The 56,455-nt window shown below is 49.8% G+C and carries 62 protein-coding genes and 1 pseudogene (2 of these 63 running past the window's edge); 34 read left to right on the top strand and 29 right to left on the bottom strand.

Features of this window, described 5'->3' with window-relative positions; translation table 11 throughout:
- Positions 1-640 carry the 3' portion of a phosphogluconate dehydratase gene (edd, locus tag H9644_RS04450; protein ID WP_064529270.1) on the top strand. It extends 1,172 nt beyond the left edge of the window, so only the last 640 of its 1,812 coding nucleotides appear in the window; the start codon falls outside the window, past its left edge; it ends in the stop codon at positions 638-640.
- A gap of 37 nt (positions 641-677) precedes the next feature.
- On the top strand, positions 678-1,319 hold the full coding sequence (kdgA, locus tag H9644_RS04445; RefSeq protein ID WP_064529269.1) for a bifunctional 4-hydroxy-2-oxoglutarate aldolase/2-dehydro-3-deoxy-phosphogluconate aldolase: 642 nt from the start codon (positions 678-680) through the stop codon (positions 1,317-1,319).
- A 236-nt stretch (positions 1,320-1,555) separates the two neighbouring features.
- On the opposite strand, the gene purT is transcribed toward kdgA, so the two are convergent.
- Entirely contained in the window at positions 1,556-2,734 is a 1,179-nt protein-coding gene (gene purT / locus H9644_RS04440) for a formate-dependent phosphoribosylglycinamide formyltransferase (RefSeq protein WP_191773435.1), read from the bottom strand.
- A 141-nt stretch (positions 2,735-2,875) separates the two neighbouring features.
- Between purT and yebG the strand changes: the two genes are divergently transcribed.
- The 4 genes from yebG to ptrB all read left to right on the top strand — a co-directional run bounded on the left by yebG (position 2,876) and on the right by ptrB (position 6,842).
- Positions 2,876-3,166 (top strand): DNA damage-inducible protein YebG, encoded by a 291-nt coding sequence (gene yebG / locus H9644_RS04435; RefSeq protein WP_191773433.1) that lies wholly within the window; start codon positions 2,876-2,878, stop codon positions 3,164-3,166.
- Between the two features lie 66 nt (positions 3,167-3,232).
- Complete coding sequence (gene yebF / locus H9644_RS04430) at positions 3,233-3,589, top strand: protein YebF (RefSeq protein WP_191773431.1); 357 nt, start codon at positions 3,233-3,235, stop codon at positions 3,587-3,589.
- Between the two features lie 327 nt (positions 3,590-3,916).
- Positions 3,917-4,573: a tellurite resistance TerB family protein gene (locus H9644_RS04425; RefSeq protein WP_064529265.1), complete on the top strand. Its 657-nt coding sequence runs from the start codon at positions 3,917-3,919 to the stop codon at positions 4,571-4,573.
- A gap of 208 nt (positions 4,574-4,781) precedes the next feature.
- Entirely contained in the window at positions 4,782-6,842 is a 2,061-nt protein-coding gene (gene ptrB, locus H9644_RS04420; RefSeq protein ID WP_191773429.1) for an oligopeptidase B, read from the top strand.
- Here ptrB and exoX read toward each other — a convergent pair.
- From exoX to holE, 3 genes are all read right to left on the bottom strand, one after another.
- Complete coding sequence (exoX, locus tag H9644_RS04415) at positions 6,839-7,501, bottom strand: exodeoxyribonuclease X (RefSeq protein WP_064529263.1); 663 nt, start codon at positions 7,499-7,501, stop codon at positions 6,839-6,841. The genes ptrB and exoX overlap by 4 nt on opposite strands.
- Positions 7,502-7,525: 24 nt before the next feature.
- Complete coding sequence (gene yobB / locus H9644_RS04410) at positions 7,526-8,182, bottom strand: carbon-nitrogen hydrolase family protein YobB (RefSeq protein ID WP_191773422.1); 657 nt, start codon at positions 8,180-8,182, stop codon at positions 7,526-7,528.
- A gap of 100 nt (positions 8,183-8,282) precedes the next feature.
- Positions 8,283-8,513, bottom strand: a complete 231-nt coding sequence (gene holE, locus H9644_RS04405) for a DNA polymerase III subunit theta (protein WP_000916758.1) — start codon at positions 8,511-8,513, stop codon at positions 8,283-8,285.
- 138 nt (positions 8,514-8,651) lie between these two features.
- Between holE and yobA the strand changes: the two genes are divergently transcribed.
- The 4 genes from yobA (at position 8,652) to pphA (ending at position 11,321) form a co-directional block, all read left to right on the top strand.
- Positions 8,652-9,026 (top strand): CopC domain-containing protein YobA, encoded by a 375-nt coding sequence (gene yobA, locus H9644_RS04400; RefSeq protein ID WP_191773420.1) that lies wholly within the window; start codon positions 8,652-8,654, stop codon positions 9,024-9,026.
- 3 nt (positions 9,027-9,029) lie between these two features.
- Positions 9,030-9,902, top strand: a complete 873-nt coding sequence (gene copD, locus H9644_RS04395) for a copper homeostasis membrane protein CopD (RefSeq protein ID WP_191773418.1) — start codon at positions 9,030-9,032, stop codon at positions 9,900-9,902.
- A gap of 13 nt (positions 9,903-9,915) precedes the next feature.
- A complete protein-coding gene (locus tag H9644_RS04390) occupies positions 9,916-10,257 on the top strand; it encodes a YebY family protein (protein WP_191773416.1) in 342 nt (113 codons plus the stop codon).
- A gap of 407 nt (positions 10,258-10,664) precedes the next feature.
- Entirely contained in the window at positions 10,665-11,321 is a 657-nt protein-coding gene (pphA, locus tag H9644_RS04385) for a protein-serine/threonine phosphatase (protein WP_191773414.1), read from the top strand.
- On the opposite strand, the gene H9644_RS04380 is transcribed toward pphA, so the two are convergent.
- From H9644_RS04380 to yebS, 5 genes are all read right to left on the bottom strand, one after another.
- Positions 11,322-11,513, bottom strand: a complete 192-nt coding sequence (locus H9644_RS04380; RefSeq protein WP_064529257.1) for a YdfD/YebW family protein — start codon at positions 11,511-11,513, stop codon at positions 11,322-11,324.
- A gap of 105 nt (positions 11,514-11,618) precedes the next feature.
- Positions 11,619-11,855, bottom strand: a complete 237-nt coding sequence (locus H9644_RS04375; protein WP_002431586.1) for a YebV family protein — start codon at positions 11,853-11,855, stop codon at positions 11,619-11,621.
- Positions 11,856-11,972: 117 nt separating this feature from the next.
- A complete protein-coding gene (rsmF, locus tag H9644_RS04370; protein WP_191773412.1) occupies positions 11,973-13,412 on the bottom strand; it encodes a 16S rRNA (cytosine(1407)-C(5))-methyltransferase RsmF in 1,440 nt (479 codons plus the stop codon).
- Between the two features lie 79 nt (positions 13,413-13,491).
- A complete protein-coding gene (yebT, locus tag H9644_RS04365) occupies positions 13,492-16,125 on the bottom strand; it encodes a lipid-binding membrane homeostasis protein YebT (protein WP_191773410.1) in 2,634 nt (877 codons plus the stop codon).
- Entirely contained in the window at positions 16,094-17,377 is a 1,284-nt protein-coding gene (yebS, locus tag H9644_RS04360; RefSeq protein WP_064529254.1) for a membrane integrity lipid transport subunit YebS, read from the bottom strand. The genes yebT and yebS overlap by 32 nt, the downstream gene beginning before the upstream one ends.
- Before the next feature lie 129 nt (positions 17,378-17,506).
- Here yebS and msrC point away from each other — a divergent pair, with 129 nt between their 5' ends.
- From msrC to htpX, 4 genes are all read left to right on the top strand, one after another.
- Entirely contained in the window at positions 17,507-18,004 is a 498-nt protein-coding gene (msrC, locus tag H9644_RS04355) for an L-methionine (R)-S-oxide reductase (protein WP_001043882.1), read from the top strand.
- 96 nt (positions 18,005-18,100) lie between these two features.
- A complete protein-coding gene (proQ, locus tag H9644_RS04350; protein WP_064529253.1) occupies positions 18,101-18,799 on the top strand; it encodes an RNA chaperone ProQ in 699 nt (232 codons plus the stop codon).
- A gap of 19 nt (positions 18,800-18,818) precedes the next feature.
- Positions 18,819-20,867 carry a carboxy terminal-processing peptidase gene (gene prc, locus H9644_RS04345; protein WP_064529252.1) on the top strand — a complete coding sequence of 683 codons (2,049 nt, stop codon included), beginning with the start codon at positions 18,819-18,821 and terminating at the stop codon, positions 20,865-20,867.
- 191 nt (positions 20,868-21,058) lie between these two features.
- Positions 21,059-21,940: a protease HtpX gene (gene htpX / locus H9644_RS04340; RefSeq protein WP_000984517.1), complete on the top strand. Its 882-nt coding sequence runs from the start codon at positions 21,059-21,061 to the stop codon at positions 21,938-21,940.
- A gap of 47 nt (positions 21,941-21,987) precedes the next feature.
- Here htpX and H9644_RS04335 read toward each other — a convergent pair whose 3' ends face one another.
- Entirely contained in the window at positions 21,988-23,361 is a 1,374-nt protein-coding gene (locus tag H9644_RS04335; RefSeq protein ID WP_064529251.1) for an MFS transporter, read from the bottom strand.
- A 176-nt stretch (positions 23,362-23,537) separates the two neighbouring features.
- Here H9644_RS04335 and kdgR point away from each other — a divergent pair, with 176 nt between their 5' ends.
- A complete protein-coding gene (gene kdgR / locus H9644_RS04330) occupies positions 23,538-24,329 on the top strand; it encodes a DNA-binding transcriptional regulator KdgR (RefSeq protein ID WP_096849880.1) in 792 nt (263 codons plus the stop codon).
- Positions 24,330-24,477: 148 nt separating this feature from the next.
- Here the strand turns inward: kdgR and H9644_RS04325 are convergent, their stop codons facing one another.
- The gene (locus H9644_RS04325; protein ID WP_064529249.1) at positions 24,478-24,717 is read right to left on the bottom strand and encodes a YobH family protein; all 240 of its coding nucleotides are present in this window, start codon (positions 24,715-24,717) and stop codon (positions 24,478-24,480) included.
- 156 nt (positions 24,718-24,873) lie between these two features.
- Between H9644_RS04325 and mgrB the strand changes: the two genes are divergently transcribed.
- From mgrB to rlmA, 5 genes are all read left to right on the top strand, one after another.
- Positions 24,874-25,017: a PhoP/PhoQ regulator MgrB gene (mgrB, locus tag H9644_RS04320; RefSeq protein ID WP_191773399.1), complete on the top strand. Its 144-nt coding sequence runs from the start codon at positions 24,874-24,876 to the stop codon at positions 25,015-25,017.
- A 74-nt stretch (positions 25,018-25,091) separates the two neighbouring features.
- Positions 25,092-25,379 (top strand): YebO family protein, encoded by a 288-nt coding sequence (locus tag H9644_RS04315; protein ID WP_191773397.1) that lies wholly within the window; start codon positions 25,092-25,094, stop codon positions 25,377-25,379.
- A gap of 656 nt (positions 25,380-26,035) precedes the next feature.
- Positions 26,036-26,152 carry a DUF2627 domain-containing protein gene (locus H9644_RS04310; protein WP_064529246.1) on the top strand — a complete coding sequence of 39 codons (117 nt, stop codon included), beginning with the start codon at positions 26,036-26,038 and terminating at the stop codon, positions 26,150-26,152.
- 39 nt (positions 26,153-26,191) lie between these two features.
- A complete protein-coding gene (cspE, locus tag H9644_RS04305; RefSeq protein ID WP_001062678.1) occupies positions 26,192-26,401 on the top strand; it encodes a transcription antiterminator/RNA stability regulator CspE in 210 nt (69 codons plus the stop codon).
- Positions 26,402-26,567: 166 nt separating this feature from the next.
- Positions 26,568-27,377: a 23S rRNA (guanine(745)-N(1))-methyltransferase gene (gene rlmA, locus H9644_RS04300; protein ID WP_191773395.1), complete on the top strand. Its 810-nt coding sequence runs from the start codon at positions 26,568-26,570 to the stop codon at positions 27,375-27,377.
- Here the strand turns inward: rlmA and mntP are convergent.
- The 5 genes from mntP to manX form a co-directional block, all read right to left on the bottom strand.
- Complete coding sequence (gene mntP / locus H9644_RS04295) at positions 27,374-27,940, bottom strand: manganese efflux pump MntP (protein WP_064529244.1); 567 nt, start codon at positions 27,938-27,940, stop codon at positions 27,374-27,376. The two genes, rlmA and mntP, sit on opposite strands and share 4 nt — an antisense overlap.
- Positions 27,941-28,355: 415 nt before the next feature.
- On the bottom strand, positions 28,356-28,814 hold the full coding sequence (locus H9644_RS04290; protein ID WP_191773393.1) for a DUF986 family protein: 459 nt from the start codon (positions 28,812-28,814) through the stop codon (positions 28,356-28,358).
- A 54-nt stretch (positions 28,815-28,868) separates the two neighbouring features.
- Complete coding sequence (manZ, locus tag H9644_RS04285) at positions 28,869-29,720, bottom strand: PTS mannose transporter subunit IID (RefSeq protein WP_001516270.1); 852 nt, start codon at positions 29,718-29,720, stop codon at positions 28,869-28,871.
- Positions 29,721-29,732: 12 nt separating this feature from the next.
- Positions 29,733-30,533: a PTS mannose transporter subunit IIC gene (gene manY / locus H9644_RS04280; RefSeq protein WP_064529241.1), complete on the bottom strand. Its 801-nt coding sequence runs from the start codon at positions 30,531-30,533 to the stop codon at positions 29,733-29,735.
- A 62-nt stretch (positions 30,534-30,595) separates the two neighbouring features.
- Positions 30,596-31,567, bottom strand: a complete 972-nt coding sequence (gene manX, locus H9644_RS04275) for a PTS mannose transporter subunit IIAB (protein WP_064529240.1) — start codon at positions 31,565-31,567, stop codon at positions 30,596-30,598.
- Positions 31,568-31,882: 315 nt separating this feature from the next.
- Here manX and H9644_RS21770 point away from each other — a divergent pair, with 315 nt between their 5' ends.
- Positions 31,883-32,041, top strand: a complete 159-nt coding sequence (locus H9644_RS21770; protein ID WP_274540053.1) for a protein YoaL — start codon at positions 31,883-31,885, stop codon at positions 32,039-32,041.
- The gene (gene yoaE, locus H9644_RS04270) at positions 32,029-33,585 is read left to right on the top strand and encodes a CNNM family cation transport protein YoaE (protein WP_191773391.1); all 1,557 of its coding nucleotides are present in this window, start codon (positions 32,029-32,031) and stop codon (positions 33,583-33,585) included. The genes H9644_RS21770 and yoaE overlap by 13 nt, the downstream gene beginning before the upstream one ends.
- A gap of 2 nt (positions 33,586-33,587) precedes the next feature.
- On the opposite strand, the gene H9644_RS04265 is transcribed toward yoaE, so the two are convergent.
- The 4 genes from H9644_RS04265 to pabB all read right to left on the bottom strand — a co-directional run bounded on the left by H9644_RS04265 (position 33,588) and on the right by pabB (position 38,807).
- A complete protein-coding gene (locus H9644_RS04265; RefSeq protein WP_191773389.1) occupies positions 33,588-35,186 on the bottom strand; it encodes an EAL domain-containing protein in 1,599 nt (532 codons plus the stop codon).
- Between the two features lie 129 nt (positions 35,187-35,315).
- Positions 35,316-36,680: an L-serine ammonia-lyase gene (gene sdaA / locus H9644_RS04260; protein WP_000624293.1), complete on the bottom strand. Its 1,365-nt coding sequence runs from the start codon at positions 36,678-36,680 to the stop codon at positions 35,316-35,318.
- A 183-nt stretch (positions 36,681-36,863) separates the two neighbouring features.
- Positions 36,864-37,442 (bottom strand): CoA pyrophosphatase, encoded by a 579-nt coding sequence (locus tag H9644_RS04255; RefSeq protein WP_191773387.1) that lies wholly within the window; start codon positions 37,440-37,442, stop codon positions 36,864-36,866.
- Between the two features lie 3 nt (positions 37,443-37,445).
- A complete protein-coding gene (gene pabB / locus H9644_RS04250; protein WP_191773385.1) occupies positions 37,446-38,807 on the bottom strand; it encodes an aminodeoxychorismate synthase component 1 in 1,362 nt (453 codons plus the stop codon).
- A 73-nt stretch (positions 38,808-38,880) separates the two neighbouring features.
- Between pabB and H9644_RS04245 the strand changes: the two genes are divergently transcribed.
- Both H9644_RS04245 and H9644_RS04240 read left to right on the top strand, forming a co-directional pair.
- Positions 38,881-39,060, top strand: coding sequence for a YoaH family protein (locus H9644_RS04245; RefSeq protein ID WP_000457334.1), 180 nt, complete (start codon positions 38,881-38,883; stop codon positions 39,058-39,060).
- Positions 39,061-39,066: 6 nt separating this feature from the next.
- Entirely contained in the window at positions 39,067-39,519 is a 453-nt protein-coding gene (locus tag H9644_RS04240; RefSeq protein ID WP_191773383.1) for a pentapeptide repeat-containing protein, read from the top strand.
- 89 nt (positions 39,520-39,608) lie between these two features.
- On the opposite strand, the gene H9644_RS04235 is transcribed toward H9644_RS04240, so the two are convergent.
- The gene (locus tag H9644_RS04235; RefSeq protein WP_064529232.1) at positions 39,609-39,908 is read right to left on the bottom strand and encodes a DUF1889 family protein; all 300 of its coding nucleotides are present in this window, start codon (positions 39,906-39,908) and stop codon (positions 39,609-39,611) included.
- Between the two features lie 452 nt (positions 39,909-40,360).
- Positions 40,361-40,705, bottom strand: coding sequence for a RidA family protein (locus H9644_RS04230; protein ID WP_010376144.1), 345 nt, complete (start codon positions 40,703-40,705; stop codon positions 40,361-40,363).
- A gap of 131 nt (positions 40,706-40,836) precedes the next feature.
- Between H9644_RS04230 and H9644_RS04225 the strand changes: the two genes are divergently transcribed.
- From H9644_RS04225 to rnd, 5 genes are all read left to right on the top strand, one after another.
- Positions 40,837-42,747, top strand: a complete 1,911-nt coding sequence (locus tag H9644_RS04225; RefSeq protein WP_191773381.1) for an ATP-dependent DNA helicase — start codon at positions 40,837-40,839, stop codon at positions 42,745-42,747.
- A gap of 57 nt (positions 42,748-42,804) precedes the next feature.
- Entirely contained in the window at positions 42,805-43,500 is a 696-nt protein-coding gene (gene tsaB / locus H9644_RS04220) for a tRNA (adenosine(37)-N6)-threonylcarbamoyltransferase complex dimerization subunit type 1 TsaB (protein WP_064529230.1), read from the top strand.
- Positions 43,501-43,537: 37 nt separating this feature from the next.
- On the top strand, positions 43,538-44,119 hold the full coding sequence (gene yeaY / locus H9644_RS04215; protein ID WP_064529229.1) for a Slp family lipoprotein YeaY: 582 nt from the start codon (positions 43,538-43,540) through the stop codon (positions 44,117-44,119).
- A gap of 204 nt (positions 44,120-44,323) precedes the next feature.
- Positions 44,324-46,009, top strand: a complete 1,686-nt coding sequence (gene fadD / locus H9644_RS04210; protein WP_077883524.1) for a long-chain-fatty-acid--CoA ligase FadD — start codon at positions 44,324-44,326, stop codon at positions 46,007-46,009.
- An 81-nt stretch (positions 46,010-46,090) separates the two neighbouring features.
- Complete coding sequence (gene rnd / locus H9644_RS04205; protein ID WP_064529227.1) at positions 46,091-47,206, top strand: ribonuclease D; 1,116 nt, start codon at positions 46,091-46,093, stop codon at positions 47,204-47,206.
- A gap of 54 nt (positions 47,207-47,260) precedes the next feature.
- Here rnd and yeaX read toward each other — a convergent pair whose 3' ends face one another.
- The 4 genes and pseudogenes from yeaX to dmlA form a co-directional block, all read right to left on the bottom strand.
- Positions 47,261-48,226, bottom strand: coding sequence for a carnitine monooxygenase reductase subunit YeaX (gene yeaX, locus H9644_RS04200; RefSeq protein WP_064529226.1), 966 nt, complete (start codon positions 48,224-48,226; stop codon positions 47,261-47,263).
- A gap of 55 nt (positions 48,227-48,281) precedes the next feature.
- The gene (yeaW, locus tag H9644_RS04195) at positions 48,282-49,406 is read right to left on the bottom strand and encodes a carnitine monooxygenase, oxygenase subunit YeaW (RefSeq protein WP_064529225.1); all 1,125 of its coding nucleotides are present in this window, start codon (positions 49,404-49,406) and stop codon (positions 48,282-48,284) included.
- Between the two features lie 31 nt (positions 49,407-49,437).
- A pseudogene (locus H9644_RS04190) lies at positions 49,438-50,959 on the bottom strand (BCCT family transporter).
- Between the two features lie 250 nt (positions 50,960-51,209).
- Positions 51,210-52,295 (bottom strand): multifunctional D-malate/3-isopropylmalate/tartarate dehydrogenase, encoded by a 1,086-nt coding sequence (dmlA, locus tag H9644_RS04185; protein ID WP_064529223.1) that lies wholly within the window; start codon positions 52,293-52,295, stop codon positions 51,210-51,212.
- A 102-nt stretch (positions 52,296-52,397) separates the two neighbouring features.
- On the opposite strand from dmlA, the gene dmlR reads away from it, so the two are divergent.
- The 5 genes from dmlR (at position 52,398) to H9644_RS04160 (ending at position 55,200) form a co-directional block, all read left to right on the top strand.
- Positions 52,398-53,321 carry a DNA-binding transcriptional regulator DmlR gene (dmlR, locus tag H9644_RS04180; RefSeq protein ID WP_191773379.1) on the top strand — a complete coding sequence of 308 codons (924 nt, stop codon included), beginning with the start codon at positions 52,398-52,400 and terminating at the stop codon, positions 53,319-53,321.
- Positions 53,322-53,447: 126 nt separating this feature from the next.
- Entirely contained in the window at positions 53,448-54,086 is a 639-nt protein-coding gene (gene leuE / locus H9644_RS04175; RefSeq protein ID WP_191773377.1) for a leucine efflux protein LeuE, read from the top strand.
- A gap of 181 nt (positions 54,087-54,267) precedes the next feature.
- The gene (gene yeaR / locus H9644_RS04170) at positions 54,268-54,618 is read left to right on the top strand and encodes a DUF1971 domain-containing protein YeaR (RefSeq protein ID WP_225567290.1); all 351 of its coding nucleotides are present in this window, start codon (positions 54,268-54,270) and stop codon (positions 54,616-54,618) included.
- A gap of 2 nt (positions 54,619-54,620) precedes the next feature.
- Entirely contained in the window at positions 54,621-54,803 is a 183-nt protein-coding gene (locus tag H9644_RS04165) for a DUF1869 domain-containing protein (RefSeq protein ID WP_064529220.1), read from the top strand.
- Positions 54,804-54,951: 148 nt separating this feature from the next.
- Positions 54,952-55,200, top strand: a complete 249-nt coding sequence (locus H9644_RS04160) for a GlsB/YeaQ/YmgE family stress response membrane protein (RefSeq protein ID WP_064529219.1) — start codon at positions 54,952-54,954, stop codon at positions 55,198-55,200.
- A gap of 59 nt (positions 55,201-55,259) precedes the next feature.
- Here the strand turns inward: H9644_RS04160 and yoaJ are convergent, their stop codons facing one another.
- The 3 genes in view from yoaJ to H9644_RS04145 are tightly spaced (at most 32 nt apart) and all read right to left on the bottom strand, a layout consistent with a single transcriptional unit that may run on beyond the window.
- Positions 55,260-55,334 carry a protein YoaJ gene (gene yoaJ / locus H9644_RS04155; RefSeq protein ID WP_001386836.1) on the bottom strand — a complete coding sequence of 25 codons (75 nt, stop codon included), beginning with the start codon at positions 55,332-55,334 and terminating at the stop codon, positions 55,260-55,262.
- A gap of 2 nt (positions 55,335-55,336) precedes the next feature.
- Entirely contained in the window at positions 55,337-55,435 is a 99-nt protein-coding gene (locus tag H9644_RS04150) for a YoaK family small membrane protein (protein ID WP_032225340.1), read from the bottom strand.
- Positions 55,436-55,467: 32 nt separating this feature from the next.
- A protein-coding gene (locus H9644_RS04145) for a sensor domain-containing diguanylate cyclase (RefSeq protein WP_191773376.1) crosses the window boundary here: on the bottom strand, positions 55,468-56,455 show its 3' portion. 38 nt of this gene lie beyond the right edge of the window; only the last 988 of its 1,026 coding nucleotides appear in the window; its start codon lies beyond the right edge, outside the window; the stop codon is at positions 55,468-55,470.

Below are 56,455 nucleotides of genomic sequence, written 5' to 3'. Positions count from 1 at the left end.
GCTGGACTGGCGTGAAGGCGCAGAAAAATCACTCGACAGCAATGTGATAGCTTCCTTCGAACAACCTTTCTCTCATCATGGCGGGACAAAAGTGTTAAGCGGTAACCTGGGGCGTGCCGTCATGAAAACCTCTGCTGTGCCGGTTGAAAACCAGATAATTGAAGCGCCTGCTGTTGTGTTTGAGAGCCAGCATGACGTTATGCCGGCCTTTGAAGCAGGTTTGCTGGACCGCGATTGTGTGGTTGTTGTCCGTCATCAGGGACCAAAAGCGAACGGAATGCCAGAATTACATAAACTCATGCCGCCACTTGGTGTATTATTGGACCGGTGTTTCAAAATTGCGTTAGTTACTGATGGACGACTCTCTGGTGCTTCAGGTAAAGTGCCGTCAGCTATCCACGTAACACCAGAAGCCTACGATGGCGGGTTGCTGGCGAAAGTGCGCGATGGAGACATCATTCGTGTGAATGGACAGACAGGCGAACTGACGTTGCTGGTAGACGAAGCGGAACTGGCAGCTCGCGAACCACACATTCCTGACCTGAGCGCATCACGCGTAGGAACAGGACGTGAATTATTCAGCGCTTTGCGTGAAAAACTGTCCGGTGCTGAACAGGGCGCAACCTGTATCACTTTTTAAGACGACAAAATTTGTAATCAGGCGAGAGAAAACTCTGATGAAAAACTGGAAAACAAGTGCAGAATCAATCCTGACCACCGGCCCGGTAGTACCGGTTATCGTGGTAAATAAACTGGAACACGCGGTGCCAATGGCAAAAGCGTTGGTTGCTGGTGGGGTGCGCGTTCTGGAAGTGACTCTGCGTACGGCGTGTGCAGTTGATGCTATCCGTGCTATCGCCAAAGAAGTACCGGAAGCGATTGTGGGTGCCGGTACGGTGCTGAATCCGCAGCAACTGGCAGAAGTGACTGAAGCGGGCGCACAGTTCGCAATCAGCCCAGGTCTGACTGAACCACTGCTGAAAGCGGCGACAGAAGGTACGATTCCTCTGATTCCAGGTATCAGCACTGTTTCCGAACTGATGCTGGGTATGGACTACGGCCTGAAAGAGTTCAAATTCTTCCCGGCAGAAGCTAACGGTGGCGTGAAAGCCCTGCAGGCGATTGCGGGTCCGTTCTCTCAGGTGCGTTTCTGCCCGACTGGCGGTATTTCTCCGGCTAACTACCGTGATTACCTGGCGCTGAAAAGCGTACTGTGTATTGGTGGCTCCTGGCTGGTTCCGGCAGATGCGCTGGAAGCGGGCGATTACGACCGCATTACTAAGCTGGCGCGTGAAGCAGTCGAAGGCGCGAAGCTGTAACAGTCAAAATGCCCGATCGTGGATCGGGCATTTTTGAGGATGATGACAAACGCGACATTGCCTGATGCGCTATGCTTATCAGGCCTACGAGTGATTCGTAATATATTGAATTTATAAGGTTTTGTAAGTCAGATAAGGCGTTCACGCCGCATCTGATATGAAAAATGCGCACTTTGTCAGCAATCTGAAATGCCCGATCGATAATCGGGCATTTTTATAGCGTGTTTTTGTCAGATTTAACCTTGTACTTTTACCTGTGCCGCAGCGTGCTTTGCGCGCTCAATCGCTTCGTCAACACTCTCTGCGGTCGCCAGTGCCACTCCCAGACGGCGGCTGCCATCAATTTCCGGCTTACCAAATAAACGAATCTGTAAACCTGCGCCTACGGCACTCTGCACGTTATCAAACGTGACATTCTGACTGGTCAGTTGCGGCAGGATAACGGCTGAAGCGGCAGGACCATACTGGCGAATCCCGCCCACTGGCAGTCCCAGGAAAGCACGCACATGTAGGGCAAACTCAGAAAGATCCTGAGAAATTAACGTCACCATCCCGGTGTCATGCGGGCGAGGGGAGACTTCACTGAAAATCACCTCATCACCACAGACAAACAACTCGACACCAAACAGACCATAACCACCCAGTGCAAGCACCACCTTGCGGGCAATCTCCTGCGCACGTTCGAGGGCCAGTGGACTCATTTGCTGCGGTTGCCAGGATTCACGATAGTCACCATCTTCCTGGCGATGACCTACAGGCGCACAGAAATGAACACCATCCACCGCGCTGACGGTCAGTAGGGTAATTTCGAAATCAAACTTAACGACGCCTTCAACAATCACACGGCCCGCTCCGGCGCGGCCGCCTTGCTGGGCGTACTCCCATGCCTGAGTCAGTTGTTCGGCAGAGCGAATAAACGTCTGCCCCTTACCGGAAGAGCTCATCACCGGTTTAACAATGCAGGGATAGCCAATGGCGGCGACCGCCTCGCGGAAAAGACTTTCGCTATCAGCAAAACGATAAGTTGAAGTGGGAAGCTGAAGGTCTTCCGCTGCCAGACGACGAATACCTTCGCGGTTCATCGTCAATTGTGTTGCACGCGCGCAGGGGACAACATTCAGCCCTTCCTCTTCAAGCTGGATCAGCATATCGGTGGCAATAGCTTCGATTTCCGGCACGATATAATGTGGTTTTTCCAGTTCAACCACACGGCGCAATGCGTCGCCATCCAGCATATTAATGACATGGGCGCGGTGGGCGACATGCATGGCGGGCGCGTCGGCATAGCGATCGACCGCAATCACCTCTACGCCGAGTCGTTGGCATTCAATCGCCACTTCTTTACCCAGTTCACCGGAACCTAATAACATCACGCGAGTTGCTGCCGGACGCAGCGCAGTGCCTAATAACGTCATAACGAATATCCCCTGATTAATTCCGCGTGAAGTATAAACGAAAACGTTTGCGTGTGTCTTTATTGCTTGATTGCTTGCGTTGATTTCTCGGCTGAAAAGAAATATACTGTATAAAATTACAGTTATGATGAGAGGCTGCAAATGGCGGTTGAAGTTAAATACGTAGTCATTCGTGAGGGCGAAGAGAAGATGTCGTTTACCAGCAAAAAGGAAGCCGATGCTTATGACAAAATGCTCGATACAGCGGATCTACTCGACACATGGTTGGCTAATTCTCCGGTGACAATGGAAGACGAGCAGCGTGAAGCGCTTTCTTTGTGGTTGGCAGAACAAAAAGATGTGCTTAGTACCATTCTGAAAACCGGTAAATTACCTTCTCCTCAGGTAGTCGATACTGACACGGATGGGGAAGGTGAAACCCGCGCAGCCTGAAGCAACTTGCGCTCCTGATAATTTGTACCATGCTTTCTCCTGAATCATTGTGCTATGGAGAAAAACATGAAAAAAAGAGGAGCGTTGTTGGGGCTGTTGTTGGTTTCCGCCTGTGCATCAGTTTTTGCTGCCAATAACGAAACCAGCAAGTCGGTAACTTTCCCAAAATGTGAAGGTTTGGATGCAGCCGGAATTGCTGCGAGTGTAAAACGTGATTATCAGCAAAACCGCGTGGCGCGTTGGGCCGACGATCAAAAAATCGTCGGTCAGGCCGATCCTGTGGCGTGGGTTAGTTTGCAGGATATTCAGGGTAAAGATGACAAATGGTCAGTGCCGTTGACCGTACGCGGTAAAAGTGCCGATATTCATTATCTGGTTCATGTGGACTGTAAAGCGGGAATCGCGGAGTATCAGCGGCGTTAATGGCTTCTGGTAATTCGGTTGACCGTTGGCGGATGCGGCGCGAGCGCCTTATCCGCCTAACAACGCGCCAGAGTCGTAGGCCTGATAAGACGCCACAGCGTCGCGTCGGGCAATCAGCATCAAACAATGCCACTCAAAACGTCAAACCACTATCACCTGAAGTCCTCTTTACCGCCCGATATACAGTAATTACCTTGCCTGACGCGAATTTCCTGTGAGGACTGCTTTCTGTCCCGATTATTTGCGCATCTTTTGTCTCTACATACACTTTCTGACATCCTCATTCGCTATGCTGTTGCCATTAAAATGGTGAATTGAGGAGCAAACATGGCTAACTGGTTAAATCAACTGCAATCCCTTCTTGGGCAAAGCAGTTCTTCCTCTTCGTCTACAGATCAGGGATTGGGCAAACTTTTAGTCCCCGGCGCATTAGGCGGGTTGGCAGGACTGCTGGTTGCGAATAAATCAGCACGTAAACTATTAACGAAATACGGTACAAACGCGTTGCTGGTTGGCGGCGGAGCGGTCGCCGGTACAGTGCTGTGGAACAAATACAAAGATAAAATTCGTGCGGCGCATCAGAACGAACCGCAATTCGGCACCCAAAGTACGCCGCTGGATGAACGTACAGAACGTTTAATCCTGGCCCTGGTTTTTGCTGCCAAAAGCGATGGTCATATCGATAGTAAAGAACGCGCGGCTATCGACCAGCAATTGCGTGAAGCTGGTGTTGAAGAGCAGGGGCGTGTACTTATCGAACAGGCAATCGAGCAACCGTTGGACCCGCAGCGCCTGGCCCAGGGGATTCGCAACGAAGAAGAGGCGCTGGAGATCTATTTCCTGAGCTGTGCGGCTATTGATATTGACCATTTCATGGAGCGCAGTTACCTGAATGCACTGGGGGATGCGTTGAAAATTCCCCAGGAAGTCCGTGAAGGAATTGAACGCGATCTCGAACAGCAAAAACGTACTTTGTCTGAATAATATATCACTCCGTATAGCCTGATATGTTGGTGTATCGGGCTATACAAAACCGCACAGCTATTTGAGCGAATTAATTTTCGCTGGCTACATCCTTTCGATTTTCACGCCATTACCTGTCATCATCTAAGCAATGACTACCCTGTTTCGCTTGCATCCCCGGTGAGTTTTGCCACCCTTATAAGATGTTTCAACCAGAAAGAACAATAACATGCTACCAAAAGCTGCTCGAATTCCCCACGCTATGACGCTTCATGGCGATACGCGCATCGATAATTACTACTGGCTGCGGGACGACACACGCTCGCAGCCGGAAGTGCTGGATTACCTGCAACAAGAAAATAGTTACGGTCATCAGGTCATGGCTTCGCAACAAGCCTTGCAGGATCGGATATTAAAAGAAATCATTGACCGAATACCGCAAAGAGAAGTCTCTGCACCTTACGTCAAAAATGGCTATCGCTACCGGCATATTTATGAACCTGGTTGTGAATATGCTATCTACCAGCGTCAGTCGGCGTTCAGTGAAGAGTGGGACGAGTGGGAGACTCTGCTCGATGCGAACAAACGGGCGGCGCACAGTGAATTTTATTCAATGGGCGGAATGGTGATTACGCCCGATAACACGATTATGGCACTTGCAGAAGATTTCCTTTCCCGACGCCAGTACGGTATCCGTTTTCGTAATCTGGAAACGGGCAACTGGTATCCCGAACTGCTGGATAACGTGGAACCCAGCTTTGTCTGGGCGAATGACTCCTGGACATTTTATTATGTTCGCAAGCATCCGGTGACGTTGTTGCCGTATCAGGTCTGGCGGCATGCCATTGGCACTCCAGCATCTGAAGACAAACTGATTTACGAAGAAAAAGACGATACCTTTTATGTCAGCCTGCATAAAACGACATCGAAACACTATGTGGTTATTCATCTTGCCAGCGCCACTACCAGTGAAGTTCGTTTGCTGGATGCAGAGCTGGCCGATGCCGAGCCGTTTGTCTTTTTACCGCGTCGCAAAGATCACGAATACAGCCTTGATCACTACCAGCATCGGTTTTATCTGCGCTCCAACCGCAACGGCAAGAATTTTGGCTTATACCGTACCCGCATGCGTGATGAGCAACAGTGGGAAGAGTTAATCCCGCCGCGCGATAACATCATGCTCGAAGGCTTTACGCTGTTTACTGACTGGTTGGTGGTTGAAGAGCGTCAGCGTGGATTAACCAGTCTGCGGCAAATCAACCGCAAAACGCGGGAGGTTATCGGCATTGCCTTTGATGATCCGGCTTATGTCACCTGGATTGCCTATAACCCGGAACCTGAAACTTCACGATTGCGTTATGGCTATTCCTCCATGACCACGCCAGATACTTTGTTTGAGCTGGATATGGATACTGGCGAGCGTCGGGTACTAAAACAAACGGAAGTTCCCGGTTTCGATGCGGCGAATTATCGCAGCGAACACTTGTGGATCACCGCTCGTGATGGCGTCGAAGTGCCTGTTTCGCTGGTCTATCATCGCAAGCATTTCCAGAAAGGCCACAACCCGCTGCTGGTATACGGATATGGTTCTTACGGCGCAAGCATTGATGCCGATTTCAGTTCTAGCCGCCTGAGTTTGTTGGATCGCGGTTTTGTCTACGCCATTGTCCATGTCCGTGGCGGTGGTGAGCTGGGGCAGCAATGGTACGAAGACGGTAAATTCCTGAAAAAGAAAAATACCTTTAATGACTATCTCGATGCCTGCGACGCATTGTTAAAACTGGGCTACGGTTCACCTTCACTCTGTTATGCGATGGGAGGCAGTGCTGGCGGTATGTTAATGGGCGTTGCAATTAATAAGCGCCCCGAGCTATTCCACGGCGTGATTGCTCAGGTACCGTTTGTTGATGTAGTAACAACGATGCTTGATGAGTCGATTCCTCTTACTACCGGCGAATTTGAAGAGTGGGGAAATCCGCAGGATCCGCAATATTATGAGTATATGAAAAGCTATAGCCCGTATGACAATGTCACCGCCCAGACGTATCCGCATCTGCTGGTAACGACCGGTTTACACGACTCACAGGTGCAATACTGGGAACCGGCAAAATGGGTGGCTAAGTTGCGCGAGCTTAAAACTGATAACCATCTATTACTGCTTTGTACCGACATGGATTCAGGGCATGGCGGTAAATCCGGGCGTTTTAAATCCTACGAAGGCGTGGCAATGGAATATGCTTTTCTGATAGCCTTGGCGCAGGGGACATTACCAGGCCAATCAGCGGTTTAAGCATTCTCCAGATAATGCTTCAAGGTTAAACGTAACTCCGGGCTCATGCTGTCAAGGTTGTTAAATAACCAGCGCAGATAGCCCGGATCGCGCTTTGCAACGTCTGATACGGCTTTGCCGCGATATTTGCCAAACGTGAACGTCGTTAACAACGACGGCCGCCCGGTGATATCCGCCATTTGCTCCGCTGTCCAGCCGGATGTGTTCATAATATCGATAAGCAGGGCTGCGGTAATATAGCAATCATACAGCGCTCGGTGGTGATGCAGACCCGATGGTGTCTGGACATTCAGCTTGCGTGATTTATACAGCGCCATATTGCTGTACTTGATCCCTGGCCACAAACGACGAGCCAGTTTCATGGTGCAAATCCACTCTCCGGGCATTTCTGGCAATACCCGGCGGTCAAAACTGGCATTGTGGGCGACATACCATTCGCTACCGTAATAGTGTGGGATAACTTCTTCAATCCACGGTTTGTCGGCAACCATGGACTCTGTAATACGGTGAATCGCCATGGCTTGTGGGCTGATGGGGCGGTCGGGACGCACCAGGTGGCTCATAGGGTTGACGATTTTCCCGTTAACAACATCAACAGAGGCAATTTCAACGATCCCTCCCTGCAAACCGCAGGTTTCTGTATCGATAATGCGCAACATGGTCATGCTCCAGGAAGAAAACGCCTAGCGTAATGGAATGATATCGCCTTGCCAACCCTGCGAAGAGCGCTGACCAACCAACAAAAGCGAACCGCGATCGGCGCGGACGATAAGGCGACCATGTTCGTCCCACAGTGCGCTGTTACCGCGGGCGTTCGCCATTAGTACGGCGATGGAGTATTGATGTGAGAAAAACTCTAAGCGTCGGGTCGAAGCCATTAGGTCAGGTTCACCGATGCATTGCCCGGTTGTAAAAAGCGAACAAGTCGGGTCCATATCAATACCTTCTGGTTGACCATCCACTACAGTGATGGTTTCGGAACGTTGACCCAGACATGCACCATGACTTTGATGATAAATTCCTGGCGTTTTCATCCAGGGGGCGAATACTGCAATACCGCGAATAAAACGCTCATTATATTCAACGGGAAGGCCCGCAATAATGGTCATTCGCGTGGTTGTTGCTGCGTAACAAAGCGGGTCTAAAAGCGAGAGGTCGGGTGGAGACGGAAGCGCACGTCGTTTGTAATCACATCCCAGTAGAGAAAGTGAGGGAAAAACCAACAGTTCGCACTGGTATCTTGCGGCAGCCCTCACGAACTCCAGATGATGGGCTACCTGTTCAGTGAGTGAAGCATTACGAGGTTCATATTGCGCTGCTGCAACTTTCCAGTACGACATGATGACTTCCTTTTCATAGTGTCTGCAAATAGTGGTGTGTATGAGAAAATACTTATAATTTAGCAGGCACCATGTAAGAAAGTGTAACTTAATATAAGGGTTATTTAAGTTTGGGCTCGTAAGGTAAACGTGACAGATTTACAGAGGCGAGACGGTGGGCGATAAGGCGCTCACGAAACCAGCCGCGCAAGTGTTCAGGTTGTTCACGTTCAACGGCTTCAGCAATCACCGGCATATTGTACCGTTCTTTAAATGCTACTCCGGCAGCGGCCAGATCGACATTTACTTTATCCATTTCAGTTTGATCCAGTTTGGCCAGATTCTTCAGCATGCTGTGTCTCCTCGTTAATTGCGGGCAAAAGTTACTAAGAGTCAGCGAGGATGGCAAGCCTGAATTGATGATCCTCGACTCTCTCATTAGACAAGGTTATGCTCTGTAAAAAACTCATTACAAAAAGGAATAGATAATATGGTTTCAACTGCGCGTTCTCTTCGTCACACACTGGCAATAATTGCCGGTTCGCTGGTGGCGCCTTCCGTTTGGGCACATGCGCACCTGACGCACCAGTATCCCGCGGCGAATGCGGCGGTGACCGCTGCCCCACAGGCCATTACTTTAAATTTCTCTGAAGGTATTGAACCTGGATTCAGTGGGGCCAAAATCATCGGCCCAAAAAATGAAAATGTTAAAACATTACCCGCGAAGCGTAATGAACAAGACACAAAGCAATTGATCGTTCCGCTTGCCGACGCTCTGAATCCCGGAAGTTATACCGTTGACTGGCATGTCGTTTCGGTGGATGGGCATAAAACCAAAGGGCAGTACACCTTTACTGTGAAATAAAGCATGCTAGCGCTTACCTGGGTCGCACTGCGATTTATCCATTTTATCTCTCTGATGCTGGTTTTTGGCTTCGCGATGTACGGGGCATGGTTGGCACCAGTGACAATTCGTCGATTATTGACGAAGCGTTTTTTGCGTTTACAACAGCAGGCAGCTGTATGGAGTTTGATCAGTGCCGCAGCGATGTTCGCCGTTCAGGGGGGGTTGATGGGCGCGGGATGGCCAGATGTAGTTTCGCTGAGTATCTGGCTGTCGGTGTTACAAACGCAGTTCGGAGGCGTCTGGCTCTGGCAAATCGTTCTCGCACTCGTTACGTTGACCGTCGTCCTGATGCAACCACGGAATATGCTGCGGTTACTGTTTATGCTGACCTCCGCGCAATTTATCCTGATGGCGGGTATGGGACACGCGACATTACATGAAGGATTAACCGCAAAAATTCATCAGACCAATCATGCCGTACATCTTATCTGTGCTGCAGCATGGTTTGGAGGGCTACTGCCGGTTATCTGGTGTATGCGCCTGGTGAAAGGGCGCTGGAGAAGCCACGCCATTCATGCGCTGATGCGTTTTTCCTGGTGCGGACATTTTGCTGTCATTGGCGTGCTGGTGAGTGGTGTGCTCAATGCATTATTAATCACGGGATTTCCCCCCACGCTTGCCACTTACTGGGGCCAACTCTTATTGCTCAAAGTCATACTGGTTATGATTATGGTGGTCATCGCGCTGGCAAATCGTTATGTCCTGGTCCCAAGAATGCGGCATGACGAAGTCCGGGCAGTTCCCTGGTTTGTATGGATGACCCAACTCGAATGGGCGATAGGTGCGGTGGTACTGGTGATTATCAGCCTGCTTGCAACTCTGGAACCGTTTTGATGGATTACGATAAATGATGAAAAAAAGTATATTGGCGTTTTTGTTGCTCACCAGTTCCACAGCGGTGCTGGCGGCTCCTCAGGTGATTACCGTCAGCCGTTTTGAAATTGGCAAAGACAAATGGGCGTTTAATCGCGAAGAAGTGATGTTGACATGCCGACCGGGTAATGCGCTGTATGTCATTAACCCCAGCACCCTGGTGCAATACCCTTTGAACGATGTTGCGCAAAAAGAGGTTTCCAGCGGGAAGACTAAGGCCCAGCCTATTTCAGTGATCCAGATTGACGAACCCAACAAACCTGGTGAAAAAATGAGCCTGACGCCATTTATAGAACGAGCTGAAAAACTCTGCTAATTACCTGAATTAGCCTTTTGATTTCCCCAAAAAAAACGCCCGGGATCTTTTATCAGACCGGGCGTTTTTTTACTTTTTAAAGGATGATAAAGACGCTTTTTTCTGACCACTTTTCATGTGGACTGGAAAACCTGGCGTCGTCATCTATTCTTAAAGGGCAAGGCAACTAAGCCTGCATTAATGCCAACTTTTAGCGCACGGCTCTCTCCCAAGAGCCATTTCCCTGGACCGAATACAGGAATCGTATTCGGTCTCTTTTTATCTATAAAGCCAGCGGATGAATACATCACTGTTTTCCCTGTGCTGACTTCACAATCAACCATAACACACACTCTACTGCTTCAGTCCAGCCTTTTTTAACATTTATGTTAAAATAATGTGACCTTCTGCGCGGGAGTAAAAAATTGATGAAAGAGGCAGGCCGCACCTATCAGAAAATTGATGGCAGCCATTGGCGACATATCTGGTTGGTAGGGGATATTCATGGCTGTCTTGGATTACTGCGTATCAAATTATGGCACTGCCGTTTTGACACGTGGCAAGACTTATTGATCTCGGTAGGTGATGTTATTGATCGTGGTCCGGAGAGTTTGCGTTGTCTTCAACTACTGGAGCAACGCTGGGTTAGAGCGGTAAGAGGTAATCATGAGCAGATGGCGATAGATGCACTGGCCGCGCAGCAGATGTCTTTATGGTATATGAACGGTGGCGACTGGTTTGCTGCGCTGACAGATAAACAACAGAAGCAAGCAGAAAGGGCACTCGAAAAATGCCAGCATTTGCCTTTTATTCTTGAATTAAACAGTTGCACGGGCAAACATGTTATTGCCCATGCTGATTATCCAGACGACATTTATCAATGGCAAAAGGAAGTCGATTTGCACCAGGTATTGTGGAGTCGTTCGCGATTACGTGAAGGCCAAAAAGGGCAGGGAATTAGCGGTGCTGACCATTTCTGGTTTGGCCATACGCCATTACCTCATCGTGTAAATATTGGAAACTTGCATTATATAGACACCGGCGCCGTCTTCGGAGGGACACTCACGGTGGAACAACTCCAGTAACTAAAAGTTACTGTACTCCTGTGCGGGCCGCCAGAACCCATCAATAAAATCCTCAACAGGAAAGCAGCCACCGTGGCGGATCCGTTGATCGTCCATTGAGTAGATGCACTGCTGTTCCGTGTTGTAAACGTCAACAACAATATCTTCACAGCCAGCGTCCAGATAGCAAACAAAAAGTACCAGCGCGAACATTTCATCCTCGAAGTGTGGTGCCGTACCGTTAAGTTTAGGAGAGTATTTTACTTCGGGGAAATAACCAGAATAAATAACCCGCCATGCCGACGGGTTCTTTTTGGATCAGGCAAGACGCATAATCCAGGCATCAGACTTTTGATCGTAGCGGGTACGGTACAGGACAGAGTGTTCGCCGTTCAGTAGAGCTGGAATGCTGGTTTCGGCGTCCCAGGCATCCAGTTGCATACACAAATCGGGGTCAGATTTACAAGGAATCGTTAATGTTCGATCGCCTGGCGATTCGCCGTGTAACTCACCGTCATCGATTTCAAAAGCGCCTATGCGCACACTGGTTTTCATCTTCGTGCTCTCCGTTTATCTGCCGGTTGTGGTACGACCAGTCCGATCGCACCATTTTTCAGCGTAGTCAAGGCAGTGAGATTCGCCAGTCAAAACGTGCGCTTTTTTTGTGCGCAGTCAGGCGTTACCAGTAAACAGTTTTCCGTCACGTACCAGTTCCCGTGGGTAACTGTTTTTCAGTCGCGAGCCAATACGTTTGGCTAAACCTATTGGCTGATGCTGGAAGGTTACCAGCACATCATCCGTAGTTGGCGCGGTTTGCGGGTAAACATCGCGCCCGCGATACCACTCTTCCGCTTCCTGTGGTGTCAGTTCAAACGCGTTAGCATGGGCGACTGAGGCAAGAGCAATGACAGCTTCATGCTGCCAGCGATAACCTTTGTTATGCATTTCGGCAAGCTTAATTCCCAGACGGGAAAACCGGACTTTACCGATCAACGCTTCAATGCCCACCGGGAATAACCAGAGTTCTTTATCGCGCTGCCAGAGGCGCAGATTTTCATCCCAGTTTAAGCCGACACTCGCAGCTGCCTGCCGAATTTGTGCGGATTCGCGATCTTTCACAGGGCTAAACGGGAAATTACCCACTTTGTATTTCGGCGCGGGTAAGGCAGGAATCGACTGTGTTTTGCGCAGACGGGCAACGAAGAAGCCTTCGCAGTCGTAAATTTGTGGGAAAACGTGCAAAAAGCCTTCTTCGGTCAGCGCCTTGTCCGCGCCTGGGAAGAGATTGCCAAGCGGTAAAAACTCTACTGCGTCGGGGTAAGTCTCTTTCAGCCACAGACAAACGGCTTCGTTTTCTTCCTTGTTTAAGGTACAGGTTGAGTAGACCAGCGTACCGCCAGGACGTAATGCGTGAAAGGCACTGTCTATCAGTTCCCGCTGGGTCGCAGCAATTTGCTGATTGCTTTCCGGTGACCAGTTTTTCAGTGCGTCGGGATCTTTACGCACCACGCCTTCGCCAGAGCAGGGGGCGTCCAGTAAAATGGCATCGAACATTTCTGGTAGCGCAGCACCAAAGACGCGGCCATCAAAATGAGTCAGCGCAACATTACTTATGCCACAGCGGCTGATATTGGCATGTAACACTTTTACCCGGCTGGCGGAAAACTCATTGGCAAGAATCGCCCCTTCGTTATTCATGCGAGCGGCAATTTGCGTGGTTTTTGAACCAGGCGCGGCGGCAACATCCATCACCCGCTGCGGGGAGTTACCCTCGGCAAACAACGCCGCAACGGGCAACATTGAACTGGCTTCCTGGATGTAAAACAGACCGCTTAAATGTTCAGCGGTACTGCCCAACGGCAATGTCTCTTCATCATCGCGTTCAATCCAGAAACCTTCATCACACCAGGGAATCGGCGTTAGCGTCCAGCCGTAAGACGCGGTTAATTGCAGGAAATCAGCAACGGAGATTTTCAGGGTATTTACGCGAATGCTGCGGCGCAACGGGCGCTGACAGGCGGCGAGAAAATCATCAAAAGAGAGCGCCGAAGGCATGGCTACACGCATTTGCGTCAGAAAGGCGTCCGGGAAATAAACGGTTTGTTGGGCCACGAGTATGTACCACTGGCAAAAAAACAGGCGCGCAGTTTAGCATAAACGCTCCGGCGCAGGCACGCCGGAGCTATGTGGCTTATCGTGGCAGTGCCGTTCCCCATTCACGCCACTCTTTCGGTTCACTTTCCAGCAACAGGAAATGTTTGCCTTCCTGGGCTTTCGGAGCCAGCGGCGTGCCTGGCGGTGTGGCGAAGGCGATCCCGCCACGGATAAACTGATTAAAGGTGCCGGTTTTCACCACGCCGCCCGTCAGACCGAAGTCCAGACTGTAGCCCGAAGCTAGCCAGAAGACGGAGTTGTTACGCACCAGGTGCTGGTAACGTTTACTGATGCGCATCGCAATCATCACCCGATCCGACAATGTTCCCAGCGTCATTCCGGTGACTGTACCTACTTCCAGACCACGGAACAGTACTGGTGTACCAATACCTAACGAACCGGCTTCGGGCGCTTCGACAATAATGCTTAAGCCATCAAGGTAACGAGAATCAGTAATGGTAGCTTCCTGCAACTCAAAGTCACGGCGAGGATTACCCCGACCTGGTTCGACGTTGATATACGGCTGGAGTAGCGTATCAAGATGCTCAACGCCTGCCGCTGAAATTTGCGGTGTGACCACCGAGAAGCGCGTACCACCGCGGGCGAAGGTCTGGACATATTCCGGATAGAGCACCGCTTTTGCCTGCACTTCATTGTGTGCGGTGATCAGATCCAGCGTCTGGATTTGCCCGATATCAATCCCGAGATAGCGAATTGGCATCCCTACCGCCAGTTTTCCGGCATCGAAAGCGTGGAGCGTAATCTGCCCACCGACCGCACGAGCGGCTGTTTCTGACGCATACAGAATCCGCTTATCGCCTTTGCGCTGACTGGCGCTGGCGCCGCTGAGATTATCGAAGCTGATGGCTCCCTTTAACGCCCGTGAAAGCGGTGATGCCTGAACGGTCAGGCCGCTGCTGTTAAGTTGAACTTTCGCGCCGCCTTCTGCCCAGAATACGCTGTTACTGGTCAGCAGGTTGCGATACTCCGGCTTAATATGCAGATCGATGTCAAACGCGTTAGCTCGCGGACGTACGGTAATAACTTCACCGACTTCAAATTTGCGGTACAACACTACCGACCCTGCCTGCACATCCGGCAGCGTCTCTGCACTTAAACTCACGGTCGTTGTGGGTAAATCACTAAGACTATTTTCGAGGGCTTTTTCCAGATTGGCGTACAGTGGGTAGCTGGCTTTCATCTCACCTTTGTCGCCCGGCAGAATACGGATACCGCCGTTGATCCATTCTGAGGCGCTGGCACCGAGAAACTCGACACCATCCAGACCCACTTTCACGTCGACACGACTATTAACGACAAATTTGCTGTCGCCTTTTACCAGTACGCGATGCTGGGGTTCGATAGCAACGGTAAATGTCACGCCTTTGCTGGTGAGTTTACGGTCGATAACCTGACCGACCTGTACGCCGTGAAGAATGAGCGGCTGACCGGCATCGATGCCATAGCTTTCTGGTGCCGTCAGGGTTAGCGTCAGAACATCCGGCTCTTGCAGCAGGGCTTTCTCGCCTGGCACAACAACAAACTCTTTGCGTGGTTCGCCATCACCAGGCACCAGTTCGAACGTTTTGCCTGTCAGCAGGGCGCTGAGGTTGGCATCGCTGAGGGATAATTTCGGATTACGTAATTCGATGCGGGTGTTTTCACGAAGCAGGGTGACGACGCTGGGATCAACGGTCATTTCCCCGGTGACTTTGCCTCCTGGGTTTAAATCCAGTTTGGTCAGTTGCCCGACTTCCAGCCCCTGGTACATGAGCGGCGTTGAATCGGCGCTTAATCCCACTCCGCCTGGTAGATCCAGCTTTATGATCACCCCACGCTGGCTGTGGGCGAGATCCTCATACAGACCAAAGGTATCTTCCGGATCGGCAGGTTTCGACTCTTCTGGTGAATCAAAGGCAATTGCACCGTTAACCAGAGCTGCCAGGCTTTCCAGTTTCACCTTCGCGCCACTGATGCTGACATTGGCATCGACACCGGAAACGTTCCAGAAGCGGCTGCCTTTTTTCACCAAATCGGTGAAACGACGCTCAATCAGGACATCAATCACCACGCCTTGCTTATTGGGATTGATCGCATAGTCATAGACGCGTCCCACCGGGATTTTGCGGAAATAGACCAGCGATCCGCTGTTCAATGAACCGAGATCGGGGGCTTGCAGGTGGATCATCAGATCACCATTATCCAGCCGATATTTTGGCTGGGTATCGAGCGCCACAAAGTGATCCTGCTCTTTACCTTTGCCCGGCATCATGCCGATATAGTTACCGCCGACCAGCGCATCCAGTCCGGAAACACCCGCCAGTGAGGCTTTCGGCGTCACCAACCAGAACTGCGTCTCTTCGCGCAGCGCGTCTTTCATATCGGACTTGATACTGACCTTCACTTCAATCTTACGTAGATCGTCGCTGAGGCTGACATTCTGCACCGTTCCGACTTCAACGCCCTGATAACGAACAGGTGTGCGGCCCGGAACAATGCCGTCCGCCGACATAAAGTCGATGGTAACGGTATTGCCCCGATCCTGATAACTCCCCCAAATTAGCCAACCGGCAATCATTAGCGCAATGAACGGCAACAGCCAGAAAGGTGAGATACGGCGTTTAGTTTTAATTTGCGCTTCAGTCGTCGAAGCGGGCGTTTCCTGACTCATGTGCATCCCAAAGTAAGCGGCTGTCCAGCCATTCCACAGCAAGAATAGTCAAAATAACCGCTGCGCCGAAATAAAACGCAGCTGGTCCCATAGTAAAAGCAAGGATCTGATCGCGATTAATCAGCGACATGGTTAACGCAATGACAAACAGATCCAACATCGACCAGCGGCCAATCCAGGTCACTATCCGCAATAACATTATTCGCGTACGTAACCCCTGTTGGCATTTCAAGTGAATGCTCAACAATAAAGTGAACATAACAATCACTTTGGTAAATGGCACCAGAATACTGGCAATAAACACGATTCCGGCAACGGCAATATTGCTGTTCGCCAGCGACATAATCCCGGAAAGGATCGTATCTTCTTGTCGTCCGCCGTTCAGGTAAATGATCGAAATAGGCAGCAGGTTGGCAGGTAACAATAAGACAATTGAAGCCAAAAGCGCCGCCCAGCATTTTTGAATACTATGGTGGCGGCGCAGGCGAAGCGGGATATGGCAACGTGGACAGCGACCGCGCGGATCGGGGTAGCCGGTAAAGTGACAACCCAGGCAAACGCGTAATTTCTCGTCCCTACGCGTGGCAGAGCGCTGCGGATAAAATCGCTCCCACAGCTGTTCAACATTAAGATGTGACAATGTCACCGCTGTTAAAATCACCAGCGCGAAAAAAGCGAATAGCCCGATACCCGCCTGGATATGGGCGTAATCCTGTACCTTTATTGAAGCAACACCGATACCTACCAGATAGATATCCAGCATTACCCACTCTTTTAGTCGCTCCAGCATCAGCAACACCGGGCGTAAATTCATTCCCAGCCGATTGCCAAACCATAAATAAGCAATAGATGTCACCAGAATGAGAGGCGCGCCGATAACGCAGAAAAACACCATTGCGCCGGTTATCGCATCGCCCTGTTTGGTCATCTGCCAGATGCCTTGCACTACATTGGCGTCGATACGGATACCTAACAGCCAGATATGTAATAGAGGTTCGCCCCAGGCAAACGGCATTAGCAACAACATAGTAAAAGCCATTGCCGCCAGCCTTGTGAGCGACCAGTCACGTCCATCGCGAATTTTCGCCTGACAGCGCGGGCAATAGGCACTCTGGTGAGAATTTATCTCGGGCAGGCTAAACAGCATGTCACATTCTGGGCAACGTTGATAATCACCACGCGGTAGTTCCTCGCCAATTGCCCTCACTGTTATCTTTTTTGTCGGCGTAATTTGTGGGGTGTTAAGAGCCATGACATGCCAAATGTAATAAGAATTAACATTTATCTTAACCCATGATGGGAATGATCTTGAGCATTAACGCATTTAATGCTTATTTTAATAGGCTGGCAGTTCCAGGTAAGACAACTAAGTGATTATATAATGAACAAAACAGAATTTTACGCGGACTTAAACCGCGACTTTAATGCGTTGATGGCGGGAGAAACCAGTTTTCTGGCAACGCTGGCGAATACCAGTGCTTTGTTATACGAGCGCCTGACTGACGTAAACTGGGCTGGGTTTTATTTGCTTGAGGACGATACGCTGGTGCTCGGACCGTTTCAGGGCAAAATTGCCTGTGTACGGATCCCCGTCGGGCGCGGCGTGTGTGGCACTGCAGTTGCCCGCAATCAAGTACAGCGAATCGAGGATGTTCACGCCTTTGACGGGCATATTGCCTGTGATGCGGCGAGTAATTCTGAAATTGTCCTGCCACTGGTGGTGAAAAATCAGATTATTGGTGTTCTCGACATTGATAGTACCGTCTTCGGTCGCTTTACAGACGAGGACGAGCAAGGCTTACGTCAGCTTGTGGCACAGCTTGAAAAGGTGCTTGCAACGACGGATTACAAAAAATTCTTTGCGAGCGTCGCAGGATAATCAACGGATAACGTAGCATTTACTGATGACGTCATTATAATGACGCCTGTTCATGCCTGCGCTTGTTGGCTACGTCCGTTGTAATCAGGAAATTTCATGGAAAATCAACCTAAGTTGAATAGCAGTAAAGAAGTAATCGCGTTTCTGGCCGAACGTTTTCCCCACTGTTTCAGTGCGGAAGGTGAAGCGCGTCCGCTGAAAATCGGTATTTTTCAGGATTTGGTCGATCGCGTTGCTGGGGAAATGAACCTTAGCAAAACGCAACTGCGATCCGCTTTACGTCTCTACACTTCGAGCTGGCGCTATCTGTATGGCGTTAAACCAGGCGCGACGCGTGTCGATCTCGACGGCAACCCCTGCGGTGAGCTGGACGAGCAGCATGTAGAACATGCTCGCAAGCAGCTTGAAGAAGCGAAAGCGCGCGTCCAGGCGCAGCGTGCCGAACAGCAGGCGAAAAAACGCGAAGCTGCCGCAGCTGCAGGTGAGAAAGAAGACGCACCACGCCGCGAACGCAAGCCACGTCCTGCCGCGCAACGCCGTAAAGAAGGCGCCGAGCGCAAACCTCGCGCGCAAAAAACGGCTGAGAAAGCGCCAAAAACAGTAAAAGCACCTCGCGAAGAACAGCACACCCCAGTTTCTGACATTTCAGCTCTGACTGTCGGACAAGCCCTGAAGGTGAAAGCTGGTCAAAATGCGATGGATGCCACCGTATTAGAAATCACCAAAGACGGCGTCCGCGTCCAGCTGAATTCGGGTATGTCTTTGATTGTGCGCGCAGAACACCTGGTGTTCTGAAACGGAGGCCGGGCCAGGCATGAACATGTTTTTTAGGCTTACCGCGTTAGCTGGCCTGCTTGCAATAGCAGGCCAGACCTTCGCAGTAGAAGATATTACGCGTGCTGATCAGATTCCGGTATTAAAGGAAGAGACGCAGCATGCGACGGTGAGTGAGCGCGTAACGTCGCGCTTTACCCGCTCCCATTATCGCCAGTTCGACCTCGATCAGGCATTCTCGGCCAAAATCTTTGACCGCTACCTGAACTTGCTTGATTACAGCCACAATGTGCTGCTGGCAAGCGATGTTGAACAGTTCGCGAAAAAGAAAAATGAGCTGGGCGATGAACTGCGCTCCGGTAAACTTGACGTTTTCTACGATCTCTACAATCTGGCGCAAAAACGCCGTTTTGAACGTTACCAGTACGCCTTGTCGGTACTGGAAAAACCGATGGATTTTACCGGCAACGACACTTATAACCTGGACCGCAGCAAAGCACCGTGGCCTAAAAACGAGGCTGAGTTAAACGCACTGTGGGATAGCAAAGTTAAATTCGACGAGTTAAGCCTGAAGCTGACGGGAAAAACGGATAAAGAAATTCGTGACACCCTGACTCGTCGCTACAAATTTGCCATTCGCCGTCTGGCGCAGACTAACAGCGAAGATGTTTTCTCGCTGGCAATGACGGCGTTTGCGCGCGAAATTGATCCGCACACCAACTACCTTTCCCCGCGTAATACCGAACAGTTCAATACTGAAATGAGCTTGTCGTTGGAAGGTATTGGTGCGGTGCTGCAAATGGATGATGACTACACCGTTATCAATTCGATGGTGGCAGGTGGCCCGGCAGCGAAGAGTAAAGCTATCAGCGTTGGTGACAAAATTGTCGGTGTTGGTCAAACCGGCAAGCCGATGGTTGACGTGATCGGTTGGCGTCTTGATGATGTCGTTGCCTTAATCAAAGGGCCGAAGGGCAGTAAAGTTCGTTTAGAAATTTTACCCGCTGGTAAAGGGACTAAAACCCGTACGGTAACGCTGACGCGTGAACGCATTCGTCTGGAAGACCGCGCAGTTAAAATGTCCGTGAAGACCGTCGGCAAAGAAAAAGTTGGCGTACTGGATATTCCCGGTTTCTATGTTGGCTTGACAGACGATGTCAAAGTTCAGTTGCAGAAGCTGGAAAAACAGAATGTCAGCAGCGTCGTCATCGACCTGCGTAGCAATGGCGGCGGGGCGCTGACAGAAGCAGTATCGCTCTCTGGCTTGTTCATTCCTTCTGGTCCGATTGTTCAGGTCCGTGATAACAATGGTAAAGTCCGCGAAGACAGTGATACCGACGGCCAGGTGTTCTATAAAGGTCCGCTGGTGGTATTGGTTGACCGTTTCAGTGCTTCGGCTTCGGAAATCTTTGCCGCTGCGATGCAGGATTACGGCCGCGCGCTGGTTGTAGGTGAACCGACATTCGGCAAAGGCACTGTCCAGCAGTATCGTTCTCTGAATCGTATCTACGATCAGATGTTACGTCCTGAATGGCCGGCGCTGGGGTCAGTACAGTACACAATCCAGAAATTCTATCGCGTTAACGGTGGCAGTACCCAACGTAAGGGCGTCACGCCGGATATCATCATGCCGACGGGCAATGAAGAGACGGAAACGGGAGAGAAATTCGAAGATAACGCGCTGCCGTGGGATAGCATTGATGCTGCTACTTATGTGAAATCAGGCGATTTATCGGCGTTTGAGCCGGAATTGCTGAAGGAACATAATGCGCGTATCGCGAAAGATCCTGAATTCCAGAACATCATGAAGGATATTGCTCGTTTCAATGCCATGAAGGACAAACGCAATATTGTTTCTCTGAATTACGCTGTGCGTGAGAAAGAGAACAATGAAGATGATGCGATGCGTCTGGCGCGCTTGAACGATCGCTTTAAACGCGAAGGCAAACCGGAGTTGAAGAAGCTGGATGATTTGCCAAAAGATTACAAGGAGCCAGATCCGTATCTGGACGAGACAGTGAATATCGCGCTCGATCTGGCGAAGCTGGAAAAATCCAGACCAGCGGAACAGCCCGCTCCCGTCAAGTAACATCAATCAGGCACAAGAAATTGTGCCTGATTTTTTAACAGTGGCAAGATGCCGTAAATCAGATGCTACAAAATGTAAAGTTGTGTCTTTCTGGTGACTTACGCTCTATCCAGACTTGAAAATAGTCGCGTAACCCATACGATGTGGGTATCGCATATTGCGTTTTGTTAAACTGAGGTAAAAAGAAAATTATGATGCGAATCGCGCTCTTCCTGCTAACGAACCTGGCCGTAATGGTCGTTTTCGGGCTGGTACTGAGCCTGACAGGGATACAGTCGAGCAGCGTTCAGGGGCTGATGATTATGGCCTTGCTGTTCGGTTTTGGTGGTTCCTTCGTTTCGCTTCTGATGTCCAAATGGATGGCATTACGATCTGTTGGCGGGGAAGTGATCGAGCAACCGCGTAACGAAAGGGAACGTTGGCTGGTCAATACTGTAGCAACCCAGGCCCGTCAGGCGGGGATTGCTATGCCGCAAGTAGCTATCTACCATGCGCCGGATATCAACGCCTTTGCGACAGGTGCTCGTCGTGATGCCTCTCTGGTTGCTGTCAGCACCGGTTTGCTGCAGAACATGAGCCCGGATGAAGCTGAGGCGGTAATTGCCCACGAAATTAGCCACATTGCTAATGGTGACATGGTGACCATGACGCTGATTCAGGGCGTGGTGAACACCTTCGTTATCTTTATTTCACGTATTCTGGCGCAGCTTGCCGCAGGCTTTATGGGCGGTAACCGTGATGAGGGTGAAGAGAGCAACGGCAACCCGCTGATCTACTTTGCGGTTGCGACGGTGCTGGAGTTGGTATTTGGTATTCTGGCGAGCATTATCACCATGTGGTTCTCGCGTCACCGTGAATTCCATGCCGATGCAGGTTCAGCCAAACTGGTTGGTCGTGAGAAAATGATTGCCGCGCTGCAGCGCCTGAAAACCAGCTATGAGCCGCAGGAAGCAACCAGCATGATGGCCTTTTGTATCAATGGTAAGTCCAAATCGCTGAGTGAGTTGTTCATGACTCACCCGCCGCTGGATAAACGTATTGAAGCCCTGCGTACGGGTGAATACCTGAAGTAACTTGCAGTACATTTTAAAAAAGCGCGTCCTGGTTGACGCGCTTTTTTTTAGCTTTGCGCGCGCGGTTGGGTAATGCGTAAACCACTGACACAGGCGGCGATCACTGCCAGAATAGCCGCAGCCGTCAGCGAGACGTGCGTACCATTATCACCAAACTGATTCAACATCAACGCCACCAGCGCCGCACCGCTACTCTGACCAAGTAGACGCGCTGTCCCCAACATTCCACTGGCACCTCCGCTACGCTCACGCGGGGCTGAGGTAATAATGGTGTGATTATTAGGTGACTGGAATAACCCAAAGCCTGCACCGCATAAGATCATCGGCCAGATGATATTGATATCGGCAGGTGAAGCTGGCAACAGGACCAGTGAAAAAAGTCCTGCCGCCATGATGAACAGCCCTAAAGCACCAAGCAATCCAGCATGGACGCGCTCTATCAAATAACCTGCCAGCGGAGCCATTACCATCGTTGCCAACGGCCACGGGGTCAGAAGCAAACCTGTCTCAACTTCACTACGACTCAGCACAGTTTGCAGATAAAAGGGCAGGGAAACCATCGCCAGCATTTGCGCGCAGAAAGAGCAAATGGAGGTACAAATTGATAGCGTAAACAGCGGAATACGCAGTAAATCTACCGGTAGCAGCGGTACGGGAAGTGAAAGCTGTCGGCGAATAAAGAAAATACCAACAATAATCATTACCGCCAGTTCAGCGCCGATCAGCTTCAGCGATTGCCCCTGAGCAAAACCACTCAACGCGGTAATAAGCAGGCCGAATGTCAGCGCATTCATCACGGCGCTGGGCAGGTCAAACCGCGGCTTACTGGCGCGAGATCCATTTGGCGGCAGAAAACGCATCGCCAGGAGAAGGGCGATAATGCCCAACGGTACGTTAATTAAAAATAACCACTTCCAGGACGCGATAGATAGTATTGCGGCGGCGATCGTCGGCCCGGCAGCGGAGGAGACGGCGACAATAAATGAGTTAATTCCCATCCCCCGTCCCAGAAAACGTTGTGGGTAGATTAAGCGGATAAGTGCAGTATTGACGCTCATTAACGCCGCGCCGCCGAATCCTTGTATTACACGCGCCAGGGTGAGCATTTGCAGTGAATCGGAAAGGGCGCAAAACAATGATGACAGCAGAAAAACCACCAGGCCGCATTTATAAATACGTCGATAGCCAAACATATCGCCCAAAAAAGAGAACGAGAGTAAGGAGATAACAATCGCGATTTGGTAGGCGTTTACTACCCAGATAGAACTGGCTGGTGTGGCGTGGAGATCGGTTGCAATGGTTGGCAAGGCGACATTAGCAATAGCGCCGTCAAGAACCGCCATCGAAATACCAATAACAATGGTTAAAATTGCGCCGTACCGCTGAGGCAACGGCAGGCCATCGGCCTGAACTTTTGGCATAGGAATTTTATATCTTTTGGCAATAATCAATAGGGTTATGATTTTAGCACTGATATTCACGGTGAATGTCGCAGAATTGTAACTAACCGGCAAAAGATGGATTGCGACCACCCAGGCGCGAAATTATAATAAAAAACAGTTCTGATTTTTATAAAACACTCGCAATGAGGTGATAAATGGCTAACGCAGATCTGGATAAACAGCCTGATTCTGTATCTTCTGTACTGAAAGTTTTTGGCATTTTGCAGGCGCTGGGCGAAGAGCGTGAAATAGGGATAACCGAGCTGTCACAGCGCGTCATGATGTCAAAAAGCACCGTTTATCGCTTTTTACAGACCATGAAAACCCTGGGCTATGTCGCGCAGGAAGGGGAGTCGGAGAAATACTCTCTGACCCTGAAATTATTTGAGCTGGGCGCTCGCGCATTACAAAACGTCGATCTTATTCGCAGTGCAGATATCCAGATGCGTGAGATCTCCCGTTTGACCAAAGAAACCATTCATCTTGGCGCACTGGATGAAGACAGCATCGTTTACATCCACAAAATTGACTCTATGTACAATTTGCGCATGTATTCACGGATTGGTCGTCGTAATCCTCTGTACAGCACTGCGATTGGCAAAGTGCTGTTGGCCTGGCGCGATCGCGATGAAGTGAAGCAAATCCTTGAAGGCGTGGAATATAAACGCAGTACCGATCGGACCATCACCAGCACGGAGGCGTTATTACCTGTGTTAGATCAGGTTCGCGAGCAGGGATACGGCGAAGATAACGAAGAACAGGAAGAAGGACTGCGCTGCATCGCCGTTCCGGTGTTTGACCGCTTTGGTGTGGTGATTGCCGGCTTGAGTATTTCCTTCCCGACGCTGCGTTTTTCTGAAGAACGTTTGCAGGAGTACGTGGCGATGTTGCATACGGCAGCACGCAAAATATCCGCACAAATGGGATATCACGACTATCCATTCTGATTAGAATAAGAACCTGTCCGCATAAAATCCAGGCAGGTTCTTCATTTAATGTGGATTAAATAATGTTAATGGTGATATATCGTTCGATCAGAAGATGAAAGTACTTTATATCCAGTGGTTTTGATGTGGATATTCATACCGTTATCTATCAACCATTATCGACGACGATATTGCTTTTACGTAGCAGCGGGCAATCTGTAATCCCAAAAAATCCACTTTTAGTATGCAGATATTGCACCGTGCTTGTGCTTCGCGCGGTGAGATACGTGCATTGCAGCCCTAACCCGGCAGCATTTTCCTTGCTTCCAATCAGAACGCCATATCCGCTGAGTAATAATCCTGTCCATACCAGTGCTATCAAGATAATTGTGCGAATAATAAATCGCATTACGACCTCTTCTCTTTTTGTTTGCTTAATCGTAGCGGCAATATGGACTGAAGCAAGCGTATCATTCCGAAAAAGCACGAATATCGACATAGTTAGACGTCGTTTAACTAACGCATGATAGTTTAAAGGCAGAAGATAGGTTAAACGGAGATTGGAGTGAAAAAGTTTCGATGGGTCGTTCTGGTTGTCGCTGCGCTGGCTTGCTTGCTTCTATGGATGCAGGTATTCAACATAATGTGCGATCAGGATGTGCAATTTTTCAGCGGAATTTGTGCCATCAATCAGTTTATCCCGTGGTGATATCATTTTTTCATCAGTTGATTTCCTTCCTGCGTAGCAGTGGTAAAATGGCGCCTCTACTTAGAGGTGGTTAAATGAACGAAGTTGTAAATTCAGGCGTGATGAACATTGCGTCTTTGGTTGTATCGGTAGTAGTTCTCATTATTGGGCTCATCTTGTGGTTTTTCATCAACCGTGCCAGTTCCCGGACTAACGAACAGATTGAACTGCTTGAGGCACTGCTGGAGCAGCAAAAACGGCAGAATGTACTGTTACGCCGCTTGTGCGAAGCTAACGAACCTGTAAAAGCGGATGAAAAGGTTACTGAGAACCAAAAAACGGGTGAAGATGAAGATATTATTCGTCTGGTAGCAGAACGGTAATCCTTCCTGCAATTTGAGTAACCCTGTGTTAATGGGTTACTCATCTCATCATTCTTACATGCACTATAATGATTCAAATTAATCCTTTATTGGATTTTGATTATTTACCCTGTTATTTGTTCATTTATTTCGGCATCAGAAAAAGTTATTTTTTGTGCTGAGTCATTGGGATGTTTGCATCAGAATAGTGATTAATTGCAGCATTGTTTATAAGCGAAACGTTTCTCTCCTCATTTTTTTATTATTCATCATTTTTTCTTATTTTACATTATTAACATGCTTTGAATATGGCTTCAGTATTGCATCTGTTTATGTTGTTAACTGACTGTTTTATGAGATAAAGTTATATAACACTTTATCATTACATAGTATAAAAAGTGATATCACACACATTGTGTAATTAAATTGTATTTCTGAACTGGAAGATTGGATCTTATTGAACTATGGTAGAAACCACATCAGTTCAGGCATCTGTTTGTACTGGTTTGCTTAAGTGTCTCGATATATCGACACGCATTCCGTTGCATAAATGTGCAAAAAAACTGGAAGGCGTATCGAGATTTGTGCAGCTGATCGAGACATGTTTAAAAATGGCTTGCCATAATTAACGTTGTATGTGATAACAGCTTTGGGTTAAACGAGGTACAGTTCTGTTTATGTGTGGCATTTTCAGTAAAGAAGTCCTGAGTAAACACGTTGTCGTTGAATACCGCTTCTCTGCCGAACCTTATATTAGTGCCTCAAGCAGTAATGTGTCAGTTTTATCTCTGTAATGCCTGCGGGCGAAGAAAACAATCTAAGGAATTTTTCAAATGGCAAAGATTAAAGGTCAGGTTAAGTGGTTCAACGAGTCTAAAGGTTTTGGCTTCATTACTCCGGCTGATGGCAGCAAAGATGTGTTCGTACACTTCTCCGCTATCCAGGGTAATGGTTTCAAAACTCTGGCCGAAGGCCAGAACGTTGAGTTCGAAATTCAGGACGGCCAGAAAGGTCCGGCAGCTGTTAACGTAACCGCTATCTGATCGAATTCACTGATCTGAAGTGTTAACGCACTTCAATCTCGCTATAAAGCCTCGTCGTAAAGCGAGGCTTTTTACTTTGTTAAATGCTCGCTTCCGGCCTTCGAATATTTGCCCGCAGCGCGATTCGCGTTACACTTGCGGCATTTAGTATCCTGCCGGAGTTTTCATGTCGTTTTCCTGTCCACTTTGCCATCAGCCTCTATCGCTTGAAAAAAATAGCTATATCTGTCCCCAGCGGCATCAATTTGATATGGCGAAAGAGGGATATGTCAATTTGCTGCCCGTTCAATATAAACGATCCCGCGATCCAGGCGACAGCGCGGAAATGATGCAGGCGCGACGTACTTTTTTAGATGCCGGTCATTACCAGCCGCTTCGTGATGCGATAGTCGCTCAATTGCGTGAATGCCTTAATGAGCACGCAACCGCGGTGCTGGATATTGGCTGTGGGGAAGGGTATTACACTCATGCTTTTGCCGATGCATTACCAGAAGTGACAATCTTTGGTCTTGATGTCTCTAAGGTGGCAATTAAAGCAGCGGCGAAACGCTATAAGCAGGTTACCTTTTGTGTCGCTTCCAGCCACCGTCTGCCTTTTGCCGATGCCAGTATGGATGCCATTATTCGCATCTACGCGCCATGCAAAGCAGAAGAGTTAGCGCGTGTCGTCAAACCGGGAGGGTGGGTAATTACCGTTACCCCTGGGCCACGACATTTAATAGAGTTGAAAGGGCTGATTTACGACGAAGTACTTCTGCATGCACCCCATACTGAACAACTGGAAGGTTTTGTATTACAGCAGAGCGATGAACTGCGGTATCCGATGCGTCTTCGCGGCGATGAAGCCGTCGCGTTGTTACAGATGACGCCGTTTGCCTGGCGTGCGAAGCCAGATGTCTGGCAAACGTTGGTGGCAAAAGAAGTATTCGACTGCCAGACGGACTTTAATATTCACCTCTGGCAGCGAACAAATTAACCGTGGTAGTGCGTCCAGAGGATCTGGACGCCGATGCCAATCAGCACCAGTCCGCCAAGAATTTCCGCTTTTTTTCCGAGAATCGGACCGATAAAGCGGCCAATCATCATCCCTAATGTCGACATAATCAACGTTGCACAACCAATTGCCAGCGCGGTTGCGATAATGTTGACTTGCAAAAAGGCCAGACCTACACCAACAGCCATCGCATCCAGGCTGGTGGCAATCGCGGTAGTCACCAGCAACCAGAAGCCATGACGGCGGCGTGGCTCTTCATCTTCATCATCTCCACCGCGAAAACCCTCAATAATCATTCTTCCGCCGAGGAATATCAGCAGGATGAATGCGATCCAGTGGTTCCATTCGAGGACAAAGCGGCTAGCCAGCATGCCCATACCCCAGCCGATCAGCGGCGTCAGCGTTTCGACGGCACCAAAAATAAGGCCGGTTCTCAGGGCTTCAGAAAATTTCGGTTTATGGAGGGTGGCACCTTTACCGATTGATGCAGCGAAGGCATCCATCGACATACCAAAAGCAAGAAGAACAGTAGCAGTGATATTCATGACAACGTCCTGACCGGGGTATCCATAAAACACATCTCCGCCCCCCGCAAACATGCACACATGAACGACAAAACGCGCTCATGCAGGCATAGCGATTGATGTGCATATGGTCTCGCCTGACTGAAAATGTTCAGTCCGTACGTGCCACGTTTTGCAACGAGTATGTTGACACGTACATTTCCGGAGTCTGGAAATCGGCTACTCCCCAAATGAGGGCGCAACCTTAACATATTTTGAGAATATAAAACAATGGGCGGATATATTATTCCATTGTTTTGTTGATAACGATTTTCATTTAGATTTATATATCAATGAAACGTTAAAATAAATAACAAATTATCGAAGAGATAATATAGCCTAAGCTATGTCTGGTTATTAAAAATACACTTCACATAGCTTTGGCTAAAGATATAACTTATTGAGCAGAAACAAGAAGTTTATAAATTTTTTCCAGATCGTCGATATTTCGAACGCGGATTAACAACCGACGCTGTTCTAATTGCATGACCAGGACACCATCTTCCGATAAGTTCATTGCTTTTATCCGGCTATATTCAATCCAGACATTGGCGAAGAAAAAACCTTTCTGTTTAAAGATGATCTTCGGAACGCGGATCCAGAAAATATAAAAGCCCATTAACGCCAGTGCACTTAATAACCAGGTGGTTATTTGTGCGCCATGACTGGTCACATTATTGTAGATAAGAATGACAATCAGCCCGACGAAGATAACGCTATCGATACGACCGCGCCGCAGCAAAGGAATTGCCAGCAGGGTGGGGCCGTTGCGGCGGGGCATGATGAACTGATCGTATATCGCAAAAGCAAGCAGTGCGGCGATGAACAGAATCAGTACCAGTTCCGTGATTGTCATTAATCCTCCAGATAAAAAAACGGGGCCAAAAGGCCCCGGTAGTGTACAACAGTATTACAGTCCCAGCAGGCCGCAAGCGTAACCAGCGATACCGATGACGAAGAAGCCAACGATGATCCACAACGGGTTAACTTTTTTGCGCAGCAGCCACATACAGGCGAAGGTCAGCAGCAGCGGCACCAGGCCCGGCATTAACTGGTCAAGAATGGTCTGTACAGTGGTAACGTGCTCTTTACCCGTCTGGTCGGTGATGCGAGAGACGACTAGCGGAATGTTGACATGTGTCCACTTGTTAACCAATGCCCCCATGACAAACAGGCCGAGAATAGACGCCCCTTCCGTCAGTTTTTGCAGGAAGCCGCCGCCCATATCTTTAACGATATCGATGCCCTTGGAGTAACCATATGCAACGCCGTAGTAGCGCGTTGCCAGACGTACCAGGTTAAACAGGATAAAGAACAGCAACGGACCTAACAGACTGCCGCTCATCGCGATACCGGCGCCCAGCGCTGCGAATACCGGACGTACCGTACCCCAGAAGATTGGGTCGCCTACACCTGCCAGCGGCCCCATAAGACCTACTTTGATACCGTTGATTGCGCCATCGTCGATCTCTGCACCGTTAGCACGCTGTTCTTCCAGCGCCAGGGTTACGCCCAGAATTGGCGCCGCCACGAACGGTTGGGTGTTAAAGAATTCTAGGTGACGTTTTATCGCCTGTTTACGGGCATCGTTGTTCTCCGGGTAGAGGCGACGAATCGCCGGCACCATAGAGAAGCAGAAGCCCAGCGCCTGCATACGTTCGAAGTTCCATGAACCCTGGAAGAGGTTAGAACGCAGGAAGACGCCACGAATATCACTCGGAGTGAGTTTTTTCTCGGTGGTAGTTTTAGTTGTATCAACCATTTCGCTCACCTGTTAGTCCAGTTCGTTATCGAGATCGTTGTTACCAGCAGCCTGAACAGGCGCACCGGCTACGCGGTTATATTTCGGGCTAAGTTGGATGTAGAGCACTGCCATAACAGTACCAATTACACCCAGAGCAACCAGGTTAAAGTTGGTGAATGCTGCGGTTACAAAGCCGAGGTAGAAGAACGGCATCAGGTAGCCAGCACGCATCATGTTGATAACCATCGCATAACCAACTACCACGATCATGCCACCGGCAATGTTCAGACCATTGGTCACCACTTCCGGAATGGCGTTCAGCATGTTTTGAACTTCACTGGTACCAACAGAAAGCGCAACGATAACGGCTGGAATAGCCACACGCATTGCTTGCAGGAACAGAGAGGAAACGTGGATCCATGAAATAGCCGTCAGGTTACCGTTTTCAGCTGCCTTATCCGCAGCGTGCTGGAAAGCAACGGTAATAGTACGAACGATAATGGTCAGAACCTGGCCTGCTGCTGCCAGCGGAATTGCCAGCGCGATACCGGCACCGATGCTCTGATGACCAGCGATAACCAGAATGGTAGAAATGATAGATGCCAGAGCGGCGTCAGGTGCAACAGCTGCACCAATGTTCATCCAGCCCAGAGCGATCATTTCCAGGGTACCACCGATAATAATACCGGTTTTCATATCCCCAAGAACGATGCCCACCAGGGTACACGCGATTAAAGGACGGTGAAACTGAAATTCATCGAGGATTGATCCCATACCTGCGATACAGGCTACGATAAATACCAGCACAATTTGAAGAGCGGTAATCTCCATTGTACTTCTCCTGTTTACGTAAGACTTAAGTGTGAAAACTGATTGATAATCAACGCAATACGTTATTTATCGATTTTGCTGATCAAATCCATCATTTTCAGTTTCGGATCGGTGGAAACCTTACGGACTTCCAGCTCGATACCGCGCGCATTCAGTTTCTTGAATGCTTCGATATCTTTTTCATCAACCGAAACCGCGTTATTCACCTGGGTTTTGCCCTGACGGAATGCCATACCACCGACGTTGACTGAGGTGATTTTCACGCCGCCTTCAACGAGACGCTCAACATCTGTCGGGTTGGTAAATAACAGCATCACGCGTTCGCCCGCATATTTCGGGTTGTTGTAGACGCGAATCATTTTGGCGACATCAACTACATGCGCTGTTACGCCGGGAGGTGCAACCTGGGTGAGCAGTGTCTTACGAACGGTATCCGCAGCCACTTCATCACTAACTACGATGATACGGGAGACATTAGTTTCTTTGGTCCAGCGGGTAGCAACCTGACCGTGAATCAAACGGTCGTCGATACGCGCGAGGCCAATTACCATATAGTCGTTTGGTCCCATCGGTTTTGCCGGAGCAGGAGCCGCTTTCGGTGCCGCTGCGGCGGGGGCTGGAGCGGCTTTTTCAACTGGTTTCGCTTTCAGTGCTTTCACACCTTCGCGGCCTGTTTCTACGGCCAGAGCTACCAGCTCGTCAAAGCTTGGGTCATCATCACGAGCCATTAACGTTTCCACTAGCATTGGAATGTTAACGCCTGCGATCACTTCATAATGCTCTTTGTCGACGACAATGCGGCTGGCAGCATTGAACGGACTGCCTCCCCATGTATCAACGAGAAACAGCACGCCTTTAGTGGTGTCGAGTTTTGCCAACTGAGCGTTGTACTTTTCGATTAGCGTTTCGGCATTTTCGCCTGGAACAAAATCGATCCAGCCAACGTTTTCCTGCTCGCCTAACAGCATCTCTGCCGTTTTAAGCAACTGCTCTGCAGCCCAACCATGTGTGCCTATAACAATAGCAATGGTCACTTGCTACCTCCTTATTATTGTTAACATCTCAACGTGCCAGATGTATTTTTGAATCGTCGTCCACAATCGAATCGATTCAGATAAGGGCTACAACCAGAAACCCCCTGTGCCTCGCGATTTATTTTAGATATCGAAAAAAATATTTTATGTGATGAAGATCCGTAAATTAACTTTGAATTGACAAAATTCCGAAAGAGTAAAAAATGTTGTCACATTCCTTTGCAAAGGAAGGTAAATCTTTGCCAAATCAGAGATCTCTCTGATATGTTTAACTCCCGTTTAACAACCAAGGAGTATGGGGCAGCAGCCCGCAGTATGGATCGTCACCGACGTCACTTCAGCATCAGGCCAAATAGCGCCTGCCTTATTGGCATTTTTTGCCGCACCTTTTGTTTGTATTTTCTCGTTTCGCCTGCATTATTTCTGGCGTCGATTAGCTATTCCTTAAGCAGGAGCTTGTCATGGAATTCTTAATGGATCCCTCGGTTTGGGCGGGGCTGCTCACGCTTGTCGTCCTTGAAATCGTGTTGGGTATCGATAACCTGGTTTTTATCGCCATCCTTGCCGATAAACTGCCGCCGAAACAACGTGATAAAGCGCGTTTGTTGGGGCTGTCGCTGGCGTTGATTATGCGCCTGGGGCTGTTATCGCTTATTTCATGGATGGTCACGCTGACCAAACCACTCTTTACCGTAATGGATTTTTCTTTCTCCGGGCGCGATCTGATTATGCTGTTCGGGGGGATATTCTTGCTGTTCAAAGCGACAACTGAGTTGCATGAGCGGCTGGAAAACCGCGATCATGATTCCGGTCACGGTAAAGGTTATGCCAGTTTCTGGGTGGTCGTCACGCAGATTGTCATCCTTGACGCTGTCTTCTCGCTGGATGCAGTGATTACTGCCGTAGGGATGGTCAACCATCTGCCGGTAATGATGGCTGCGGTAGTGATTGCGATGGCGGTTATGTTGCTGGCATCGAAACCGCTGACGCGATTCGTTAACCAGCATCCAACAGTTGTGGTGCTCTGTTTGAGCTTCCTGTTGATGATAGGTCTGAGCCTTGTAGCTGAAGGTTTTGGTTTCCATATTCCAAAAGGCTACCTGTATGCAGCAATTGGATTCTCGATCATCATCGAAGTGTTTAACCAGATTGCGCGCCGTAACTTTATTCGCCATCAGTCGACATTACCGCTGCGTGCGCGTACCGCCGATGCCATTCTGCGTTTGATGGGGGGGAAACGTCAGGCAAATATTCAGCACGATGCCGATAACCCAGTGGCAATTCCGGTTCCGGAAGGTGCCTTTGCCGAAGAAGAGCGTTATATGATTAACGGCGTACTGACTTTGGCGTCACGCTCTCTGCGCGGTATTATGACACCACGTGGCGAAATCAGTTGGGTAGATGCGAACCTTGGCGTTGATGAAATCCGCCAGCAACTACTCTCTTCACCGCACAGCCTGTTTCCGGTATGTCGTGGTGAACTGGATGAAATCATCGGTATTGTGCGTGCCAAAGAACTGCTGGTTGCGCTGGAAGTTGGTGTTGACGTGACGGCGATTGCTTCGGCTTCTCCGGCGATAATCGTTCCGGAAACCCTCGATCCTATTAATCTGCTGGGTGTGTTGCGCCGTGCTCGCGGTAGTTTTGTTATCGTTACCAACGAGTTTGGTGTGGTGCAAGGTCTGGTTACACCGCTGGATGTACTGGAAGCCATTGCGGGTGAGTTTCCGGATGCAGATGAAACGCCGGAAATTGTTACCGATGGTGATGGCTGGCTGGTAAAAGGTGGTACAGACTTACATGCCTTACAGCAGGCGCTTGATGTTGAGCACCTTGCCGATGATGATGATATTGCGACGGTTGCAGGTCTGGTCATTTCTGCAAATGGTCACATTCCTCGCGCAGGCGACGTGATCGATGTTGGACCGCTGCATATTACCATCGTAGAAGCTAATGATTATCGTGTTGATCTGGTTCGCATTGTTAAAGAGCAACCGCCGCACGATGAAGACGAATAACACTAACGCAATGGCATAACGGGCGTAACGTGTCTGTTATGCCGGGCGGGCGGCGGTTGGCTGCCCGCCAGCCATTTCGGGAAATCACGCAGCGGCATAGGTTGCGCGTACAAATACCCTTGTAAAATATGCACTCCATGACGGCGCAAATACTTCGCCTGTTCTTGCGTTTCTACACCTTCCGCTACCAGTTCAATATTCAGTCTTTGCCCCAGCGCAATAATGATATCGGTCACCGTTGAGTTAACTGCGTCTGAACCAATTGCCGCGGTGAAAGACTTATCGATCTTCAGGACGTCGGGACGTAACGTTTCCAGCCATGAAAACGAACTGTTGCCAGTACCGAAATCATCGATCGCCAACTTGACATTTTTTCGGTGCAACTCACGTGCAATGCGGTGATCGACATCCAGCAGGGCATCGCGTTCGGTAATTTCGAGGATTAGCTGCTGAATCGGGTTAGCACTAAACCAGTAATAATTGAGATCTTTTAACAATATGCCACGGCGAAAATGGCTGGGGGCGACGTTAATACCGATGTGGAACTGGCTGCTCATTGGAAAAACGTGAAGTTGACGGATGGTTTCCATCATCACATAACGGGTAAGCGGCACTATCAGGTGATGTTCTTCCGCAATGGGGATAAATACATCCGGTGAGATCCATCCCTGACGTGGATTATTCCAGCGCAGCAATATCTCTACACCAATACATTGCTGCGAGCTTGCATTGAGCAGGGGCTGACAAAATAACTCAAATTCGCGCTGCGCCAGCCCGAGATTTATCTCGCGCGAAAAGCTCATTCTATGGGCCGTTGCCAACCATGCGATGTAACCCACTAGTAAACTCAACAGTACCGCGAGTGGAAACTGGCTGGGAAGATAGTGCAACGCCAGCGCCGTCGCACCAGGTCCACTAACGCTGATGATAAAAGGAAAATTCTGCGATGAAACCTGGTAACGTTCATTGCCATTAAGCGGAGGTAAAGAATCAACCAGACCAACATCATAGAGTAAATGGCGATTGGCCACCGTCAGGCTGGCAGTTCTTATTTGCGGCAATTGCGGCTCCAGCAACATCGCCATCAGCAGGTCGATGTTGATCATCTCCATCACGCCATCTCTGCCGTTGCCCGGTAAAGGCGTCCACTGAATCAATACCGGGCTGTCTTTAATCAATACGCGGTCGGTAGTTAGGCGTAAAAGGGGCTGCGGTGCGGGTAAATCAGCCTGGATATCCTCAACGGGGACATTGCGATAACCAAAAATGCTGGAACAATAAAGCGTGCCGTCTTGCACCAGGCCAATTGACCGTACAGTTTGCAGTTTTGCCGCCTGTTTGCGTAAGGGGAGATGGGCGACGGAGCAGGGGATTCCAATCAGGGGAAGCAGTACGTTGTTACCCGCCTGAAGTGGAAGCAGGACTTTGTCTAATTCCTCGACGGCGTGGTTGGCAAAGAGCACTACCCGCTGCTGATTTAAGTTCCGCTGTGAAATAAATCGTACGCTTAGTGTTGCCACAAACGTAAAGAGTGCGCAAATCGTACAAACAATCATCCGATTACGGCGATAAGTTTTGATGATCCGTTGTGCTTTTTGCATGCGGGCCGCCCTGTAAGCGTATGGCAACAATCGCCTGACGCAACAGTGGAAGTGTAGTGGGGAAATTTACAGCAGACGAGAAAGCGGGGGAAATTCGCCCATCCGTTGCAGATGGGCGAAAGAAAAGTATTAGTCACACTGGACTTTTATTGCCAGACCACCGCGAGAGGTTTCACGGTACTTGGCGTTCATATCCTTACCGGTTTCGTACATTGTTTCGATGACTTTATCCAGCGAGACGCGCGGTGCACTGGTGCGACGCAGAGCCATCCGCGCGGCGTTAATCGCCTTCACGGATGCAATGGCGTTACGCTCAATGCACGGCACCTGAACCTGACCTGCAACCGGGTCGCAAGTCAGACCAAGGTTGTGTTCCATGCCAATTTCCGCCGCCACGCAAACCTGTTCCGGGCTACCGCCCAACAGTTCTGCAAGACCTGCGGCCGCCATTGAACAAGCTACGCCCACTTCGCCCTGGCAACCCACTTCCGCACCGGAAATAGACGCGTTCATTTTGTACAGTGCGCCAATTGCTCCGGCTGCCATAAAGTAGCGGGTATAAATATCAGGGCTGACCGATTCAATAAAGTGGTCATAGTAAGCCAGCACTGCCGGAACGATGCCGCAGGCACCGTTGGTAGGGGCCGTCACTACGCGACCACCCGCCGCGTTCTCTTCGTTAACCGCTAGCGCAAACATGTTCACCCAGTCGATGACATTCATCGGATCGTTAGACAGTTTATCGCTGGAAACCAGCATCCGGCGCAGGGCAGACGCACGGCGTGGAACGCGCAGCGGGCCAGGCAATACGCCTTCGGTATTCATCCCGCGATCGATACATGCCTGCATGGTTTGCCAGACATGGGCGAAATACTCGTCGATTTCTTTCTTACTGTGCAGCGCCAGTTCGTTCTGCATCGCCAGACCGGAAAGGGAATAGCCGGTTTCATTACAGTAAGCCAGCAGTTCGGTTGCTGATTTAAACGGATACGGCACGCTGACGTCGTTGGCTGCATCCTGACCAAAATGTTCTTCATCGACGATGAAACCGCCGCCGATGGAATAATACGTTTTGCTGTAAACGACTTCATCGCCGTTATAAGCGTGGATTTGCATGCCGTTTTCATGCAGCGGCAGATTGCCATTATGAAAACGCATTCCGTTGTCACGAGGGAAATCCACTTCGTGCCGGCCTTGCGCCAGCAGCAGACGTTCGCGCTCTTCCACGTCGCGAATAAAACCGGGAATACTGTCGATATCCACGGTGGCAGGTTCGTTACCTGCAAGACCCATAATAATAGCGATATCGGTATGGTGGCCTTTACCCGTTAATGACAGTGATCCATAAACATCCACGGCGACACGGGTAACGCTATCCAGTAAGCCTTTTTCGACCAGATCATCGACGAACTGTTTACCCGCCTTCATAGGCCCTACGGTATGGGAAGATGAGGGGCCAATCCCCACCTTAAACATGTCGAATAGACTAATCACGATAATACTCCTGACAAGGTGACTGGACTTCCAGTAACGAACTAATAACAGCGCATAGTGTAAGAGGGAACGCGGCGACAGGCTTAACTATTCACATGAATTAAACTAATCAAAAACCGCGATTTAACTAATATTGCGATGATTGTCTCTAGTAGTGTTTTGTAGATGTAAAGATAAGTATAGTCAGGGTTTCACACCAATTTGCAGCGCCAGTTCACGAATTATGCCTGCGGTCATTCCCCATACGAAATACTGTTCGTACCAGGAAAGCCATACCCGATGCGAATCGCCACGGCGGTAAATATCCAAAGGATGATAACGGCCCAAATGCAACGCCTGGGCGAGGGGCATTTCAAACACTGCGGAGACTTCATCTTCACTGGCGCGATACGGTAAGTCAGGCGGGATAATGCCGACCACGGGAGTGACCTGGTAGCCCGTTACGCTATCGACAGGGGGCAGCACGCCTATAACCTCAACGGCTGAAGGCGGTATGGCGACCTCTTCTTCGGCTTCACGCAGCGCAGCGGCGATAACTGACGCGTCCGTGTCATCGACTGCGCCTCCAGGGAATGCGACTTGTCCGGCGTGTTTGCGCAGATGAATGGAACGCTGAGTCAGCAGCAAGCCCGGTAGCGGTCGGCGGACGATGGGGATTAACACGGCAGCCTGACGATGATTTAAGGTTTCCCGGTTAATTTGCGGACGCAATAGTTGAAATCGCGATAAAAAATCATCAAGTGTCAGGCCACGGTATTCCACGTCTTACTTCTCCAGTTGCTTCAGGATACGATTAACTTTATCAAAAGTTTCCTGATATTCCGCTTCTTCCTGGCTATCAGCAACGATGCCGCCACCAGCGGAACAGTAAATCTGCCCGTTAACCGCCGTCAGCGTGCGGATGGTAATGCTGGTATCCATATTGCCGCAGAAGCTTAAATAGCCAATGCTGCCGCACCAGGCGTTGCGTCGCTGCGGTTCCAGTTCATCAATAATTTCCATTGCCCGCACTTTCGGCGCGCCGGTGATTGAGCCTCCGGGAAAAGCAGCGCGCAGCAGATCGCTGGCATGCAACTGCTCTGGCAGGCGTGCCGTTATGGTGCTGACCAGATGATGCACGGCAGGGAAGGGTTCCACCACAAACAGTTCAGGCACTTTGACTGAACCAGGTACGGCAACACGGCCGATGTCATTGCGCATTAAATCGACAATCATCAGGTTTTCGGCGCGATCTTTCGGTGAGTTCGCCAGTTTTTCTGCTTGTTTGCTATCTTCCTGAGGATCGGGCAGTCGTGGGAGCGTGCCTTTAATCGGGCGGGTCTGGATCTCACCACCATCACAAAGAATAAACCGCTCTGGTGAGAGGCTTAAAATCGCACCTTGTTCCAGACGCAAGAAGGCACTAAACGGTGCGCGGTTTGCCTGATTAAGTTGAACGAACGCCTGCCATTCATCGCCAGAATAGGTTGAGTGAAAACGCTGGGCGAGATTCACCTGATAGCAATCGCCGCTGTGCAGATATTCCTGCACCTGACGAAATTTCTCGCCATACTGCTCGCGGTTCATATTGGATTGCCAGGCGGATGTTAGCTGGAAATCTTGCTGTGGTGCTATTTGCTGGCTGTCCAGCCACGCCAGACGAGCATTGACATCACGATGGCTGAGTAGCGAAATACGCTGACGCTGGTGGTCGACAATCAGCGCCCAGTCGTAGATACCAACCGCCATGTCAGGCAAGTCGACATCTCGTTGCGCAATTTCTGGCAGCGACTCAAACCGACGTCCCAGATCGTAGCCAAACAGCCCCAGCGCGCCGCCCTGAAATGGCAAATCTTCGTTATGCGTTGGACGAATATTGGCGCGATCCAACGCCTGCTGGAGTACTGTTAACGGATCGTCAGTGGTTGTTGTGCGGGCTTCTCCATTACACAAAACAGTTTCACTGGCGTAAGTTGTTAAAGTGCAAACGGGGTCAGCCACCACAATATCAAAGCGACTGTGCGGATGACAGGCGTAGCCGGAGTGTAACAACATCGCCCACGGCAGGTGGCTTAAGCGGGCAAAATAAAATTCAGCGGCGTCCTGACGCCAGGGCAAAGTAATCACTGCGGGAGATAATGTCTTCATTAGTCCTGACTCTACTGGCTATGTGCCGGGTAGCATGAAATAATTAGCGCCAACAATTTAGCAGGAGTTAACAATGTTTGCAGGTTTACCTTCACTCACCCATGAACAGCAGCAAAAAGCCGTTGAGCGTATTCAGGAATTAATGGCACAGGGGATGAGCAGCGGTCAGGCAATCGCACTGGTAGCCGAAGAGTTACGCGCCAATCATTCCGGCGAGCGGATAGTGGCGCGTTTTGAAGATGAAGACGAGTAACACACAATGATCCGTATCGATTTCGTCATGGATGACGTCCTGTATCTTGATACGGATAGTCTCATCGGCTGGGATTTTTCCGGCATGAACTTACATCGTGCCATTTTTGACGGTATGTGCCTGGATGGTGCACGGTTTAATGATGCGCATCTGCGTAATATCAGTTTTATCAAAACTTCCCTTATTGGGGGGAACCTTTCGCGATCTGCCCTGATGTGTGCCTGGTTAAACCACGCCGATCTGACGAATTGTAATTTTGCTCAGTCACGACCTATTGCTGCTGATTTTAGCCACGCACGACTTTGTGGGGCAGATTTTACCGCTGCCGATTTAAGAGGCGCTAATTTCGCAGGGACAGATCTTCAGAATGTCTGTTTTAACGGGGCGCATTATGACCAACGAACTGTCTGGCCAGCAGAGTTTGATCCAAAGATTTACGGAGCTGTGTTGGTTGAGTGAATTCGGCGGGGTTTATGATGGCAAGAAAAAGACGCTTTTATGTGGTCAACAAAAGCGTCCTGATCAATTTTTGCTGATAGAGAATTAACTCATACCAGTGCTTTGAGTTCTTCTTGCATGTATGACGAAAAGTATTCTGGGTTTTTAATCACAATACGTTCACCAGACTCCATTTTTTTTGCCCATCCCACCATTTTTTCCGTGAATCCAGGATTCCAACCTTCCTGGTCGGCTCGCGCAGTAATATCGGCGACACTCGCGGGTACACCCAGATCATGCAAATATTTAAATATTCCCTTCGCTGTACTTTCATTCATAGAACTTGGCGTTGATGCTGATACATCCATGGCACCAATAAAATCCAGAGCTTTATCTATTACTGCAGGCATATTCTTTTCCTTAAAATTAACCATGTGAACAACAAGGCTATATATGACCTTAAATTGCGTCCAATATCAAAGGGATTATCATGATATCTCATTAGTTAACCTATTGACATTCAGGTATTTTAAAGGTAGCAGGTCATAGCCGTTTATGTAGTGATGTACCGCAAATTAACTGTAAATCGAATCGCTTCAGCCAGGGTTTTCAGGCAAGAAAGGTAGCAGGAAGAAAACCAGAGTAGGTTAATTCAGGAAGTTAGCACAGTGATTTGATTTTGCTGATTAATATCAGTTGTGAATAAATAACGCTGAATCAATAAAAATAAAGAATAAATAACCTGAAGGGGCATTACCCATCTAAAATCAGCGCTTAAACACTGGCCATTTAATTCAAAATCGGCCAGTGTTTTCGATAAAATATTGTGTGGCTTTTGCCGTGATAGAATTTTTTTCTGGAATTAAACCGCCGCGATAATCTTAATTTCAACCTTGTACTGCGGATTCATCAGGCCCGCTTGCACCGTGCAGCGCACCGGTGCATGACCCGCGACAACCCAGGCATCCCATGCTTTATTCATTGCTGCAAAGTCGTTTTTATCGGCAAGGAAAATGGTTGCATCCAGAATGCTCGATTTATTGCTGCCCTGTTTTTCCAGCACGGCGTCAATTTGCGCCAGCGTATTTGCCGTTTGCTCAAAAGCATCGGCGTCGAGGTTTTCCGGTACACCAGTGTAATAGAGCGTGTTGTTGTGGATCACCACATCAGACCAGCGGGCTTCGGCGTCGATACGAACGATAGTCATCATTTTGTCCTCATTATCATTCCATTTTTGTGCTGCAAAGACTGCCACAATGTAAGGTCGCCGTCACCACTTCAGCTGGCGAAAAGCAACCTGGCCTGACATAATCCCTGTTCAAATCAACAGGGGGTAGTGTGACGGACGATTTTGCACCAGACGGTCAACTGGCGAAAGCGATACCTGGCTTTAAGCCGCGAGAACCACAGCGACAGATGGCGGTAGCCGTCACCGGGGCGATAGAAAAAAGCCAGCCGCTGGTGGTGGAAGCAGGAACCGGTACGGGCAAAACCTACGCCTACCTTGCCCCTGCGCTGCGGGCGAAAAAGAAAGTCATTATCTCAACCGGCTCAAAAGCGTTGCAGGATCAGCTCTACAGCCGCGATTTGCCAACAGTCTCAAAGGCATTGAAATATACGGGCAACGTGGCGCTGCTGAAAGGGCGCTCAAACTACCTCTGCCTCGAGCGTCTCGAACAGCAGGCGCTGGCGGGGGGCGATCTGCCGGTACAAATTTTAAGCGATGTGATCCTGCTGCGCTCCTGGTCTAATCAAACAGTCGATGGTGATATCAGCACCTGCGTCAGCGTGGCGGAAGATTCACAGGCGTGGCCGCTGGTCACCAGCACCAACGACAACTGTCTTGGCAGCGACTGCCCGATGTATAAAGATTGCTTTGTGGTCAAAGCACGTAAAAAAGCGATGGACGCCGATGTGGTGGTGGTAAACCATCATCTCTTTCTGGCAGATATGGTGGTGAAAGAGAGTGGATTTGGCGAGTTGATCCCGGAAGCGGACGTCATGATCTTCGACGAAGCCCACCAGCTACCGGACATTGCCAGCCAGTATTTTGGTCAGTCACTCTCCAGTCGACAACTGCTCGACCTGGCAAAAGACATCACCATCGCCTACCGCACCGAATTAAAAGACACCCAGCAGTTACAAAAGTGCGCTGATCGTCTTGCCCAGAGTGCGCAGGATTTTCGTCTGCAACTCGGTGAGCCAGGTTATCGCGGCAACCTGCGCGAACTGTTAGCCAATCCGCAAATTCAGCGAGCGTTTTTACTGCTCGATGACACCCTTGAACTTTGTTATGACGTGGCGAAGCTGTCGCTGGGACGCTCCGCCTTGCTGGATGCGGCATTTGAACGCGCCACGTTATATCGCACACGGCTGAAACGGCTAAAAGAGATCAATCAGCCGGGCTATAGCTACTGGTACGAATGTACCTCACGCCATTTTACCCTGGCGCTGACGCCGTTAAGCGTGGCGGATAAATTCAAAGAGTTAATGGAGCAAAAGCCCGGAAGCTGGATCTTTACCTCGGCAACGCTGTCGGTGAATGACGATCTGCATCATTTCACTTCGCGGCTTGGTATTGAACAGGCTGAATCGTTGCTGTTGCCCAGCCCCTTTGATTACAGCCGCCAGGCGTTACTCTGTGTGCCGCGTAACCTGCCGCAAACCAATCAGCCGGGGTCTGCGCGGCAACTGGCAGCAATGCTGCGACCGATCATCGAAGCCAATAATGGTCGTTGTTTTATGCTTTGTACCTCGCACGCCATGATGCGCGATCTGGCCGAGCAGTTCCGCGCCACCATGACGCTTCCCGTCTTGTTGCAGGGGGAAACCAGCAAAGGCCAACTGTTGCAGCAGTTTGTCAGCGCCGGTAACGCGCTTCTTGTAGCAACCAGCAGTTTCTGGGAAGGGGTGGACGTGCGTGGCGATACGTTGTCATTGGTGATTATCGACAAGTTGCCGTTTACCTCGCCGGATGACCCACTGTTAAAAGCGCGGATGGAAGATTGCCGTTTGCGCGGTGGCGATCCGTTCGACGAAGTGCAACTGCCAGATGCCGTCATTACTCTCAAACAGGGAGTAGGGCGACTAATTCGCGACGCCGACGATCGCGGCGTGCTGGTGATTTGCGACAATCGGCTGGTGATGCGCCCTTATGGCGCCACTTTCCTTGCCAGCCTGCCGCCCGCGCCGCGTACACGTGATATTGCCCGTGCGGTTCGTTTTCTTGCGATACCTTCCTCCAGGTAATTTGTGACGGAGTATGGTATGATGCGCGCCTTTTTATTGATCTAAGCACGAAGACCCATGCGAATTCTGGCTATCGATACCGCGACAGAGGCCTGCTCTGTCGCCCTGTGGAACGACGGTGCTGTCAATGCTCATTTCGAGCTTTGCCCTCGTGAACATACTCAACGAATCTTACCGATGGTGCAGGATATCCTGACCACCAGCGGAACCTCCCTGACTGACATAAATGCTCTGGCTTACGGACGCGGCCCCGGTAGCTTTACCGGCGTGCGCATCGGTATTGGCATTGCACAAGGGCTTGCGCTTGGCGCGGAGCTGCCGATGATTGGCGTCTCCACGCTTATGACGATGGCGCAAGGGGCATGGCGCAAAACTGGTGCAACCCGCGTACTGGCAGCCATTGACGCACGAATGGGCGAAGTTTACTGGGCCGAATATCAGCGTGATGAAAACGGTATCTGGCACGGTGAAGAAACCGAAGCCGTACTCAAACCAGAACTTGTTCATGAGCGGATGCAACAGCTTTCCGGTGAATGGCTGACCGTGGGTACAGGCTGGCAAGCCTGGCCGGATCTCGGTAAAGAGAGCGGGCTGATTTTGCGCGATGGCGAAGTGTTACTGCCTGCCGCAGAAGATATGCTGCCAATTGCCTGTCAGATGTTGACTGAGGGTAAAACGGTGGCGGTGGAACATGCCGAGCCGGTTTATTTGCGTAACAACGTTGCCTGGAAGAAACTTCCAGGCAAAGAATGAATCTTAAGAGTATGCCCTGAGAAAAAGGAGTCGCATCATGGCGGTTCAAAACAATGTTATCAAAGGCATACTGGCAGGTACGTTTGCGCTAATACTGAGCGGTTGTGTCACTGTGCCGGACGCCATTAAAGGCAGTAGTCCAACGCCGCAACAAGATTTAGTTCGGGTGATGAGTGCGCCGCAGCTGTACGTTGGTCAGGAGGCGCGATTTGGCGGTAAAGTGGTTACGGTGCAAAACCAGCAAGGGAAAACCCGCCTGGAAATTGCCACCGTACCGCTGGACAGCGGAGCCAGACCGACGCTGGGAGAGCCTTCTCGCGGTCGCATTTATGCCGATGTGAATGGTTTTCTTGATCCGGTCGATTTCCGAGGGCAGCTGGTGACAGTTGTCGGGCCTATCACCGGTACGGTTGACGGCAAAATCGGCAACACGCCCTATAAATTTATGGTAATGCAGGCAACGGGTTACAAACGTTGGCATTTAACCCAGCAGGTGATTATGCCGCCACAGCCGATTGATCCCTGGTTTTATGGTGGGCGGGGCTGGCCCTATGGTTACGGCGGCTGGGGCTGGTATAATCCAGGTCCCGCGAGAGTACAAACAGTTGTGACTGAATAATTGCTTGTTTTTAAAGAAAAAGAAACAGCGGCTGGTCCGCTGTTTCTGCATTCTTACGGTAAAGATAAAAATAAATAGTGACGCGCTTCGCAACCTTTTCCTTGGGTAATTATCAAGCTGGTAAGATGAGTTAATATTATGTTAATAACATGTTTATCACTTGGGGTTGCGATGACGACGAACACGCATTATAGAGGTGAAGAATTGAAGAAGGTTTGGCTTAACCGTTATCCCGCGGATGTTCCGACGGAGATCAACCCTGACCGTTATCAATCTCTGGTAGATATGTTTGAGCAGTCGGTCGCGCGCTACGCCGATCAGCCCGCATTTATGAATATGGGGGAGGTAATGACCTTCCGCAAGCTGGAAGAACGCAGTCGCGCGTTTGCCGCTTATTTGCAACAAGGGCTGGGGCTTAAAAAGGGCGATCGCGTTGCACTGATGATGCCTAATTTATTGCAGTATCCGGTGGCGCTGTTTGGTATTTTGCGTGCCGGGATGATCGTCGTAAACGTCAACCCGTTGTATACCCCGCGCGAGCTTGAGCATCAGCTCAATGACAGCGGCGCATCGGCGATTGTCATTGTGTCCAACTTTGCTCATACGCTGGAAAAAGTGGTCGATAAAACCGCAGTTCAGCACGTTATCCTGACCCGTATGGGCGATCAGCTTTCGACAGCGAAAGGCACACTGGTTAACTTCGTTGTTAAATACATCAAACGTCTGGTACCGAAATATCATCTGCCAGATGCCATTTCATTTCGTAGCGCCCTGCATAACGGCTACCGTATGCAGTATGTCAAACCTGAACTGGTGCCGGAAGACTTAGCCTTCCTGCAGTACACTGGCGGCACCACTGGGGTGGCGAAAGGCGCGATGCTGACGCACCGCAATATGCTGGCGAATCTGGAACAGGTTAACGCCACTTATGGGCCATTGCTGCATCCGGGTAAAGAGCTGGTGGTGACGGCGCTGCCGCTGTATCACATTTTTGCACTAACCATTAACTGCCTGCTGTTTATTGAACTGGGCGGGCAGAACTTGCTAATCACTAACCCACGCGATATTCCGGGGCTGGTGAAAGAGTTAGCGAAATATCCGTTTACCGCCATCACCGGCGTTAACACCTTGTTCAACGCGTTGCTGAACAATAAAGAGTTCCAGCAACTGGATTTCTCCAGTCTGCATCTTTCCGCAGGCGGTGGGATGCCTGTTCAACAAGTGGTGGCAGAACGCTGGGTGAAACTGACCGGACAATATTTGCTTGAAGGTTATGGTCTGACCGAGTGTGCGCCGCTGGTGAGCGTTAACCCGTACGACATTGATTATCACAGCGGTAGCATTGGATTACCGGTGCCATCGACGGAAGCCAAACTGGTGGATGATGATGATAACGAAGTACCACCGGGGCAACCGGGCGAACTTTGTGTCAGAGGTCCACAGGTGATGCTGGGCTACTGGCAGCGACCGGATGCTACCGATGAAATCATCAAAAACGGTTGGTTACACACCGGCGACATCGCGGTGATGGATGAAGAAGGATTCCTGCGCATTGTCGATCGTAAAAAAGACATGATTCTGGTTTCCGGTTTTAACGTCTATCCCAACGAGATTGAGGATGTGGTCATGCAGCATCCTGGCGTACAGGAAGTGGCGGCTGTTGGCGTACCTTCCGGCTCCAGTGGCGAAGCGGTGAAAATCTTCGTAGTGAAAAAAGACGCGTCGCTTACCGAAGAGTCACTGGTGACCTTTTGCCGCCGTCAGCTCACGGGCTACAAAGTACCGAAGCTGGTGGAGTTTCGTGATGAGTTACCGAAATCTAACGTCGGAAAAATTTTGCGACGAGAATTACGTGACGAAGCGCGCGGCAAAGTGGACAATAAAGCCTGAGCGTTAAGTCAGTCGTCATACGCCGGTTAATCCGGCGTTTTTTTTGACGCCCACTAAAGAGATTTCAATTTGAATTACCAAATGATTACCACGGACGATGCGCTGGCTTCTTTGTGTGAAGCTGTCCGTGCCTTTCCGGCGATAGCCCTGGATACTGAATTTGTTCGTACGCGCACCTATTACCCGCAGCTGGGGCTGATTCAACTTTTCGATGGCGAGCATCTGGCGCTAATCGATCCGCTCGGGATCACCGACTGGTCACCGCTGAAAGCGATCCTGCGCGATCCGTCCATCACCAAATTTCTCCATGCGGGCAGTGAGGATCTGGAAGTGTTCCTCAATGTCTTTGGCGAGTTACCTCAACCCCTAATTGACACGCAAATCCTTGCTGCTTTCTGCGGACGCCCGATGTCGTGGGGATTTGCCTCCATGGTGGAAGAGTATACTGGCGTTACGCTGGACAAGAGCGAATCGCGCACCGACTGGTTGGCAAGACCGCTAACCGAACGTCAGTGCGAATACGCGGCAGCGGACGTCTGGTATTTATTGCCGATCACCGCAAAGCTGATGGTTGAAACCGAATCCTCTGGCTGGCTACCTGCGGCGCTGGATGAATGTCGCCTGATGCAAACGCGTCGCCAGGAGATTGTTGCGCCGGAAGATGCATGGCGTGATATCACCAATGCCTGGCAATTAAGAACGCGCCAACTGGCCTGCCTGCAACTGCTCGCTGACTGGCGGCTGCGCAAGGCGCGGGAGCGCGATCTGGCGGTGAACTTTGTCGTGCGTGAAGAACATTTGTGGTCGGTAGCGCGTTATATGCCGGGAAGTCTTGGCGAACTGGACAGCCTGGGGTTATCCGGTAGTGAAATTCGCTTCCACGGTAAAACGCTGCTGGCGCTGGTAGAGAAAGCGCAGGCATTGCCGGAAGAGGCATTACCGCAGCCGATGCTTAACCTGATGGATATGCCTGGTTATCGCAAAGCGTTTAAAGCGATTAAGTCGCTGATTACTGACGTGAGCGAAACGCACAAGATCAGCGTCGAATTGCTGGCATCGCGTCGGCAAATCAACCAACTGCTGAACTGGCACTGGAAATTAAAACCACAGAACAATTTACCAGAGCTGGTTTCCGGCTGGCGTGGTGAATTGATGGCAGAAGCATTGCACAATTTATTGCAGGAATATCCGCAGTAAAACTTTCCTGAGCCGGACAGGGCGCAGCCAGCGCCACGTCCGGCTTCAGACAAACTACAAATCTAACACCAGCCGTTTACCCTTCGCGCGTGAACAACAGATCAACATACTTTGCTGGCTGGCACGCTCTTCATCGCTAAAATACTGATCCCGATGGTCAGCTTCACCTTCCAGAATTGCCGTTTCGCAGGTCCCGCATACCCCTTCACGACATAAACATTCCACTTTTGCCGCTTTATTATTTTCAATAACCTGCAAAATAGTCATCTCTTCCGACACCACAAACTCTTTACCGGAACGGGCAAGCACCAGTGTAAACGCATTGCCAGTTTTGTCCTCAATAGCAAACTGCTCAAAGTGCAGCGTATCGGCGGCTATGTTCAGACGCGCGGCTTCGTTTTTTACCGCTTCATTCAGTACTTCGGGGCCACAGGTATAAACGTGTGTACCCGGTTCGATATCCGCCAATAACCGCGCTAATTCCAGTCGCGTTCCGGTTGATGAATGATGCAAATGAATTTTCTCAGCCTGCGGATGCTGGACTAACTCATCACGAAAGGCGCAACTTTCGGGACTTCGCGAACAGTAATGTAATTGCCAGTCAATGTTGCTGTGTTGAAGTTCGCCAAGGTGCGACAAGAAAGGGGTGATACCAATACCGCCCGCGATAAACAGATACTTTCGAGCCGTGGGAACCAGAGCAAACAGGTTATTAGGCGTTGAAATGGTTAACCGATCGCCTGCGTTCACCTTCTGATGTAAAAAACGCGAACCACCGCGCGAGTTTTCTTCCCGTCGAACGGCAATCTGATAACAAGACGTATCGAGTGGCGAACTCAGCAGTGAGTACGCATTGCTGTACTGGTTATCGCCATCGGCCATCTGCACAATGACGTGACTTCCGCCGGTGAACGCAGGCAGCGGTTTGCCGTCGGTTGCCACCAGCGTGAAGCGTTTCACCTGTTCGGTAAGCGGTTCAACCTGGCTTACCTGTACTTCGAACATTTGATAGTCTGACATTGCTGTACTCCATCAAAAATCAGCCCGGCGACGGAATAGACCGCCGCCGATGTCATTAGTCCTTAAACACCTGCGCCAGCAGATTATGGAAATGGGCGATACCGTGTTCGGAAATCCCGCTACCGCTACTGTCGGCCATGATGCGTCCCTGTCCACGATATCCGCGAGACTTCAGCCCTTTTTGGACGCTTTCCACCAGACGTAAATCTTCCGGACGGAACACATCGCGATACCACTCAATCAGCGATTTTTGCTCGTCGGTTAACTCTTCATTGGTGAAGTAAATATCGTAGTTTTGCAGGGTAGTTTCAGAGTCCACCGGGAATTCATAAATGACCGTCATCATCCCTTTGATCGGCGTGACGTTCAGCATGGTGCACGGCCACAGCCAGAAACCGTGGAACGCTGCATCCGTACCTTCTTCAAATTTAAAAGATTGTTCGGATGGTTTTGCAAAGCCGTATTGCAGCGTCCAGTTGCCGTGCATGGTGTGCCAGTAACGGTCAACCTGAACGGAGTCGGAGAAGCCAGGATGCGCCGGACCACAGTGATAGCACTCGAGATAGTTATCGACAATGTTCTTCCAGTTGGCAGGTGTGCGGGTAGTAAAGCGGGCTGCCAGTTTCAGATCGTGAACTTCCGGGCAGGCTTCCAGCACTTTTGCCCCCAGACCAGGTAACTGATCTTCCACGCTGGTGGCGTTGGGGTCCATGTTGATGAAGACGAATCCGGCATACTCTTCCAGACGCACCGGGACCAGCTGCGCTTTTTCGCTGTCGAAATTGGCGACGTTTTCACAGTTACGCGCGTGGGCCAGGTTGCCATCGAGTTTGAATGCCCAGGCGTGATACGGACAGGTGATCACATTTTTTGCTTTTCCTTCACCGCTCAACAACTGATGACCACGGTGCGGACACACGTTATAGAACGCGCGCAAAACCTTATCACGACCGCGTACCAGCACAATACTTTCGCCAATGATCTCACGCGTTACGTAATCATTAGCATTCGCCAGTTCGCTACTGTGGGCGACGCAAATCCAGCTTTTAGCGAAGACGTTCTCTTTTTCGTGTTCAAAGGCGTTCTGATCGGTATAGAAACGGGCCGGAATAGTCCATGCTTCTTGCGGGTTGGCGCAAAAATTTTCAGGTAGTACTAAGTCAGGGCTCAGATTGCTCATAGGGATACCTTTATTGTTAGGATGATGGCGCTCAGTTGTCGCCTTTGAATACGGTTCCCGCAGGGAGCACTGGCGTTTTTTCCGGGGCTTCAACCGGTGTCTGCGGGAGATAATGTTCAATTTGATGGGCCGGAATATCGGCGTAATCCTGTTTCAGCCAGCGAATAAATCCGCCCACTTTCACCAGTAAAATGGCGAGGAAGGGAAGGGCTGTAAGTACCACGGTGGTTTTCATGGTTTCCAGCGACGCACCAGTAAATAAGATAGACAGTGGAATCAGTGTGATCACCACGCACCAGAACAGGCGCAGCCCACGGTCAGGATCGTCACCTTCCTGGAGATTACGCGTACTGGTTGCCGCCATGGTGTAGGCCACCGCATCCATATGCGAGGCGAGGAAAATAATCATCACGCCCAGATAAGCGGCGAGGAATAATTTACCGGCTGGCAACGACATCAGAACTTGTTGTACAGCCGTTTCACCGCCCAATGTTTCAAGTACCTGCGGGACGTTGATTATCCCCTTGATAAACTGATGAATGGCAAAGCTTTCCATTACGCCGAAGAAGAACCAGCAGCCGATGGTGCTACCGAGGATCAGTCCCCAGATAACTTCTTTGATCTTACGACCACGTGATACGCGGGTGACAAACATTGCCACGCCGGGCGTGTAAGAGATCCACCAGAGCCAGTAGAAAACGGTCCAGTTGCGGGTAAATGAACCATCGCCAAGTGGATCGGTGAATAAGCTCATTTGCAGGAAGTTTTGCGTGGTCAGGCCGATGGCATTGATGATGCTGTTGGTAATAAACTCGGTTGGTCCAACAATCAGGACCAGCAATGGCAGCAGAAACGCGCCCCAGCCGACCATTTTGCTCAGACGTTGCAAACCGTTATTGATACCAATCCACGAGCTAAGGCAAAAAATGCCGCCGGAAAGCAAGATAACAAATGCCTGCACGGTGAAGTTATCTGGCAAACCGGTCAGCGCGGAAAGCCCACGGGCCTTGCGGACGAACGCCGGTAATGGCGGCAATAATGCCGGAAAGACTCAGACCTTTGTTTTTCCGCACGTGGAAATGGTAGGCCATGATTAATGAGGCCAGCGTATAAGTTGCCCACGCGCTGATCCCCCAGTGGAAGAAGGAGTAGGGGACGCTAAATTCGAGTGCCTGCTGTGAACGCGGCACGATATTTAAACCAGGCGTTTGATAATAATAAGCCCACTCAGCCACGCCCCAATAAAGTGTGGAGGAGCCTAAACCGGCGCAAATAAACATAAACAGCCAGGAGAGCGTACTGTATTCCGGTTTACCTTCGCCGAGGCGAATATTACCGTATTTGCTGGTGGCTAAATAAATCACTAACCCCATAGCCAGTAAAACTAATACCTGTACGGCGGAACCTAACGTACGGGTGACAAAAGTGTATATTGCGTTGGCCGCGTCGGCTGACTGTTGTGGAAAAAGGCTTAATGTGGCGGCGATGAAAAGAATTGCCACCAGGCTGATGCTAATCAGCGGCACATCTTTTTTCTTAACGTTGCTCATCATGAGTCATCTCCTGGGCATAAAAGCCCGTCGCTGGCTTTTGCCAGTTGTAATTATGTGCAGGGTAATGAGTTTTTGTTGTGTTTAACAAATTGATTATTTGCATGTTACATAAATTAAACAATTAAGAATACGGAAAGCCATAAAACACGAAACGGAAACAATAAAAGGTGAAATGACGCAGGTTATTTACTGAAGAGAATGAATAAAAAAAACCGCGTCAGTGACGCGGTTCAAATAAACTGGTTTGACCTTAACGCAAAATGATTTTGCAAATTGCCTCAGTAACCTGTGGCGTGGTGGCATTGCCTTTCATATCAGGTGTTTTCGGTCCGTGAGCAATCACTTCTTCAATCGCAGCCAGAATACCATTGTGCGCTTGCTGGAAACGTTTATCACCATTGCCGAGGAAATCCAGCATCATTGCACCGGCCCAAATCGTGGCGATCGGGTTGGCGATATTTTTACCGTAGATATCCGGCGCGGAACCGTGGACAGGCTCGAAGAGCGACGGGAAAGTACGTTCCGGATTCAGGTTGGCGGAAGGGGCAATGCCGATTGTGCCGGTGCAGGCTGGGCCAAGATCGGAAAGGATATCGCCAAACAAATTGGATGCCACCACCACGTCAAAACGTTCCGGTTGCATCACAAAGCGCGCGCAGAGAATATCAATATGCTGCTTGTCCCAGCGGATCGCCGGGTAATTTTCTGCCATTGCTTCCACGCGCTCATCCCAGTACGGCATGCTGATGGCTAAACCGTTAGATTTGGTGGCGGAAGTCAGTGTCTTACGCGGGCGGCTTTGTGCCAGCTCAAAAGCATAACGCAAAATACGGTCGACGCCACGGCGGGTAAATACCGATTCCTGGATGACAACTTCATGCTCCGTTCCTTCGTTTAGTCGTCCGCCCAGAGACGAGTATTCGCCTTCCGTGTTCTCGCGCACTACGTAAAAATCGATGTCGCCAGGCTGTTTCCCCGCCAGTGGGCAAGGAACGCCAGGAAAGAGGCGGACCGGACGCAGGTTAACGTACTGGTCAAATTCACGGCGAAATTTCAGCAGCGATCCCCATAACGAAATATGGTCCGGAACGGTATCTGGCCAGCCGACGGCACCGAAGTAGATAGCGTCGAAACTGCTGAGTTGTTCATGCCAGTCGTCCGGCATCATTTTGCCGTGATGGCTGTAATATTCGCAACTTGCCCACTCCATCTGCTCAAAGCTTAAGGCGAAGCCCCAGCGTTCAGCGGCAGCCTGTAACACACGAATCCCTTCAGGAAGGACTTCTTTGCCGATTCCATCCCCGGGTATTGCAGCGATCCGAAACGTTTTCATCATTGGGTTCTCACTTCCTGACCATCAAAATTGACAATACCTTCATCCTATAATTGACTGAAAAGGAATTAATCCCCGCAACTGGTGAAACATAAAACACGAATCATGAATAATTTACCGCTGCTGAACGATTTGCGCGTCTTTATGCTGGTGGCTCGCCGGGCTGGTTTTGCTGCTGTAGCAGAAGAACTGGGTGTTTCTCCGGCTTTCGTTAGTAAGCGTATCGCCCTGCTGGAACAAACGCTGAACGTGGTGTTATTACACCGCACTACTCGACGCGTGACGATCACCGAAGAAGGTGAGCGGATTTATGAGTGGGCGCAGCGCATATTGCAGGATGTCGGGCAGATGATGGATGAACTCTCCGACGTGCGCCTCGTGCCACAAGGTATGTTGCGTGTTATCAGTAGCTTTGGATTTGGACGGCGAGTGGTTGCTCCGGCATTATCAGCGCTGGCAAAGGCTTATCCGCAACTGGAATTACGCTTTGACGTGGAAGACAGACTGGTCGACCTGGTTAATGAAGGGGTCGATCTCGATATTCGTATTGGCGATGACATTGCACCTAACTTAATCGCCCGCAAACTGGCGACCAATCACCGTATTCTCTGCGCGTCGCCCGAATTTATTGCACAACATGGTGCGCCGAAACATTTCACGGACCTTTCTACGCTACCTTGTCTGGTTATAAAAGAGCGCGATCATCCATTTGGCGTCTGGCAATTGCGCAATAAAGAAGGAAACCACGCCATTAAAGTCACCGGCCCGCTATCGTCTAATCATGGTAAAATAGTGCATCAATGGTGTCTCGATGGTCAGGGTATTGCGCTGCGCTCCTGGTGGGATGTGAGCGAAAATATTGCCAGTGGCCATTTGGTGCAGGTACTACCGGAGTATTATCAGCCCGCGAATGTCTGGGCGGTGTATGTATCAAGGCTGGCAACATCAGCGAAAGTGCGGATAACGGTAGAGTTTTTACGCCAGTATTTTGCCGAGCACTACCCGAATTTTTCACTGGACCACGCCTGATTAATGATTCAATTATCGGGTTATTATCAGGTTAAAACCTGATTTTCTCCTTTCTAAGCCACTACAGATTGGTTAGCATATTCACCTTTAATCGCGCATTTCCCAAAGAAAATTTAAGAGGTTAACGTGTTCGCTGAATATGGGGTTCTGAATTACTGGACCTATCTGGTTGGGGCCATTTTTATCGTGCTGGTGCCTGGGCCGAATACTCTGTTTGTGCTTAAAAATAGCGTCAGCAGTGGAGTGAAAGGTGGTTATCTTGCAGCCTGTGGCGTATTTATTGGTGATGCGGTATTAATGTTTTTGGCGTGGGCAGGTGTGGCAACAATGATTAAGACCACACCGATATTATTCAACATCGTACGTTATCTTGGCGCGTTTTATTTGCTGTATCTTGGGGGGAAAATTCTTTACGCCACCCTGAAGGGCAACAATAGCGAGGCCAAATCGGATGAACCGCAATATGGCGCTATTTTCAAGCGCGCCTTAATATTGAGCCTGACCAACCCGAAAGCTATTTTATTCTACGTGTCATTTTTTGTGCAATTTATCGACGTTAATGCGCCACATACGGGGATTTCGTTCTTTATCCTGGCGATGACACTTGAGATAGTCAGCTTCTGTTATTTGAGCTTCCTGATTATTTCCGGCGCCTTTGTCACGCAGTACATTCGCACGAAAAAGAAACTGGCAAAACTAGGCAACTCTCTGATTGGTTTGATGTTTGTCGGTTTTGCCGCACGACTGGCGACGCTGCAATCTTAATGCTTTCCGCCCGCGATACCGCGGGCTTCCCTCCTGAACGCCACCGCGCCTGGACGTTGATACGGTGCTAAAAAGTAACCAATAAATGGTATTTAAAATGCAAATTATCAGGCGTACTCTGAAACGGCTGGAATAAACGGTTTTCAGCGCATTTACCGAAGGAGGGAGAAGGATGCTACAAATCCCACAGAATTATATTCACACGCGCTCAACGCCTTTCTGGAATAAACAAACCGCACCTGCCGGAATATTCGAACGTCATCTTGATAAAGGAACGCGTCCGGGGGTTTACCCTCGATTGTCTGTTATGCATGGGGCGGTTAAATATCTCGGCTATGCTGATGAACACAGCACAGAACCTGATCAGGTGATCCTTATCGAAGCGGGGCAATTTGCAGTGTTCCCGCCAGAAAAATGGCACAACATTGAAGCCATGACTGACGATACTTATTTCAACATTGACTTCTTCGTTGCTCCTGAAGTCTTGATGGAAGGTGCAAAACAACGGAAAGTCATTCATAGCGGGAGATGAATATGGGCAAAGCAACGTATACCGTAACCGTCACCAATAACAGTAATGGTGTCTCTGTTGATTACGAAACAGAGACACCGATGACATTGCTGGTGCCAGAAGTGGCGGCAGAAGTTTTAAAAGATCTTGTTAACACGGTGCGCTCTTATGACACGGAAAACGAACATGATGTTTGTGGCTGGTAATTTCACCTGATAGAAAATGGCGCCATTTTATGCGCCATCGCAAAAAAAATATGCGTGATGCTCATCACAATTTTTACTTCTTTGATGTTGTGCTATGCTTTTTATCAGCGACTAACGCGCTAATACAAAACAGATAAGGAAGGATAAAATGGGCATTCTGTCATGGATTATTTTTGGGCTTATTGCTGGTATTCTGGCGAAATGGATTATGCCAGGTAAAGATGGTGGTGGATTCTTCATGACTATCCTGTTGGGGATTGTCGGCGCCGTGGTCGGCGGATGGATCAGTACACTGTTTGGTTTTGGTAAAGTCGATGGCTTCAACTTTGGCAGCTTCGTAGTTGCGGTGATCGGTGCGCTTGTCGTGCTGTTTATCTACAGAAAAGTTAAAAGCTAACGCTGAAATAGAACAAAGGCTGCTTTTTCGCAGCCTTTGCTATTTTTACAGATGCAGTGTTACCACCATCCCAGCTCGGTGCCAAGAACGACAATAATCGCCACGCCCATCATAATAATCGTTGTTTTTTTCATCTTTATGCCCCTGGGGCCGCATAGCCGCCAATAAAAAACCACGCTAAAAATACGACTGCCGTAATAAAGATCACGACGGGAAAAACAATACCGATTCGCATGTTACCACCAAAGGAAAGGATGTGAATACGCCTCAGGAATCCAGAGCTGAATGCGCGACAAAAGGTTTTTTCACTTTGTGTTTTTTCTCCTGGTACATTGCAATATCGGCAGCATGCAGGGCGCTGTCGACATCGGTTGTTTCAGAATCCACTTCAATAATGCCAAGGCTGGCGCCAGGATAAAACAAGTCAACATCACCTAAGTGATATTCACCGCATATTTGCTGTTGAATACGCTCACGCAATGACTGGATATCGGCATTTTCATCGGCCAGCAAAGCGACCAAAAATTCATCACCGCCGAGACGACCAATAATCTCGCTATTCTGATGTAGTGTGTTAAGGCGCTGGCCAACCTGAATAAGAAACAGATCGCCGATATTATGTCCAAAACGGTCATTGATTAATTTGAAGTTATCAAGGTCAATGAAGGCAATAATCGCTTTACGCTTCAGATGCCGCGCGAGAGAAAAAAGTGTTGTCAGATTATCAAAAATTGCCCTTCGATTCGGCAACCCCGTCAGAGAATCAGTATAGGATTGCGCAATCAACGCCGCATTAGCTGCACGCAATTGCTCAACCAGCGCCTCTTTTTGGATGTATTGCGTAATAAGCCCGGCGAATAGGTGCAAAACTTGCTCCGCGCGCTCGCTCCACGGGCGTTTCTCGCTGCTGGCGGCGCAAAGCGTGCCGTAGAATGAGCCATCCGGTAAGTGAATCGGCGTGCTCAGAAATGTCGTGATCCCAAGATTGCGTGCCGCAATGCAGTCGCCCCAACGCTCAGGGACTTCATCGCTGAAAAAACAGTTCTCATCAATTGCGCGTTTGCACAATGAATGATCCCAGGAAACGGTAAAATTCTCCGGGATGTGCATTTTTTGGCTATTACGGGCAAACAAAATGTGTTGCAGGCGCGCGTCAATATCCACTTTTGTCAGATACGTCGACTCCATGTCGGTAACCATTTCCAGCATCTCCAGAAGTTGCCGAACCAGACTTTCCAGAGAATGTTCTGAGGCG

This window comes from Escherichia whittamii (assembly GCF_014836715.1).
Lineage (GTDB): Bacteria > Pseudomonadota > Gammaproteobacteria > Enterobacterales > Enterobacteriaceae > Escherichia > Escherichia whittamii.
Note: the sequence above shows the minus strand (reverse complement) of the source record. Positions and strands in the feature narration are given on the sequence as shown.

What these genes read in the sequence shown, in the direction of transcription:
- kdgA (WP_064529269.1), top strand. Translation starts at nt 678, where the DNA reads ATGAAAAACTGGAAAACAAGTGCAGAATCAATCCTGACCACCGGCCCG.
- purT (WP_191773435.1), bottom strand. Translation starts at nt 2,734, where the DNA reads ATGACGTTATTAGGCACTGCGCTGCGTCCGGCAGCAACTCGCGTGATG.
- yebG (WP_191773433.1), top strand. Translation starts at nt 2,876, where the DNA reads ATGGCGGTTGAAGTTAAATACGTAGTCATTCGTGAGGGCGAAGAGAAG.
- yebF (WP_191773431.1), top strand. Translation starts at nt 3,233, where the DNA reads ATGAAAAAAAGAGGAGCGTTGTTGGGGCTGTTGTTGGTTTCCGCCTGT.
- H9644_RS04425 (WP_064529265.1), top strand. Translation starts at nt 3,917, where the DNA reads ATGGCTAACTGGTTAAATCAACTGCAATCCCTTCTTGGGCAAAGCAGT.
- ptrB (WP_191773429.1), top strand. Translation starts at nt 4,782, where the DNA reads ATGCTACCAAAAGCTGCTCGAATTCCCCACGCTATGACGCTTCATGGC.
- exoX (WP_064529263.1), bottom strand. Translation starts at nt 7,501, where the DNA reads ATGTTGCGCATTATCGATACAGAAACCTGCGGTTTGCAGGGAGGGATC.
- yobB (WP_191773422.1), bottom strand. Translation starts at nt 8,182, where the DNA reads ATGTCGTACTGGAAAGTTGCAGCAGCGCAATATGAACCTCGTAATGCT.
- holE (WP_000916758.1), bottom strand. Translation starts at nt 8,513, where the DNA reads ATGCTGAAGAATCTGGCCAAACTGGATCAAACTGAAATGGATAAAGTA.
- yobA (WP_191773420.1), top strand. Translation starts at nt 8,652, where the DNA reads ATGGTTTCAACTGCGCGTTCTCTTCGTCACACACTGGCAATAATTGCC.
- copD (WP_191773418.1), top strand. Translation starts at nt 9,030, where the DNA reads ATGCTAGCGCTTACCTGGGTCGCACTGCGATTTATCCATTTTATCTCT.
- H9644_RS04390 (WP_191773416.1), top strand. Translation starts at nt 9,916, where the DNA reads ATGATGAAAAAAAGTATATTGGCGTTTTTGTTGCTCACCAGTTCCACA.
- pphA (WP_191773414.1), top strand. Translation starts at nt 10,665, where the DNA reads ATGAAAGAGGCAGGCCGCACCTATCAGAAAATTGATGGCAGCCATTGG.
- H9644_RS04380 (WP_064529257.1), bottom strand. Translation starts at nt 11,513, where the DNA reads ATGTTCGCGCTGGTACTTTTTGTTTGCTATCTGGACGCTGGCTGTGAA.
- H9644_RS04375 (WP_002431586.1), bottom strand. Translation starts at nt 11,855, where the DNA reads ATGAAAACCAGTGTGCGCATAGGCGCTTTTGAAATCGATGACGGTGAG.
- yebT (WP_191773410.1), bottom strand. Translation starts at nt 16,125, where the DNA reads ATGAGTCAGGAAACGCCCGCTTCGACGACTGAAGCGCAAATTAAAACT.
- yebS (WP_064529254.1), bottom strand. Translation starts at nt 17,377, where the DNA reads ATGGCTCTTAACACCCCACAAATTACGCCGACAAAAAAGATAACAGTG.
- msrC (WP_001043882.1), top strand. Translation starts at nt 17,507, where the DNA reads ATGAACAAAACAGAATTTTACGCGGACTTAAACCGCGACTTTAATGCG.
- proQ (WP_064529253.1), top strand. Translation starts at nt 18,101, where the DNA reads ATGGAAAATCAACCTAAGTTGAATAGCAGTAAAGAAGTAATCGCGTTT.
- prc (WP_064529252.1), top strand. Translation starts at nt 18,819, where the DNA reads ATGAACATGTTTTTTAGGCTTACCGCGTTAGCTGGCCTGCTTGCAATA.
- htpX (WP_000984517.1), top strand. Translation starts at nt 21,059, where the DNA reads ATGATGCGAATCGCGCTCTTCCTGCTAACGAACCTGGCCGTAATGGTC.
- H9644_RS04335 (WP_064529251.1), bottom strand. Translation starts at nt 23,361, where the DNA reads ATGCCAAAAGTTCAGGCCGATGGCCTGCCGTTGCCTCAGCGGTACGGC.
- kdgR (WP_096849880.1), top strand. Translation starts at nt 23,538, where the DNA reads ATGGCTAACGCAGATCTGGATAAACAGCCTGATTCTGTATCTTCTGTA.
- H9644_RS04325 (WP_064529249.1), bottom strand. Translation starts at nt 24,717, where the DNA reads ATGCGATTTATTATTCGCACAATTATCTTGATAGCACTGGTATGGACA.
- H9644_RS04315 (WP_191773397.1), top strand. Translation starts at nt 25,092, where the DNA reads ATGAACGAAGTTGTAAATTCAGGCGTGATGAACATTGCGTCTTTGGTT.
- H9644_RS04310 (WP_064529246.1), top strand. Translation starts at nt 26,036, where the DNA reads ATGTGTGGCATTTTCAGTAAAGAAGTCCTGAGTAAACACGTTGTCGTT.
- cspE (WP_001062678.1), top strand. Translation starts at nt 26,192, where the DNA reads ATGGCAAAGATTAAAGGTCAGGTTAAGTGGTTCAACGAGTCTAAAGGT.
- rlmA (WP_191773395.1), top strand. Translation starts at nt 26,568, where the DNA reads ATGTCGTTTTCCTGTCCACTTTGCCATCAGCCTCTATCGCTTGAAAAA.
- mntP (WP_064529244.1), bottom strand. Translation starts at nt 27,940, where the DNA reads ATGAATATCACTGCTACTGTTCTTCTTGCTTTTGGTATGTCGATGGAT.
- H9644_RS04290 (WP_191773393.1), bottom strand. Translation starts at nt 28,814, where the DNA reads ATGACAATCACGGAACTGGTACTGATTCTGTTCATCGCCGCACTGCTT.
- manZ (WP_001516270.1), bottom strand. Translation starts at nt 29,720, where the DNA reads ATGGTTGATACAACTAAAACTACCACCGAGAAAAAACTCACTCCGAGT.
- manY (WP_064529241.1), bottom strand. Translation starts at nt 30,533, where the DNA reads ATGGAGATTACCGCTCTTCAAATTGTGCTGGTATTTATCGTAGCCTGT.
- H9644_RS21770 (WP_274540053.1), top strand. Translation starts at nt 31,883, where the DNA reads ATGGATCGTCACCGACGTCACTTCAGCATCAGGCCAAATAGCGCCTGC.
- yoaE (WP_191773391.1), top strand. Translation starts at nt 32,029, where the DNA reads ATGGAATTCTTAATGGATCCCTCGGTTTGGGCGGGGCTGCTCACGCTT.
- H9644_RS04265 (WP_191773389.1), bottom strand. Translation starts at nt 35,186, where the DNA reads ATGCAAAAAGCACAACGGATCATCAAAACTTATCGCCGTAATCGGATG.
- pabB (WP_191773385.1), bottom strand. Translation starts at nt 38,807, where the DNA reads ATGAAGACATTATCTCCCGCAGTGATTACTTTGCCCTGGCGTCAGGAC.
- H9644_RS04245 (WP_000457334.1), top strand. Translation starts at nt 38,881, where the DNA reads ATGTTTGCAGGTTTACCTTCACTCACCCATGAACAGCAGCAAAAAGCC.
- H9644_RS04240 (WP_191773383.1), top strand. Translation starts at nt 39,067, where the DNA reads ATGATCCGTATCGATTTCGTCATGGATGACGTCCTGTATCTTGATACG.
- H9644_RS04235 (WP_064529232.1), bottom strand. Translation starts at nt 39,908, where the DNA reads ATGCCTGCAGTAATAGATAAAGCTCTGGATTTTATTGGTGCCATGGAT.
- H9644_RS04230 (WP_010376144.1), bottom strand. Translation starts at nt 40,705, where the DNA reads ATGACTATCGTTCGTATCGACGCCGAAGCCCGCTGGTCTGATGTGGTG.
- tsaB (WP_064529230.1), top strand. Translation starts at nt 42,805, where the DNA reads ATGCGAATTCTGGCTATCGATACCGCGACAGAGGCCTGCTCTGTCGCC.
- yeaY (WP_064529229.1), top strand. Translation starts at nt 43,538, where the DNA reads ATGGCGGTTCAAAACAATGTTATCAAAGGCATACTGGCAGGTACGTTT.
- rnd (WP_064529227.1), top strand. Translation starts at nt 46,091, where the DNA reads ATGATTACCACGGACGATGCGCTGGCTTCTTTGTGTGAAGCTGTCCGT.
- yeaX (WP_064529226.1), bottom strand. Translation starts at nt 48,226, where the DNA reads ATGTCAGACTATCAAATGTTCGAAGTACAGGTAAGCCAGGTTGAACCG.
- yeaW (WP_064529225.1), bottom strand. Translation starts at nt 49,406, where the DNA reads ATGAGCAATCTGAGCCCTGACTTAGTACTACCTGAAAATTTTTGCGCC.
- dmlA (WP_064529223.1), bottom strand. Translation starts at nt 52,295, where the DNA reads ATGATGAAAACGTTTCGGATCGCTGCAATACCCGGGGATGGAATCGGC.
- dmlR (WP_191773379.1), top strand. Translation starts at nt 52,398, where the DNA reads ATGAATAATTTACCGCTGCTGAACGATTTGCGCGTCTTTATGCTGGTG.
- H9644_RS04165 (WP_064529220.1), top strand. Translation starts at nt 54,621, where the DNA reads ATGGGCAAAGCAACGTATACCGTAACCGTCACCAATAACAGTAATGGT.
- H9644_RS04160 (WP_064529219.1), top strand. Translation starts at nt 54,952, where the DNA reads ATGGGCATTCTGTCATGGATTATTTTTGGGCTTATTGCTGGTATTCTG.
- H9644_RS04150 (WP_032225340.1), bottom strand. Translation starts at nt 55,435, where the DNA reads ATGCGAATCGGTATTGTTTTTCCCGTCGTGATCTTTATTACGGCAGTC.